The sequence below is a fragment of the Natrinema sp. H-ect4 genome (assembly GCF_041894845.1).
Lineage (GTDB): Archaea > Halobacteriota > Halobacteria > Halobacteriales > Natrialbaceae > Natrinema.
In genome coordinates, this window is record NZ_JBHDYC010000021.1 from 1 (window position 1) to 56417 (window position 56417).

At 57.6% G+C, this 56417-nt stretch carries 45 protein-coding genes and 5 pseudogenes; 33 read left to right on the top strand and 17 right to left on the bottom strand.

Features of this window, described 5'->3' with window-relative positions; all coding sequences use genetic code 11:
• Window positions 1–5: 5 nt before the first annotated feature.
• A pseudogene (locus tag ACEWFR_RS20250) lies at window positions 6–611 on the top strand (IS6 family transposase).
• Window positions 612–683: 72 nt separating this feature from the next.
• Here ACEWFR_RS20250 and ACEWFR_RS20255 read toward each other — a convergent pair.
• Window positions 684–932, bottom strand: a pseudogene (locus ACEWFR_RS20255) (IS6 family transposase); the annotation flags it as partial.
• Here ACEWFR_RS20255 and ACEWFR_RS20260 point away from each other — a divergent pair.
• Together ACEWFR_RS20260 and ACEWFR_RS20265 are read left to right on the top strand one after the other, a co-directional pair.
• Window positions 901–1533: pseudogene (locus ACEWFR_RS20260) on the top strand (IS6 family transposase). The pseudogenes ACEWFR_RS20255 and ACEWFR_RS20260 sit on opposite strands and share 32 nt — an antisense overlap.
• A gap of 544 nt (window positions 1534–2077) precedes the next feature.
• Complete coding sequence (locus tag ACEWFR_RS20265) at window positions 2078–2830, top strand: IclR family transcriptional regulator (RefSeq protein ID WP_374062750.1); 753 nt, start codon at window positions 2078–2080, stop codon at window positions 2828–2830.
• Window positions 2831–2857: 27 nt separating this feature from the next.
• On the opposite strand, the gene ACEWFR_RS20270 is transcribed toward ACEWFR_RS20265, so the two are convergent.
• The 3 genes from ACEWFR_RS20270 to ACEWFR_RS20280 all read right to left on the bottom strand — a co-directional run bounded on the left by ACEWFR_RS20270 (window position 2858) and on the right by ACEWFR_RS20280 (window position 6391).
• The gene (locus tag ACEWFR_RS20270) at window positions 2858–3841 is read right to left on the bottom strand and encodes an LLM class flavin-dependent oxidoreductase (protein ID WP_374062751.1); all 984 of its coding nucleotides are present in this window, start codon (window positions 3839–3841) and stop codon (window positions 2858–2860) included.
• Window positions 3842–3957: 116 nt separating this feature from the next.
• Window positions 3958–4746, bottom strand: a complete 789-nt coding sequence (locus ACEWFR_RS20275; protein ID WP_374062752.1) for an enoyl-CoA hydratase/isomerase family protein — start codon at window positions 4744–4746, stop codon at window positions 3958–3960.
• Window positions 4747–4834: 88 nt separating this feature from the next.
• The gene (locus ACEWFR_RS20280) at window positions 4835–6391 is read right to left on the bottom strand and encodes an acyl CoA:acetate/3-ketoacid CoA transferase (protein WP_374062753.1); all 1557 of its coding nucleotides are present in this window, start codon (window positions 6389–6391) and stop codon (window positions 4835–4837) included.
• 146 nt (window positions 6392–6537) lie between these two features.
• Here ACEWFR_RS20280 and ACEWFR_RS20285 point away from each other — a divergent pair, with 146 nt between their 5' ends.
• Window positions 6538–7662: an acyl-CoA dehydrogenase family protein gene (locus tag ACEWFR_RS20285; protein WP_374062754.1), complete on the top strand. Its 1125-nt coding sequence runs from the start codon at window positions 6538–6540 to the stop codon at window positions 7660–7662.
• A gap of 1 nt (window position 7663) precedes the next feature.
• On the opposite strand, the gene ACEWFR_RS20290 is transcribed toward ACEWFR_RS20285, so the two are convergent.
• Window positions 7664–8527, bottom strand: coding sequence for a 3-hydroxyacyl-CoA dehydrogenase family protein (locus ACEWFR_RS20290; protein ID WP_374062755.1), 864 nt, complete (start codon window positions 8525–8527; stop codon window positions 7664–7666).
• A gap of 131 nt (window positions 8528–8658) precedes the next feature.
• Here ACEWFR_RS20290 and ACEWFR_RS20295 point away from each other — a divergent pair, with 131 nt between their 5' ends.
• Genes ACEWFR_RS20295 through ACEWFR_RS20305 form a run of 3 tightly spaced genes read left to right on the top strand, consistent with a single transcriptional unit; the run spans window position 8659 to window position 10647 of the window.
• Complete coding sequence (locus tag ACEWFR_RS20295) at window positions 8659–9831, top strand: beta-ketoacyl synthase N-terminal-like domain-containing protein (RefSeq protein ID WP_374062756.1); 1173 nt, start codon at window positions 8659–8661, stop codon at window positions 9829–9831.
• Window positions 9828–10214: a Zn-ribbon domain-containing OB-fold protein gene (locus tag ACEWFR_RS20300; protein WP_374062757.1), complete on the top strand. Its 387-nt coding sequence runs from the start codon at window positions 9828–9830 to the stop codon at window positions 10212–10214. Before ACEWFR_RS20295 ends, ACEWFR_RS20300 begins: the two co-directional genes overlap by 4 nt.
• A 10-nt stretch (window positions 10215–10224) precedes the next feature.
• Window positions 10225–10647, top strand: coding sequence for an acyl-CoA thioesterase (locus tag ACEWFR_RS20305; protein WP_374062758.1), 423 nt, complete (start codon window positions 10225–10227; stop codon window positions 10645–10647).
• Between the two features lie 99 nt (window positions 10648–10746).
• Here ACEWFR_RS20305 and ACEWFR_RS20310 read toward each other — a convergent pair whose 3' ends face one another.
• The gene (locus tag ACEWFR_RS20310; RefSeq protein WP_374062759.1) at window positions 10747–12384 is read right to left on the bottom strand and encodes an acyl-CoA synthetase; all 1638 of its coding nucleotides are present in this window, start codon (window positions 12382–12384) and stop codon (window positions 10747–10749) included.
• 310 nt (window positions 12385–12694) lie between these two features.
• Here ACEWFR_RS20310 and ACEWFR_RS20315 point away from each other — a divergent pair, with 310 nt between their 5' ends.
• The 4 genes and pseudogenes from ACEWFR_RS20315 (at window position 12695) to ACEWFR_RS20330 (ending at window position 16248) form a co-directional block, all read left to right on the top strand.
• A complete protein-coding gene (locus tag ACEWFR_RS20315; RefSeq protein ID WP_374062760.1) occupies window positions 12695–14392 on the top strand; it encodes a methylmalonyl-CoA mutase in 1698 nt (565 codons plus the stop codon).
• A gap of 384 nt (window positions 14393–14776) precedes the next feature.
• The gene (locus ACEWFR_RS20320; protein ID WP_374062761.1) at window positions 14777–15190 is read left to right on the top strand and encodes a cobalamin B12-binding domain-containing protein; all 414 of its coding nucleotides are present in this window, start codon (window positions 14777–14779) and stop codon (window positions 15188–15190) included.
• Window positions 15191–15403: 213 nt separating this feature from the next.
• A pseudogene (locus ACEWFR_RS20325) lies at window positions 15404–15660 on the top strand (IS6 family transposase); the annotation flags it as partial.
• A 141-nt stretch (window positions 15661–15801) separates the two neighbouring features.
• Complete coding sequence (locus tag ACEWFR_RS20330) at window positions 15802–16248, top strand: hypothetical protein (protein WP_374062762.1); 447 nt, start codon at window positions 15802–15804, stop codon at window positions 16246–16248.
• Between the two features lie 41 nt (window positions 16249–16289).
• On the opposite strand, the gene ACEWFR_RS20335 is transcribed toward ACEWFR_RS20330, so the two are convergent.
• The 9 genes from ACEWFR_RS20335 to ACEWFR_RS20375 form a co-directional block, all read right to left on the bottom strand.
• Window positions 16290–16754, bottom strand: coding sequence for a MaoC family dehydratase (locus ACEWFR_RS20335; RefSeq protein WP_374062763.1), 465 nt, complete (start codon window positions 16752–16754; stop codon window positions 16290–16292).
• Between the two features lie 9 nt (window positions 16755–16763).
• On the bottom strand, window positions 16764–18542 hold the full coding sequence (locus ACEWFR_RS20340) for an acyl-CoA carboxylase subunit beta (RefSeq protein ID WP_374062764.1): 1779 nt from the start codon (window positions 18540–18542) through the stop codon (window positions 16764–16766).
• Between the two features lie 5 nt (window positions 18543–18547).
• The gene (locus ACEWFR_RS20345) at window positions 18548–20320 is read right to left on the bottom strand and encodes an acetyl-CoA carboxylase biotin carboxylase subunit (RefSeq protein WP_374062765.1); all 1773 of its coding nucleotides are present in this window, start codon (window positions 20318–20320) and stop codon (window positions 18548–18550) included.
• A gap of 2 nt (window positions 20321–20322) precedes the next feature.
• Window positions 20323–21489 carry an acyl-CoA dehydrogenase family protein gene (locus tag ACEWFR_RS20350; protein WP_374062766.1) on the bottom strand — a complete coding sequence of 389 codons (1167 nt, stop codon included), beginning with the start codon at window positions 21487–21489 and terminating at the stop codon, window positions 20323–20325.
• Window positions 21490–21543: 54 nt separating this feature from the next.
• Complete coding sequence (locus tag ACEWFR_RS20355; protein ID WP_374062767.1) at window positions 21544–23214, bottom strand: acyl-CoA synthetase; 1671 nt, start codon at window positions 23212–23214, stop codon at window positions 21544–21546.
• Between the two features lie 190 nt (window positions 23215–23404).
• A complete protein-coding gene (locus ACEWFR_RS20360; protein ID WP_374062768.1) occupies window positions 23405–24793 on the bottom strand; it encodes a prenyl carboxy-lyase in 1389 nt (462 codons plus the stop codon).
• On the bottom strand, window positions 24790–26295 hold the full coding sequence (locus ACEWFR_RS20365; RefSeq protein ID WP_374062769.1) for a UbiD family decarboxylase: 1506 nt from the start codon (window positions 26293–26295) through the stop codon (window positions 24790–24792). Before ACEWFR_RS20365 ends, ACEWFR_RS20360 begins: the two co-directional genes overlap by 4 nt.
• Window positions 26296–26297: 2 nt before the next feature.
• Window positions 26298–26792 carry a ubiD operon protein gene (locus tag ACEWFR_RS20370; RefSeq protein WP_374062770.1) on the bottom strand — a complete coding sequence of 165 codons (495 nt, stop codon included), beginning with the start codon at window positions 26790–26792 and terminating at the stop codon, window positions 26298–26300.
• A gap of 279 nt (window positions 26793–27071) precedes the next feature.
• On the bottom strand, window positions 27072–28430 hold the full coding sequence (locus ACEWFR_RS20375) for a cytochrome P450 (RefSeq protein WP_374062771.1): 1359 nt from the start codon (window positions 28428–28430) through the stop codon (window positions 27072–27074).
• 159 nt (window positions 28431–28589) lie between these two features.
• On the opposite strand from ACEWFR_RS20375, the gene ACEWFR_RS20380 reads away from it, so the two are divergent.
• From ACEWFR_RS20380 to ACEWFR_RS20455, 16 genes and pseudogenes are all read left to right on the top strand, one after another.
• Window positions 28590–29708: a helix-turn-helix domain-containing protein gene (locus ACEWFR_RS20380; RefSeq protein ID WP_374062772.1), complete on the top strand. Its 1119-nt coding sequence runs from the start codon at window positions 28590–28592 to the stop codon at window positions 29706–29708.
• A 384-nt stretch (window positions 29709–30092) separates the two neighbouring features.
• Window positions 30093–30374 carry a hypothetical protein gene (locus tag ACEWFR_RS20385; RefSeq protein WP_374062773.1) on the top strand — a complete coding sequence of 94 codons (282 nt, stop codon included), beginning with the start codon at window positions 30093–30095 and terminating at the stop codon, window positions 30372–30374.
• Between the two features lie 88 nt (window positions 30375–30462).
• Window positions 30463–30852: a pilin gene (locus ACEWFR_RS20390; RefSeq protein WP_374062774.1), complete on the top strand. Its 390-nt coding sequence runs from the start codon at window positions 30463–30465 to the stop codon at window positions 30850–30852.
• A 31-nt stretch (window positions 30853–30883) separates the two neighbouring features.
• On the top strand, window positions 30884–32638 hold the full coding sequence (locus ACEWFR_RS20395) for a hypothetical protein (RefSeq protein WP_374062775.1): 1755 nt from the start codon (window positions 30884–30886) through the stop codon (window positions 32636–32638).
• Window positions 32635–33492 (top strand): hypothetical protein, encoded by an 858-nt coding sequence (locus ACEWFR_RS20400; RefSeq protein ID WP_374062776.1) that lies wholly within the window; start codon window positions 32635–32637, stop codon window positions 33490–33492. The genes ACEWFR_RS20395 and ACEWFR_RS20400 overlap by 4 nt, the downstream gene beginning before the upstream one ends.
• The gene (locus tag ACEWFR_RS20405; protein WP_374062777.1) at window positions 33493–34701 is read left to right on the top strand and encodes a hypothetical protein; all 1209 of its coding nucleotides are present in this window, start codon (window positions 33493–33495) and stop codon (window positions 34699–34701) included.
• Between the two features lie 6 nt (window positions 34702–34707).
• Complete coding sequence (locus ACEWFR_RS20410) at window positions 34708–37998, top strand: VirB4 family type IV secretion system protein (protein ID WP_374062778.1); 3291 nt, start codon at window positions 34708–34710, stop codon at window positions 37996–37998.
• On the top strand, window positions 37991–39118 hold the full coding sequence (locus tag ACEWFR_RS20415) for a hypothetical protein (protein ID WP_374062794.1): 1128 nt from the start codon (window positions 37991–37993) through the stop codon (window positions 39116–39118). The genes ACEWFR_RS20410 and ACEWFR_RS20415 overlap by 8 nt, the downstream gene beginning before the upstream one ends.
• The gene (locus tag ACEWFR_RS20420; RefSeq protein ID WP_374062779.1) at window positions 39108–42203 is read left to right on the top strand and encodes a TraM recognition domain-containing protein; all 3096 of its coding nucleotides are present in this window, start codon (window positions 39108–39110) and stop codon (window positions 42201–42203) included. The genes ACEWFR_RS20415 and ACEWFR_RS20420 overlap by 11 nt, the downstream gene beginning before the upstream one ends.
• A 367-nt stretch (window positions 42204–42570) precedes the next feature.
• Window positions 42571–43836 carry a hypothetical protein gene (locus ACEWFR_RS20425; protein WP_374062780.1) on the top strand — a complete coding sequence of 422 codons (1266 nt, stop codon included), beginning with the start codon at window positions 42571–42573 and terminating at the stop codon, window positions 43834–43836.
• A gap of 194 nt (window positions 43837–44030) precedes the next feature.
• Window positions 44031–44306, top strand: coding sequence for a ribbon-helix-helix domain-containing protein (locus ACEWFR_RS20430; protein WP_374062781.1), 276 nt, complete (start codon window positions 44031–44033; stop codon window positions 44304–44306).
• Complete coding sequence (locus tag ACEWFR_RS20435; RefSeq protein WP_374062782.1) at window positions 44287–44580, top strand: type II toxin-antitoxin system RelE/ParE family toxin; 294 nt, start codon at window positions 44287–44289, stop codon at window positions 44578–44580. The genes ACEWFR_RS20430 and ACEWFR_RS20435 overlap by 20 nt, the downstream gene beginning before the upstream one ends.
• A 242-nt stretch (window positions 44581–44822) precedes the next feature.
• Window positions 44823–45053 carry a UPF0175 family protein gene (locus tag ACEWFR_RS20440; RefSeq protein WP_374062783.1) on the top strand — a complete coding sequence of 77 codons (231 nt, stop codon included), beginning with the start codon at window positions 44823–44825 and terminating at the stop codon, window positions 45051–45053.
• Between the two features lie 125 nt (window positions 45054–45178).
• Complete coding sequence (locus ACEWFR_RS20445; protein WP_374062784.1) at window positions 45179–45472, top strand: PadR family transcriptional regulator; 294 nt, start codon at window positions 45179–45181, stop codon at window positions 45470–45472.
• Between the two features lie 881 nt (window positions 45473–46353).
• The gene (locus tag ACEWFR_RS20450; protein WP_374062785.1) at window positions 46354–47250 is read left to right on the top strand and encodes a DNA-binding protein; all 897 of its coding nucleotides are present in this window, start codon (window positions 46354–46356) and stop codon (window positions 47248–47250) included.
• 871 nt (window positions 47251–48121) lie between these two features.
• A pseudogene (locus tag ACEWFR_RS20455) lies at window positions 48122–48588 on the top strand (ribbon-helix-helix domain-containing protein).
• Here the strand turns inward: ACEWFR_RS20455 and ACEWFR_RS20460 are convergent.
• On the bottom strand, window positions 48589–49614 hold the full coding sequence (locus tag ACEWFR_RS20460) for a hypothetical protein (protein ID WP_374062786.1): 1026 nt from the start codon (window positions 49612–49614) through the stop codon (window positions 48589–48591).
• 930 nt (window positions 49615–50544) lie between these two features.
• On the opposite strand from ACEWFR_RS20460, the gene ACEWFR_RS20465 reads away from it, so the two are divergent.
• From ACEWFR_RS20465 to ACEWFR_RS20485, 5 genes are all read left to right on the top strand, one after another.
• Complete coding sequence (locus ACEWFR_RS20465) at window positions 50545–51474, top strand: transcription initiation factor IIB family protein (protein ID WP_374062787.1); 930 nt, start codon at window positions 50545–50547, stop codon at window positions 51472–51474.
• Between the two features lie 435 nt (window positions 51475–51909).
• Window positions 51910–52908, top strand: a complete 999-nt coding sequence (locus ACEWFR_RS20470) for a PQQ-binding-like beta-propeller repeat protein (RefSeq protein WP_374062788.1) — start codon at window positions 51910–51912, stop codon at window positions 52906–52908.
• A 165-nt stretch (window positions 52909–53073) separates the two neighbouring features.
• Window positions 53074–54012, top strand: coding sequence for a DUF955 domain-containing protein (locus ACEWFR_RS20475; protein ID WP_374062789.1), 939 nt, complete (start codon window positions 53074–53076; stop codon window positions 54010–54012).
• Complete coding sequence (locus ACEWFR_RS20480; protein WP_374062790.1) at window positions 54005–54217, top strand: HalOD1 output domain-containing protein; 213 nt, start codon at window positions 54005–54007, stop codon at window positions 54215–54217. The genes ACEWFR_RS20475 and ACEWFR_RS20480 overlap by 8 nt, the downstream gene beginning before the upstream one ends.
• Before the next feature lie 141 nt (window positions 54218–54358).
• The gene (locus tag ACEWFR_RS20485; RefSeq protein WP_374062791.1) at window positions 54359–54595 is read left to right on the top strand and encodes a hypothetical protein; all 237 of its coding nucleotides are present in this window, start codon (window positions 54359–54361) and stop codon (window positions 54593–54595) included.
• 3 nt (window positions 54596–54598) lie between these two features.
• Here the strand turns inward: ACEWFR_RS20485 and ACEWFR_RS20490 are convergent, their stop codons facing one another.
• Window positions 54599–54952 (bottom strand): hypothetical protein, encoded by a 354-nt coding sequence (locus ACEWFR_RS20490; RefSeq protein ID WP_374062792.1) that lies wholly within the window; start codon window positions 54950–54952, stop codon window positions 54599–54601.
• Between the two features lie 389 nt (window positions 54953–55341).
• Here ACEWFR_RS20490 and ACEWFR_RS20495 point away from each other — a divergent pair.
• On the top strand, window positions 55342–56417 hold a 1076-nt coding region (locus ACEWFR_RS20495; protein ID WP_374062793.1), incomplete at its 3' end, for a restriction endonuclease.

A 56417-nucleotide genomic window follows, 5' to 3' on the forward strand; every position in this document is an offset into this window, starting at 1 on the left:
CTAGTATCGGCCAGTTCGACTTGGATTTTGTGGAGCGAGAAGCAACACCGCGGCTGTTGATGAAGCTCAGTATTCAACTCCATCTTGCTGGACTCTCGCTTTCGAATACTGTTCGAGTTCTCGAGATATTTGGTGTTGAACGGGCTCGATCGACGGTTCATAATTGGGTTCACAAGGCAGATTTATAGCCCGATCCCTGTCGAAGTCCGGATCACGTTGCGGTTGACGAGACGGTGATCCGGCTCGGCGATGAACAGTATTGGCTGTACGCCGCTGTCGATCCAGTGTCAAACGAATTACTGCATACAAAGCTTGAGCCGACTAGAACCAAGGTCATAGCCAGTACGTTCTTCACGGAATTACGTGAGAAACACGACGTCGATGACGCCGTGTTTCTCGTCGATGGCGATAAATCGCTGAACTACGCTTGTCAACAACATGGCCTCGGTTTCAGATACGAACGACATGGAAATCGGAACAGTATCGAACGTGTCTTTCGTGAGATAAAACGCCGAACCTCATCCTTCTCAAACTACTTTAGTAACGCTCACGCAGACACTGCTGATCAGTGGCTCAGATCGTTCGCCTTCGCATGGAATCAGCTTATCTGAACACGATGCAACGACCGCACCAATCACTTAACGGACAGACGCCAGCGGAGGTGCTAAACTAGACAGTGCCATTTGACGTTTTATCTCACAGAAGATACATTCAGAAGCGTTCCGATTTCCATATTTTTCGTATCGAAATCGGAGCCCAGATCGTCGGAGTGCAGTCTGGAGATGTTTTGCTCCATCGACGAGAAATACGGCATCGTCAAGGTCATATTTCTCGGTGAGTTCGTGGAGAAATAGTTCTGCCAACGCGGTCGTAGTCGTCGAATGTAACCGTACATGGAGTATACTGTTCGTGTCTGGATCGACGACGACGAATGCCCTGATGGGCGTCACCGTCCGCCTCTATCAGGCTGGCTATCCACTTCGAGGGACAATATCGATTCTGCTGAATTAGGTGTTGAACGGTCTCATAGGGCAGTATGGAATTGGGTACATCGACTGGCTGACAGTGGATGCGATCCGCCAACGGCGATGCCGATGCAGGTCGCTGTTGACGAAACCGCTGTCAAAATCAGCGGCGAGTGGTCTTGATTGTACGCTGCAATATACATCAAGTCAAATTAATCCTCGACGTTGCGCTGTTTGGTCGGCACGGCACCGATACGGCAGCTGTGTTCCTGCGCCAACTCAAAGAGAAACACGATCTCTCGGAGGCTAAGTTTCTGTCGATAAATTCGGTTATCGGACTGCATTCTCTCGATTAGGACTGAGAGATCAGGTCAACTATACGGAGCGAAACCTGATCGAAAAATGGCTTCACGCCCTCAAAATGCGGATCGAACACTTCCATAACTCGTGGGTAGGCAATCGGTCGAGCGTCCGCAAGTGACTTGAACAGTTTGTACACTACTATAACCGTCAGAGACCGCACCAATCATTCGGTGGAAAGACGCCGATTGAGGAGATGCAGAACTAGACAGTGCTCAACTTCCCGAATACTCTATTTCGGAACATCTGAATCCGAACTGAGAGAGCCATACTCAATTTACATCCCTATGTTCGTATAGTATGGCAGAGAATCGCAAATTCGAGCAACAGCGAAGGAGCGTCCCAGTTCTCTCGAAAAGAGGCCGGATGCGAAATCAGGATCGGAAAGCCTGCTGTGAGAGCAACGACCGTGTTTTTGTGGGAGTCTCTTTCAGTACTGCTGAATGCGTCGTCATCATCGAACAGACTTCCGCTAACTCATAATTCTTGCTCGAAATCGCTGAAATACCGCCAAATATATTTCGGCTGATTCGAAAACCGAGGCTGCCATCGTTCAGAAATAGGCCAGTACTACGCTCTCATCGGATCTGTTGTATACTTTCTATTCGGTGGTGCGGGGGATTTGACCGTGTTCTGATCCAGTTATTCGAATTGGTGGTCGCGTTCGGTCGTTTGCGGGATTCTCCTAGCACCCGAATCTTCATTCGGCAGAGTCGAAAGACTCCTATACTATCCGCGAATTGGTTTCCATGATGACGAACACATCAAACCGGTCGGTCGAACGGGCGTTCAAGATCGTAGACGAGCTTGCGGAGAACGGTTCCGGGGGGGTTTCGGATCTCGCCGGACGGCTCGATATGCCCGTCAGTACCGTTCATAACTATCTCCAGGCGCTCGTTGCGACGGGATACGTCACAGTCGAAGAGAAAGAGTACTCGACTACAACCCGGTTTCTCGAGGTGGGCAACCAACAGCGCCACCGACTAGAGATATTCAAAGTCGTCAGCGACAAACTCCAGGATATAGCGGCGGAGACCGGCGAGCACGTCACGTTGATGATCGAAGAAAACGATCAGTGCGTAATCGTCGCGGTGCAAGAAGGGCCCGACGCCGTCAATCTGTTCGCGTATCCCGGTGCACGAATGCCACTTCACGCAGCAGCTCCCGGGAAAGCGATCCTCGCGCACATGCCGGAGGACCGCGTACAGGAGATCATCGACCGGCAGGGACTTATCGAGATGACAAACCGAACCATCACGGATCCCGACGTTCTCTTCGAACAACTCGAGCGGATCAGGGAACAGGGGTACGCCATCGACGAGGGCGAACGCATCGCGGGAATGGTCTGTATCTCCGCTCCGGTGCTCGACAAGAGCGAACACATCCGCGGCGCGATCTGTGTCTGTGGCCCGCAGAGCCGAATCGACGAGGGACGACGCGAGGAAATCGCGGATATCGTCAAACGGTCGGCGAACGTGACGCAGGTCAACCTCGACTACGTGTGAGCGACGTTCGACGTGTTGAGGCGTCCATCAGGCGTCGGAAACGGCTGCCAACGCCTCGATGGTCTCTTCGGCTATTCCGTCGGCGGCCTGCTCCGGAATCGTCACGAGCGGCCGATCGATGACCGTTTCGTTCACGATTTCGCGAAGCCGATCGCGAGCTTCCGACGGCGTCCCGGCCACACCGAGGTCGTGAACCATTTCGTCCGTAACCAGGGTTGCCGCGTCTGCCCGGTCGCCCGCCCGCCAGGCCTCGGCAACGCGATCGACCTGCTCCGGGAACTTGGTGGCGATCGCGTTCCGATATCCGTCGGCACTGCCCGCGTAATACGCGACGTGACCGCGTACGGCGTCGTAGGCCTCGTCGCGATCTTCGCTCACGGCTGCCGGCACGTACGGAGCGATCGTGATTTCGTCGGGGTCGCGGTCGCGTTCTCGAGCACTCGTTGCAACGACCTCGAACGCGTCGTTCAACCCAGAAAATGGGATGTTGTGTGGCATCCAGCCGTCACAGAGCCGGCCGACGACGCGCCGGTTCGCCGGCCCGAGCGCCGCGTGGTAGATCGAAACGTCCCTGTCCAGTGGCGGAACGCCTGAGACGCTGACTCGTTCCCCCTCGTAAGTGACCGGTTCGTCGTCGCCCAGGATGCGTTGAATCACTTCGATAGTTTCGTGGGATCGACGGACCGGTCGGTCGAACGGCATTCCGTGGACGTTCTCGACGGCGGTCGGTGTACTCGTCCCGACCCCAAGGGACGCACGACCGTTGGAAACTCGATCGAGGGTCGCGGCGGTCATCGCGAGGACGGCGGGCGTTCTCGAAAAGACGTTGACGATGGCGGTTCCAAGCTCGACTTCATCGGTCTTCGCGGCGATTTCGCTGAGTTTCACGACCGAGCTTGAGCCCCATAGCTCCCCCATCCAGACGGAGTCGTATCCCCGTTTTTCCGCGCTGATCGCGAGGTCGGTTGGATCGTGCGTTCCGGTCCGCGGAATGACTACTCCGAGATGCATGCCGCTCGATTGGACGCATACTGTGATAAATTACCGTGGTTACTGTCCACGGCCGACGGGTCCGGTCGCGATCCGGCCGGCGGCGTCGATCAGTGCTCACCAGGAGCTGGGCAACGCTACCGGCCGACGAAGTCAGGATCGTCGTCGCCGAAGAACGCGTCGAGCCCGCGCTCGTAGTCTTCCGTTCGCGTTGCACCTGCGATGCCGTCCGTCTCCGCCGCGAGCTGTCGCTCGAGCGAGCGATCGTAGCTGTCGGTCAGCAGTCGGGTCGTCGTCCCGAACGCGCGAGTCGGCCCGGCTGCCAGTTCGGCGGCGACTGTGGCCAACCGGTCATCGAAGTCGTCAGTGGGAACGACCTCGTTGGCCAGTCCCAGCTCACGGGCTTCGTCGGGATCGATCGGCTCGTCCCGGAGAGCGATCTCCTTGGCGGTCCGGAGGCCGACCAGTCGCGGTAGGAAGAACGTTGCACCGCCGTCACCGGTCAGCCCGATCCCCGGATACGCAAATTTGAGCGTCGCGTCCTCGCCGAGTACGAGCAGGTCCGGAAACAGCGCGAGGCTGAACCCGATTCCAGCTGCGATACCGTTGACACCGCCGACGACCGGCGTTTCCGCCCGGTGGAACTGGACGATCGCTTCGTGGGCCCGTCCGGCCAACTCCCGGATGTGGGCCGCATCGGAGCCGTCCCCGGAGAGGGCACTGAGATCGGCACCGGACCCGAAGAAATCGCCCGCGTGCGTGAGCACGATACAGCGAGTATCCGGATTTTCACCGAGGGTCGTCGCCACCGACACCAGTTCGTTCGCCATTTCGAGGGTGAGTGCGTTTCGACCGGCCGCGCTATCGAGTGTGACCGTTGCAACGCCGTCGTCGTGATCGACCGAGAGGTTATCGTACGCAACCATCGGAGACGAGTTTGGAGCGGTCCCGCTTAACGGTTCGTGCTTCGTCGCTCCGGGTGCCGACGAATCCCCGTTCAGCCTCAAGTCCCAACTAGAGCACGTCGGTCAGATCAAACCGTTCGTCAACGAACAGTCGCGAATCCATCTCGTCGAGGTCGCCAGCCACGAGCGGCTCGAAGCCCATCTCGTCGATGACGTCGGTTTCCACGTCGATACCCGGTGCGACCTCCGTGAGCTCGAGTCCGGCCTCGGTGAGTTCGAAGACGGCACGCTCGGTTACGTAGACGATCGGCTGATCGATATCGGTGGCGTACTCGCCGCTGAAGGTGATCTGTTCGACCGAGTCGATGAACTTGGGACTCGTCCCCTCGCGTTCGATCGAGAGCGCTCCGCTTCCGGTTTCGATCTCGAGTCCATTAGTCGTTAGCGTGCCACAGAACACGACTTTCTCGGCGTTCTGGGTGATGTTGATGAACCCGCCACAACCGGGGAGCTGTGACCCGAACCGGCTGACGTTGATGTTGCCCGCGGCGTCCGCCTGTGCCATTCCCAGAAAGCCCATGTCGAGACCGCCGCCGTCGTAGAAATCGAACTGTTGTGGCGAGGACACGAGCGCGTGATGGTTGCTCGCGGTCCCGAAGCTGATCCCGCCGGAGGCGGCGCCGCCGACCGGCCCCGACTCGACGGTCTGTGTGATCTCGTCGTCGATTCCGCCTTCGGCCGCGACGACTGGCACGAGTTCCGGGACGCCCACGCCAAGGTTGATGACCGAATTCGGCTCGAGTTCCATCGCAGCGCGACGAGCGATAATCGTCCGGACGTCGAGCGGAATACCGTCACTCCCGTCGTCGGTCGGCCGTTTTATTTCGCCGCTGTAGGCGGGGTTGTAGTCCTCCGCGTACGTCTGCTGGTGGTGGCTCGGCGGTGCCTCAACCACGGTGTCAACCAGGACGCCGGGGACTGTGACGTCACGAGCGGTGAGCGTTCCCGACTCCGTGATTCGCTCGACCTGTGCGATCACCGTGCCACCGGAGTTATGTGCGGCCTGAGCCATCGCCAACGTGTTCGAATCGAGCGCCTCTCGCTCCGTGGTTATGTTGCCGTCTTCGTCGGCCGTCGTCCCCCGGATAATAGCGACGTCGATTGGGACCGAGCGATAGTAGAGGTACTCCTCGCCGTCAAAGGTCACGAGTTCGACGATGTCATCTTCGGTGACATCGTTCGCCTTCGCGCCGTCTTGGCGCGGATCCACAAACGTTCCCAGGCCGACGTGGGTGATCGTACCGGGCTTCCCCGCGGCAGTATCGCGAAGCATGTGATCCATCACGCCGAACGGTAGGTTGTATGCCTCGATCTCGTTTGAGACGATTTTCTCCATCAGATCGGGCGTAAAGCCCCAGTGGCTCGCCATAGTGCGCTCGAGCATGCCGTCCTGAACGAGATGCGAGAGCCCACGACCCTGTTGGTCACCCTCCGCAGCGGGATGATAGAGAGTGAGATCGCGGGGTGTACCGGTTTCAGCGTATCGCTCACCCAGCGCCTCGAGGACGTACTCGGGAATGCCGACGGCGACGAAGCCGCCGATTCCGATCGTATCGCCGTCGTCGATGCACTCGATAGCAGCCTCTCTGGACTGGCGGACTGTCATACGTATGCCTCGAGAGACGCGCTATTTTTAGTTATCTATCTTCGAGTGGCCGTTTGCCGCGTCGACCGAGCGGCCGAATTCGGATCGCCTGTCGGAACAAACGATGGAATCGTACGCTTTACTATCCCGCTCACGAATCACCGCGTATGGAGCCGACAAACGAGCAGCAGCTGATACAGGAGACAGTCCGAGAATTCGTCGAGGAGGAAGTCGTCGATGCGGTCGACGAGTACGACGAGGCGCAGACGTTTCCGGAAGACGTCTGGGACGGGCTCGCGGAGCTCGATCTAACCGGGCTGACGGTCCCGGAAGAGTACGGCGGGTTCGATGCCGACGAAGTGACCTACAGCATCGTCAACGAGGAAGTAGCGCGTGGACATCTGGCAGTCGCAACGGCGCTGTCGGTTCACTGTCTGGCGACGTCGTGTATCCGCCAGTTCGGCTCCGACGAGCACAGAGAGCAGTGGCTGCCGGAGATGGTCGACGGCCGGCCGGTCGGAGCGTTCGCGCTCTCGGAGCCGGACGCCGGGTCGAACCCGGCAGAGATGAGCACCGAGGCTCGTCTCGAGGACGGTGAGTACGTGATCAACGGAAAGAAACAGTGGATCACGAATGGAAAGCGTGCGGGCGTCGTCGTTCTGTTCGCGAAAACCGATCGCGACGATCCGGACAGCGTGACGCAGTTCTTGGTTCCTAAAGACACGCCGGGACTGGAAGTCGGCAAGAAAGAGGACAAACTCGGGCTGCGCGCGAGCGACACAACGACGCTGCTCTTCGATGACGTGCGAATTCCCGAGGAGAACCGCCTGACCGAGGTCGGCGAAGGGCTGAAAGCCGCGTTCTCGATCCTGACCGGCGGTCGGATCGCAATCGCCAGCCAGGCTGTCGGAGTCGCCCAGGCAGCCCTCGACGCTGCCGTGAGTTACGCCAACGAACGCGAGCAGTTCGGGGAGCCGATCATCAACCACCAAGCGATCGCACACAAGCTCGCGGACATGCAGACGGATGTTCAGGCCGCACGCCTGCTGACGCGCGACGCCGCCCGGAAGAACGACGACGGTCTCGACGCGCAAGCGGCGAGCATGGCGAAGTACTTTGCGAGCGAAACGGCCGTCGACGTCGCGAACGAAGCGGTCCAGGTTCACGGCGGCTACGGGTACACCAAGGATTTCGATGTCGAACGCTACTACCGGGACGCCAAGATCACCACGATCTACGAAGGCACCTCGGAAATACAGAAAGAGGTTATCTCACGGAACCTGACGGAGTGACTTACTCGTACTCGTAGAATCCGTTGCCCGTCTTCTTCCCGAGGTCACCGGCCTCGACTTTTCGCTTGAGGAGGTAGGCGGGTTTGTACCGATCGCCCAGCTCCTCGTGGAGCGTCTTGGAGGCGTGAAGGCAGACGTCGAGCCCGATGTGGTCGGCCAGCGTCAGCGGCCCCATCGGGACGTTCGTCCCGAGTTCCATCCCCGTATCGATGTCCTCCTTCGTGGCGACGTCTTCGTCGTAGGCCCGGATCCCCTCGTTGATCCAGGGCATCAGGATGCGATTGGTGACGAACCCCGGCTTGTCGTCGGATTCCCACGTCGTCTTCTCGAGGTCTTCGGCGAAGGTATGAGCCAGTTCGGTGACATCGTCTGCCGTCTTCTCGCCGACCACGATCTCGACGCCCTCCATGATCGGAACCGGGTTCATGAAGTGCAACCCGACCACGCGCTCGGGGTGTTCGAGGTCGGACGCGATCGAGGTGATCGAGAGCGTGCTCGTGTTCGTCGCGAGGACGGCGTCGTCACGACAGATCGAATCGAGGTCAGCGAAGATGTCGCGTTTGACCGCGAGATCCTCGAGGGCCGCTTCGATGACGATATCACAGTCCTCGAGGTCCTCGAGGGCGGTCGTGCCGGTGATTCGGTCACGGGTATCGTCGGCTTCGTCCTCGGTCAAGCGGTCTCTGGAGACGAGCCGACCGAGACTCTCCTCGATCGTCTCGAAGCCGCTTTCGACGTACTCCTGTTCGATGTCGCGCATCACGACATCGTAGTCCGCAGCTGCGGTAACCTGTGCGATGCCACTTCCCATCGTGCCCGCGCCGACGACGCCGACACGGTCGATCGTCTCTACGTGCAAAACCATCACTCGTTGGTGGTCGGACGGTCGTAGTAAATGTCCCGACTCGCGTCGGTGTCGGCGACACCGATCGCCTGTTGCTGGTCACCGTTCGACACAGCTATACTGGACGAGTCAGTACGTACGCGTGGTAGCTAATGTCGCAGGTACGCCTCGCAGGAACAGGCATGACTTCGTTTGGATCGCATCCCGATCGGACGGGCAGGGACATGTTCGCGAGCGCCGGGCTCGAGGCCCTCGAAGACGCCGGCGTTCCGGCTGCGGACGTCGACGAACTCTTCTACGGCAACTTCGTCGGCACCCTCTCGGAACGACAGGGACACCAGGGCCCGCTCATGGCGGAGGCCCTCGGAACGACCGTTCCGTCACGCCGGATCGAAAGCGCGTGTGCCTCGAGCGGGCTCGCGGTCCACGACGCCGTTCGGGCGATCGGAAGCGGCGACGCCGATGTCGTCGTCGCCGGCGGAATGGAGCGGATGACGAACATGGGAACAGCCGGTGCGACCGACGGGCTGGCCAGGGCGGCCGACGACCTCTACGAGGTCCGGTCCGGCGTCACCTTCCCGGGAGCGTACGCGCTGATGGCGCGAGCGTACTTCGACGAGTACGGCGGTACGCACGAGGACCTCGCCCACATCGCAGTTAAAAATCACGAGAATGCGCTCGTCAACGATCACGCCCACCTCCAGCAGGAGATTACGGTCGCGGAGGCGCTCGAAGCGCCCGAGATCGCGGCCCCGTTCGGCCTGTACGACGCCTGTCCGATCAGCGACGGTGCAGCCGCACTCGTGTTGACGTCCCCGGCGTACGCTGCGGAGCACGACCTCGAAGCCAGCGTCTCGATCACCGGTGCTGGACACGGCGGAGATACGATGGCGCTTCACGATCGGCCGACGCTCTCGCGGACACCCGCTACTCGGGAGGCCGCCGAGGCGGCTTACGACGAGGCCAGTATCGATCCGAACGACGTCGCCATCGCCGAAGTCCACGACTGCTTTACGATCGCGGAGGTCTTCGCCCTCGAGGCGCTCGGGATGTGTAGGTACGGCGAGGCGATCGGAGCGGCTCGCCGCGGCGAGACGCGCCGTGACGGGGAACTGCCGGTAAATCTCTCCGGCGGGCTGAAAGCGAAGGGGCACCCCGTCGGTGCAACCGGGGCCGCACAGGTAGCTGCTGTGGCCACGCTTCTCGACGGAACCCATCCGCGCGCCGAGGCCGTCGCCGACGACGCGACGATCGGCGTCGCCCAGAACGCCGGCGGCACGGTTGCCAGTGCGACCGTTCACGTCTTGGAGGTGATGGGAGAATGACTGATTCCACCAACGGTGGGTACGACGAGTTCCTCGACGCGCTCGCGGATGGGGACGGATACTTCTACGCCTGCTCGAACGGGCACGGCCTGCTTCCGCCGCGGCAGGTCTGTCCGCACTGCGGCGACCGTGAGTTAGCACGCCGAGAACTGCCACGGACGGGAGAGATCGTTACCCACACGACGGTTTCCGTTCCGACGCCACAGTTCGACGACGATGCCCCCTACGTCACTGCTATCGTCGACTTCGGACAGGTACGGCTCACGGGGATCGTCCGCGGAGTCGACCGTGACGACGTCGCGATCGAACAGCGAGTCACTGCAACCGTCGAACCGAGCGAGACGACGGACGATCGGACGATCACGTTCCGTCCAGCGCAGTAACACCAATTGAATGGCCCACACTACCGACATCACCGTCGACTGGGGAGATACCGACGCCGGCGGGCTCATCTACTACCCGCGATTCTTCCACTTCGTGGTCGTCGGGCTGAACGACTACTTCACTCCGGCCGTCGACGGCGGCCATCCGATGGAGGCCTACCGATCGGACGGGTATCTCCTTCCCGCAGTCGAGGCGTCGGCATCGTTTCACTCGCCGCTTCGAGCCGGCGACGGCGCGACCATCGAGACGACCGTCGTCCGAATCGGCGACACCTCGCTCACGGTGGCGTTTTCGGTCACGCACCGCTCGAGCGGCGAAGAGGCCGCCGACGGCGAGGTGTCGTTCGTCTTCGTCGATTCCGATTTCGAGCCGGCGTCGTTGCCCGAGTCGTTTCACGACTGCGTCTGTAACCGCGGCGACGCGACTGAGTGAGCCGGCCTCGAAAATTGACGAACACTCTATCCCTGGAACGGGTGTCGAATACTGCAGCAGAGAATCAGTGGCTCACTCGAGTGAGCCCTCGCGATCCGATTACAGGTTGTGTTTTTCCTGTTCTTGTTCCCGGAGTTCGACGCGGCGGATCTTCCCGCTCGAGGTCTTCGGGAGTTCGTCCGTGAACTCGATCCGGCGGGGATATTTGTAGGGAGCCGTCTCCTCTTTCATGAACGCCTGGATCTCGTCTTTCAGCTCGTCGCTGCTCTCGGAGTCCTCGGAGAGGATCACGTAGGCCTTGACGACGTTGCCGCGTTCTTCGTGTGGGCTGTCGACCACGGCGGCTTCGGCGACGGCATCGTGGCTAACAAGCGCGTCCTCGACCTCGAACGGACCGATACGGTAGCCAGAGGAGATGATGATATCGTCGGCTCGCCCCTCGAAGAAGAAGTATCCGTCCTCGTCGGCAGAGGCGAGGTCACCGGTACGATAGTAGTCCCCGGAAAGCTTCTGCTCGTCGAGTTCCGGCTTCTCGTAGTAGCCGTCGAAGATCGCCGGCGAATCGACCGGGACGGCAATCTCACCGATTTCACCGGTTTCGACCTCTTCTTCGTCGTCGACGTCGATTATCGTCGCGCCGACGCCCGGCGTTGGCTTGCCCATACTCCCGGATTTGATATCGATACCGGGGTAGTTCGTCACGAGCGCGACGGTTTCGGTCTGGCCGTAGCCGTCGCGCGGAGTGACGCCCCATGCGTCCCGGATACGCTCGATCGGTTCGCGGTTGAGCGGTTCGCCCGCCGAGAGCGTGTCGTTCAGCTGGACGTCGTACGCCTCGAGGTCGGCGTTCGCGAACATCCGGTACTGGGTCGGGACGGAACAGAGCTTGGTAACGCCCTCTTCCTCGAGGATCTCGAGGAACGTTTCGGGCTCGAACGCCCCGTCGTAGATGAGCTGGGTCGCACCGGTCGTCAGGCCGACACCGACCGGGCTCCAGAACCACTTCGCCCAGCCGGTCCCGGTCGTCGCCCACAGCAGTTCGTCCTCGAGGTCGGTCTCCTCGTCGACACCCCACCAGTACGGAGCGTTGATGCGATTGAAGCAGTACTGCCAGCGGTGTTTGTGTAAGACCGGCTTCGGCTGACCGGTCGTCCCGCTGGTATAGTTGATCGTCATCGGATCGTCAGCCGTCAGCTCCGGGCCGTCGTAGTCGGCCGATTCATCAGCCATAACGTCCGTGGCGGTCGTCCAATTCTCGCCGTGTAGATCCGCCTCGGTGCCATCGAGAACGATTACGCGCTCGAGGGGCGTCTCGTCGAGGATCGGCTCGACCATGTCAGTCAGCGACTCGTGGACGACGATGCTCGTTGCATTACAGTCGTTCGCCCGGAATTCGATATCTTTCGAGCGAAGCATCGACGAGCAGGGGACTAACAGCGAACCGGTCGCCAGCGCACCGAGCTGCACGGCAAAGGCGTCGGGATGGCGGGGGAAGAGGTGCATGATCCGGTCGCCTTTGCCGACACCGCTCGCCTCGAGCCCGTTCGCGAACCGATTCGTGTCGTCCCAGATGTCGGCGTACGTCCGTTCCTCGCGATCGCCGTCCTCGTTCAGAAACCGAACGGCGACTCGATCGCCGAACTCCTCGGCGTGGTCGGCGACGACCGACGTGATCGTGTACGAGTCCGGGATGGTCCACTCGAAGCTCTCCACTTCTGCGTCGTAATTTACACCCATACTCGGCTAATCATAGCTTGCCGGCTTGAATCTTTTGTTGTTCGTGGCATTCCGTATCATAGAACGTGGAACTGGTCCGTGCTGAGAGCGACCTCTGGGTTGACAGTCAGACTGAGGCGAAATGCGACACTGTCCCTCCCGGCCGTAGCGTGCTGTCTCGAGACAGGTGACCGCTCGCTCGAGGGTTGCCGTCACGGGCGTCTCCGGAGACGTACCATCAAGTCCAGCGGCGATCAGTAGACCCTGTTGTGACCGGTCAGACACTAGACTAGGGCAAGACTTTAGAATAGTTGTCTGTATACAGTAGACAATGTTCGACGAGCAAGAACTGGCGGATATTTCCCAGCAACGGGAGTCGTGGGAGGAAGACACGCTCGAGCCGTTTCTGGAGCGTGGCGAGCGTAAAGAGCGGTTCGCAACGGTTTCAAACCACGAGGTCGATCGCCTCTACACGGCGAACGACATCGCCGATCTCGATTTCGACGAGGACCTCGGCTTCCCCGGCGAGCCGCCGTACACTCGGGGACCGTATCCGACCATGTACCGCGGACGCACGTGGACAATGCGACAGTTTGCGGGTTTCGGGACCGCCGAGGAGACCAACGAGCGGTTTCACTACCTCATCGACGAGGGGCAAACGGGGCTCTCGACTGCCTTCGACATGCCGTCGCTAATGGGCATCGACTCGGACCATCCGATGAGCGAGGGCGAGGTAGGCAAGGAAGGCGTCGCCGTCGATACCCTTCGTGACATGGAAATCCTCTTCGACGAGATCGACATTAGCGACGTGTCGACCTCGTTCACGATCAACCCTTCGGCGGCTGTCATCTATGCGATGTACATTGCACTGGCCGACCAGCAGGGTATCCCCCGTGACGAAGTCAAGGGGACCCTTCAGAACGACATGCTCAAAGAGTTCATCGCCCAAAAGGAGTGGGTGATCCCCCCCGATCCTTCCCTCAAGATCGTCACGGACACGATCGAGTTCGCCGTCGACGAAACGCCGAATTTTCACCCGATTTCCATCTCCGGCTATCACATCCGTGAAGCCGGATCGACCGCCGCACAGGAGGCCGCGTTCACGCTCGCAGACGGGTTCGCATACGTGGAGGACTGCCTCGAACGCGGACTCGAGGTCGACGAGTTCGCGCCGCTCCTCTCATTTTTCTTCAACTCCCACAACTCCATCTTCGAAGAGGTCGCAAAATTTCGGGCCTCACGTCGCATCTATGCCCGCATGATGGATGAACGGTACGACGCAGAACAACCCGAATCGAAGCGGCTGAAGTTCCACACGCAGACGGCAGGCCAATCGCTGACCGCCCAGCAGCCCCTGAACAATATCGTCCGCGTTACCATTCAGGCGCTAGCCGGCGTCCTCGGCGGGACACAGTCGCTGCACACCAACAGCTTCGATGAGGCCCTGGCGCTTCCGAGCGAAAAGGCGGTCCGCGTCGCTCTGCGCACGCAGCAGATCATCGCCGACGAATCCGGCGCAGCCGACATCGTCGATCCGATGGGCGGCAGTTTCGCGATCGAGAAACTCACGAACGAGATGGAAGCCGAAATCCTGTCGTATATCGAGGAGATCAAGGAGATCGGCAACGGCTCGATCCGTGACGGAGTCCTCGCCGGCATCGACCAGGGGTACTTCCAGCGCGAAATTGGTGAGGCGAGCTACGAGTACCAACAGCGCGTCGAACACGGCGAGGAAGTCGTCGTCGGCGTCAACAAGTTCACCATCGAAGAGGACACCTCGCCGGACACCCTCACGATCGACGAGACGACTCGCGAGCGTCAACTCGACCGGCTCGAGCGTGTCAAAGATGAACGCAACGACGAGGAAGTCGACGCGACACTGTCGGCGCTGTCGGACGCCATCGAAAACGAGGAAAACGTCATGCCGTACATCGTCGACGCCGTGAAAGCGTACGTCTCGATGGGCGAAATCATGCAGGTGTTCGAGGAACACCACGGCGCGTATCAGGAGGAACTCTCACCCGTCTGAGTGAGGCGACGACGCTAATTCGTCGAGCCCCCTCTGTGTACGACTCTCATTCGAGGATTGATACTTCTGAGAGGTGTCTCCACCGTTCGGCATCTCGTCGACTTCGCCTGTCTCGTGGTCGAACTCACTGTAGAAGGTATTTTTGAGGTCGTTCTCGCCGGGGTTTATTTGATATTACAAATACTTTAATTAAATATAAAGTGGTGTGCCTCCTCAGATATCTCCCAGAGTGTAACTACTCTGAGAATAGTAGAAGTAACCTCTTCACCAGATTTGGAGAAGGTACCGTCGAGACGATCGAACTCCACTTTCATTTTCGAATGTCTACTGGGTTTCGTCCAGCATTCCGATAGTATGATACGGTAATACGTGAAACACGGACCTATGAGTGCTGGCAGCGATCAGCAAAGTATTCGGTGTATGGTTGCGAAAGTCGGGCTCGACGGTCACGACCGCGGGGCTCACGTTATTGCACGCGCCTTTCGTGACGCCGGGTTCGAAGTCATCTACTCCGGACTGCACAAAGCACCCGAAGAGATCGTCCAGGCTGCCGTCCAAGAAGACGTCGATGTCCTCGGAGTCTCTATTCTCTCGGGCGCTCACGACACGCTCGTTCCAAAGATCATGGACGGCCTCGAGGAGTACGGGGCAATGGAGGACACGCTCGTCCTCGTCGGCGGCGTGATCCCCGAAGAGGATCGCGCCGAACTCGAGGCAGCGGGCATTTCGGCAATCTTCGGCCCCGGGACATCGGTCGAGGAGACGATCGAGTTCGTTCGCGAGAACACATCTGAGTGATGAGTACCGACGAGGCTCTGCTCGCAGGCGAACATCGCGCCGGCTCGAGTCATTTCGAATATCAAGAACCGCTCGCTGGGCTACCGGAAGCTCGTCTCAGAGCTATCTGCCCACATGGACGGCGTCGTCGCGAGGTTCCATTGATAGAAAATTGTCATAATGGGGGAGAGAACAGAATTGTGCTTCCAATACAATTAGTATGGACTCGAAGCAATTCCTGATGTCGCAGTCTTTGGACCATGTGGTACCGATCCACCCGCTGCGTTTGTGCGTGAATTAGCCGAGAAACACGATCTCTCCGAAGCCGAGTTTCTCGTCGGTGGCTATAGGTATATGACTGCCCTCTTTCGGCTAGGGGTGAGCGGTTGACCTAACTATAACGAACGAAACCTGAATGAAAAGTGGTTTTAAACTTCCAAAATGCGATTGACCGCCCTCATAACTCGCGGGTTGATAGTCAGACTAACATCAGTGTTATATTGTCTAATCTATACAATAATAAAATATACAATGACTGAAACAGTAACTCCGTTGACTCGAGTGAGAGACGGACGAATGTGCCCGACCGTTCGGTGGGAACGCCTATTCCGCCACCTGTCTCTTCAGAGCGTATGAAGGCCATCGTCCGGGCTAACTTCGACGACAGTGTCTCTGCCTCCGAGCGGCGAACCGGCCGGTTCACGGTGCTTTCGCGGCTGCTGGCCGCCAAGATGTCGGCTCGAACGGACGGTCCCTTCGGGACCATCGTCGACGCCAGCGCCGGCACGGGCGCGAGTACGCACGTCTTCGCCGCCCTCGACTGGGAGTCGCGGTCGCAGTCGGGAGCCAACGGGATCGAGACAGCGCTCAACGATGCGTTCACCGTCACCACGGGCACTTGGCGGTTCGCAACGATGATCGCGGACGTCCGGCGCTTCCAGGCTATTCCAGCGATGGTGGCGCGCCTCTACCCGAAACGTGGGATCGAAGAACGCGTCACGAAGGCGCGCGACCTGCTCGACGGCCTCGAGGGAACCATCGAACAGCGGTGGCGATGGATCGTCGGCGTCGTCGAGTAATCTCCGGGACGTACCGTTTCGGCCCCGATCGACCGGAATCGCTACGTTTCGTGCTCTCGTTTCAGCGAGAGCGCCGTCCGATCGAACTCGCAGACCAGCAGCTCGTCGGGATGGTTCACTTTGAGCACCTCGACGTGCATGATGACGATGCCGCGCTCGCCGTCGCTGGTCTCGCGCTTGTCGGTCACCGTCGACTGGACCCGTATCGTGTCCCCCTGGTAGATGGGGTTCGGGTGCTCGACGTTGTCGTACGAGAGGTTCGCGACGATAGTCCCGTCGGTGGTCTCGGGGATCGTGATCCCGACGGCAAGACTCATCGTGTAGAGACCGTTGACCAGCCGCTCACCGAACTCGGTGCCGCCGGCGAACTCCGCGTCGAGGTGCAGCGGCTGCTGGTTCATCGTCATATCGCAGAACTGTTGGTTGTCGCGCTCGCTAATCGTCCGTCGCTTCTCGTGTTCGATGGTCTCGCTGACCTCGAACTCCTCGTAGTATAGGCCCGTCATGGCCGGTGGTTAGAGAATGGTCCCGTGTTTCTTGTCGGGCAGATCCTTCTCGACGCTTTCGTAGAACGTGAAGCGGTTGGTGAGTTCCTCGCGCAGCGAACTCGGCGGGACGATCTCGTCGATAACGACCTCGCTGGCCATCCGATGGATGTCGATGTCCTCGCGGTACTCCTCGCGGAGTTCCTGCTCCACACGCTCGCGCTTGTCGGGATCGTCGATCTCGGCGAGCTTGCGGGCGTAGACAGCGTTGATCGCCGCTTCGGGCCCCATAATGGCGATCTCGCCAGAGGGGAGGCCGATGACGCTTTCCGGATCGTAGGCCGGCCCCGACATCGCATAGATGCCCGCACCGTAGGCCTTGCGCACGACGACCGACTGCTTGGGGACCGTCGCCGACGAGGTCGCGTATATCATCTTCTTGCCCTGCTCGAGAATGCCCTCTTTTTCGACCTGCGAGCCGGCCATGAAGCCAGGGGTATCACAGAGGTAGAGCAGTGGGATGTTGTAGGCGTCACAGGTCCAGATGAATTGGGCCGCCTTCTCGGCGGCGTCCGGGAAGATTGCGCCGGCGCGGTGGGCGGGCTGGTTGGCCACGATGCCGACCGGGCGGCCGTCGATCCGGGCGAAGGAAGTGATGATCTCCTTCCCGAACTGCGGTCGCAACTCGAGCGTCGACCCGGCGTCGACGACCCGGTTGATAACGTCGAACATATCGTAGCCCTTGTTGGGCTCCTGCGGAACGATAGCATCGATCTCCGCCGGGGAGTCGGATGGCGCCCGTCCGTCCGTTCGGGGCGGCTTCTCGTCGCTGTTGTTCGGCAGGTAGCCGATGAGTTTCGCGACTAGTTCTCGGGCGTGCTCCTCGTCCTCGGCGATGAGGTCCGCGCTCCCGGAGTACTGCGCGTGCACGTCTGGGCCGCCGAGTTCCTGTAAGTCGATCTGCTCGCCAGTGACCATCTCGACCATGCGCGGAGAGGCAATCGCCATTGCGCTCACGTCCCGGACCATGACGGTGAAGTCAGCGAATATGGGCGTGTAGGCCGCCCCGGCGATACAGGGCCCGTAGAGGACGCAGATCTGGGGAACCCGCCCGGAGAGCATCGAGTGGTTGTAGTAGTATTTCCCGATCCCCTCACGGTTCGCGAAGAAACCGGTCTGCTGGTCGATCCGACCGCCGGAGGAGTCCATCAGGTACAGCACCGGCTTACCGGTCTTCAGGGCGCGCTGTTGCATCCGAAGAAACTTCTCGACGCCCTTCGCGGCCATACTGCCGCGTTTGACCGTGTAGTCGTTGGCCATGAAGTGGACGTCTCGGCCTTCGAACTCGGCGGCGCCCGTGATGAGACCGTCGGCCGGCAGCCGGTCGTCGGTGTCCTCGTCGGCGTTCGCACTGCCCGGATGCCAGTCGTCGAACGCCGCGAACTTTCCGTCCTCGAAGAGGAAGTCATCGCCGAACCAGAGATCGAGCCGGTCCCGGACGAACAACTTCCCTTGCTCGGGCAGCTGCTCGCGGTACTTCTCCGGGCCGCCCTCGAGGATCTCGTCGATCTCCTCGAGCAGTGCTTCCTCGCGGGCCGTCGGTCCGAGGTCCACGTTCGGTTCGGTCCCTGTTGCCATATCGGCCCCGCTGCCGGCCGTCGCGTCAGACTCACCGTTGTAGGACGCGCTGCTGAGTTCGTTGCCGCCGTCAGTAACGACGGTCACATCGTCCCTGTACTGCGACGCCATCGCCTCGGCGATCGCCCGTGCCTGTGCTTCGGTTGCGTCGTCTGAAATTCTGACTCGCATTGTGTTCACTCTAACGTAACGAGGGTGTCGCCCATGTCGACGGAGTCGCCCTCGGTAATCGGGACCGATTCGACCGTCCCGCCGCTGGCGGCGACCACGTCGTTCTCCATCTTCATCGCCTCGAGCACGCAGACGACGTCGTCGTCGGCGACTTCGTCGCCCGGTTCGACGGCGACCGAGAGAATAGTTCCCTGCATCTCGGCAGTGACGGCGTCGGCAGTGGCGACCTCGGGGGTCGCGTCTGCTCCCGGCCCACCGCCGGAAGCGGTCCCCCCGTCGGCGTTTCCGGCTGTCGTTTGCGGGACTCCGTCCTCGATGACGACGCCGAACCGGCGGCCGTTGACCTCGACGGTGACCTCTGCGGTCTCCGACTGCGTGCCATCGCCGCCAGTTGCCTCCGCGGGTCCCCATCGATCGACGGCCGCCTCGAGTGCATCGTCGTCGAGTTCGCGGTCTAGATATTTCGTGGTGTGCTCCCCGGCGACGAAGATTTCGTCGGCGAGCATGAGTCGGTGGAACGGGATCGTCGTGTGTACACCCTCGACAGCGAAGTGCTCGAGCGCGCGCTTCGACCGCTCGAGGCAGTGCTCGCGGTCGTCGCCGCTGACGATCAGCTTTCCGATCATCGAGTCGTAGTCGCCACCGATCTCGTCACCTTGCGCGACCGCGTGATCGAGACGAACGCCGATACTCGCTGGCGGTCGGTAGGTCGTCAGTTGCCCGGGCGTGGGAGCGAAGTCGGCGGCCGGGTTCTCGGCGTTGATGCGGTATTCGATCGCGTGTTCGTTGATTTTCACGTCGTCCTGGGCGAAGCCGAGCTCCTCGCCGGCGGCGACCCGAAATTGCCATCGGACGATGTCGATACCGGTCACCTCCTCGCTGACGGTATGTTCGACCTGAATGCGGGTGTTCACCTCCATGAAGTAGAACTCGCCGTCCTCGAGCAGGAATTCGACGGTCCCGGCGTTCGTGTACCCGGCTTCGCGGACGCCCTGACGGGCGGCCTCGCCGATTTCCGTGCGTAACTCAGCATCGAGCGCCGAGCTCGGGGCTTCCTCGATAACCTTCTGGTGACGGCGCTGGAGCGAACAGTCGCGCTCGCCGAGGTGTCGAACGTTCCCATGCTGGTCCGCGATCACCTGTACCTCGATGTGTTTGGGCGCCTCGAGGTACTTCTCGACGTAGACCGAGTCGTTGCCGAAGTACGCCTCCCCTTCTCGTTGGGCACTCTCGAGGGCATCCTCAACTTCGGCCTCACTGCGGACGATCTTCATGCCGCGGCCGCCGCCGCCGCCTTCGGCCTTGATGGCGATCGGGTAGCCGAACTCATCGCCGAGTTCGCGTACCTCTTCGGCGTCGTCGACCGGCTCGGTCGTCCCAGGGACGACTGGGATGCCGGACTCCTGCATGACGGTTCGAGCCTTCGTCTTCTCGCCGAGCGTCTCCATGGCGTCGCTTGGCGGGCCGACCCACGTGATCCCGTCCGTCGATTCAATGCGGCAGGCGAACTCGGCGTTTTCCGCGAGGAAGCCGTAGCCGGGATGGATCGCATCCGCACCGGCTCGTTCGGCGACGTCGACAATCTCCGCCTGGTCGAGGTACGATTCGCTGGCGGGTGCCGGACCGATGTTGTACGCCTCGTCAGCGTACTCGACGTGGCCGGCATCGCGGTCGGCGTCGCTGTATACGGCCACCGTCTCGATGCCGAGTTCTTCGCATGCTACCATCACGCGAACTGCAATTTCACCGCGGTTCGCAACGAGTACTTTCTCGAACATAGTCAGTAGGATTTAGGGAAACCGAGTTGCTGGCTGATGTGGTTGTACGCCATCTGCTGGGAGACCGGCGCTAGGCGCGTGAGGTTGATCTCACGCCACCATCGCTCGACATCGTACTCCGTGGCGTAGCCCCAGCCGCCGAAGGCCTGCATCGACTGCTTGACCGCTTCGATGCCGGCACTGACGGACGTCGCCTTCGCGACGTTGGTTTCGTAGCCGCAGTCCTCGCTGTGGTCGTAGAGCCAGGCGGCCTTCTCGCGCATCAGCGCGGCCGTCTCCATCCGCGCGTAGGCCTGCGTGATGGGGAATGAGACGGCCTGGTGGCTTCCGACCGGGGCACCGAACACCTCGCGGTCGTTGGTATATTCGATAGCGGTATCGGCGGCCAGTTTTCCGATCCCCGTTCCGGCCGCGGCGAAGCCGATGCGCTCGGGGTTCAACATGTCGACGAGCGCCCACCAGCCCTCATCTTCTCCCCCGAGTAGGTTCTCTTTGGGCACGCGAACGTTCTCAATGAACACCTCGCAGGACTTCGAATAATTGATGCCATGTTTGGGGATCGGAGAGACGTCGATTCCAGGATCGTCCATATCGACGATGAACAGGCTGATGCCATCTGTGCCACGGTCAACCTCCTCGCGCGGGGTTGTCCGCGTAACGAGGATCATATTGTCCGCTCGATCGGCGAAGGTGATCCACGCCTTGTTCCCGTTGAGAACGTACTCGTCGCCGTCCTTCTCGGCGCGCGTGGCGACGTTCAGCGTGTTCGTTCCCGCTTCGGGCTCGGTGATGCCGATCGAAAAATTTCGCTCACCGGTAGCGATGTCGGGCAAGTACCGCTCCTTCTGGGCCTCGGTGCCGTTCTCGCGGATGCCGACGGCGGCCATGCCCGCGGTGAGAACCAGATACCAGGTCCCGGCCATGCCACAGCCCTCGGCACAGAGCGTTTCCATCGCCAGGCCCATCTCCTGCATGCCCATGCCAACGCCATCGTACTCCTCCGGGACCAACAGCCCGTGAAAGCCGGCCTCCGCGAGTTCGTCCCAGAACCCCTGAGCAAACTCGCCCTCTTCTTCTTTCTCTCGCCAGTACTCCGGCCCGTATTCGGCCGCGATCGCTTCCGCGGTCGACCGGATCATCGAACGTTCGTCGGTAGACTCGAAATTCATTATGTGGTATGTTGAACGGATTACTCGTGACAGGTCGTCTCGCGAGACGGTCGCTTACGGCGACTCCTCAGCCTCGTCCTGCAGTTCGGTACGCCGGATCTTCCCGGTGACCGTCTTGGGAAGTTCCTCGCGGAACTCGATTTCGCGGGGGTACTCGTGGGCCGATAACTCGTCGCGCACGTGGTTCCTGATGTCCTCCTTGAGACTCTCGGTAGGTGTCGTGCCCTCGCTGGGCACGATGTAGGCCTTCACGATGTTGCCCCGCTCCTGGTGGGACTTGGGTACGACGGCCGCCTCGGCGACAGCCTCGTGTTCACCCAGCGAACTCTCGACCTCGAACGGGCCGATCCGGTAGCCCGACGAGAGGATGACGTCGTCGGCCCGACCTTCGAACCAGAAGTAGCCGTCCTCGTCCTTGTGCGCGAGGTCGCCCGAGAGGTACCACTCTCCGTCAGGGCCGTCGACGAAACACGACGCGGTCTTCTCGGGTTTCTTCCAGTACTCGGCGAAGAAACAGGGATAGTCCCCCCGCTGAGCGATCTCACCGGTCTCACCGGGCTCGAGTACTTCGCCCGTTTCGGGGTCGACGATGTCGGCCTCGATCCCGGGGAGGGGCTTGCCCATCGAGCCGGGCCGGACCTCCATCGTCGGGTAGTTGTTGATGATCATGTTGCCCGTCTCCGTCTGGCCGTACGTGTCGAGGATGGTGACGCCGAGTTCGTCCTCGCCCCACTCGACGACGCCGGCGCTAAGCGGTTCGCCGATCGAGAGGGCGTGGCGCAGGTCGAGGTCGACGTCCGCCAGAACCTCCTCTTTCTCCCGCAGCATCCGGTACGCCGTTGGGACCGAGAACAGGACGGTGATCGGGTACTCGTCGAGCAGGTCGGCCCACTCCTCCGGGTCGAACTCGCCTTCGTACGTGAACAACGAGGCCCCCCAGAACCAGGCCCCGAGCGTGTTGATCGCGCCCGTCAGCCAACCCAGGTCGCCGGTACTCCAGTAGAGGTCACCAGGCTGGAGGTCGACGGCGTACTTCTGGGTCGCAGCGACGCCAGCTACCCAGCGCTGTTTGTGAAGGACGCCTTTCGCCAAGCCGGTCGTCCCCGACGTATAGTACAGCAAGGCGTCGTCTTCGCCGCCGGTCTCGGCGGCGTCGTACGCCGTTCTCGCGCCGTCGAGCGCCGTATTGAACACGACATCGTTGGTTGGCGCACCGCCGCCGCGATCGACGGTGATGACGTGTTCGACCGACGGCGCGTCGTCGAGCGCGTCTTCGACGGTGTCGCGGTTGTCGGTCGTCGTCACGACGACTTTTGCCTCACAGTCATCGAGTCGGTAGGAAATGCCGTCCGGACCGAAGCGCTCGTTGACGCTTCCCCAGACGGCGCCCCGCTTGAGCGTCCCGATCAGCGCCACGTAGTGTTCCGGAATCCGTGGCATGTACGAGAATACGCGGTCGCCCTGCTCGACACCCAGATCCTCGAGGACGTTCGCGAACTGGCTCGAGCGGTCTGCCAACTCCCAGAATGTCAGCTTTGTGAGCTCCCCGTCGGTGTCGACCTGGTAGAGCGCGACCTTCTCACGGTCAGTAGCGTGTCGGTCCGCGACCTCGTGTGCGATGTTGAGCTCCCCCGGTGCGTCCCAGTCGGCTTCCGCGTAGATGTCGTCCCACGAGAATTGTTCCCGTTCAGCCTCGTAGTCGGACAGGGTGTGGCTGGATACCATACACGGCACCGGATTCCGTTCCCCTACATAACTATGGTGGTAAATTCTGCGGATAAAACAGACATATACTACACACAACTAAACACGATAGAGATATTGTACCGATTCAGTAATGCGTAAACGGTTTCGTTTACAAGTTTTAAGGATACTAATGTATTAGAGACGATGGCTACACGGCCGTCTCCGCACCTCAGTCACCGTCTCCGGCCGCCGCATCGTGACGGTCGTTCCACGTCTTCCGGGCAGCGTCGCGAACAGACACCGGAAACGACCGTTCGAACGAGACCCGCGGGGCGATGTAGGAATCCTCCCAACGGGGGTCCCAAGCCGCGTTCACGTACAGCCGGGCGCCAGTCGTTCCGTCCCGACGGTACCGTGGCCGTTTCGCCGCCGGCGCGGACGGCTCGCTGAAAATCCAGTCTCGAGACGGATGGGCCTTCACCCAGATATCACCGAGGACGCGTCCGAGATCGCGCGGCGAGACGCCCTCGTCGACGATGATGACGGTATCGAACAGCGACGAGAACGTAAAGAGGAGGTTAGTGAGCTGCCATTCGAAGCCGGCGTAGAGGATATTCGTAGCGACGAAGCAGATCCCGAGTTCGGCCTCGGCCGGCAACAGGACCCACTCGATGGGTGAGATGCCCCAGTAATCGTTGACGCGACGGTACAACGTCGCCGCTGTCGCTAGTCCCGTGAGTTGCAGGTCGTCCGCAAGCGGTCGTCCGACAGGCGAGAACGGGATCACCGGATCATCGGTCGCAATCACCCGCTCGACGGAGAGGGAAAGCGGCGTGCTCGCGACGCCGTATTCCCACGCTTCGTGCCGATCCGACTGGAAGTCGGGGTACCGATCCGCGACCGTCGTTTCGACGACTATCTCCGTCGCACTCGGAACGAGGCCGCCGTTCGTCGGAACCAGCGGGACATCGTCCGCGACGCCGCAGGCCTGCACTGGCACGTCGACACACCCCGTCACGGCGAGCAGATAGGCGGTCGCGACGGCCGCCGGCGGCACGCCGAGCGCGATCGAGAGCGTTCCGTCGTCGTCCAGTAGCGACGACAGCGCGGCCGGCGTGCGCACGCGGAGCTTATCGTCGCTGATGACGGAGCCGTGGATCGGTGCCCAGTGTGACCCCTCCGATGACGATACCGACGCGACGCCCAACGTCAACGAAGGCCAGACGTCTTCAGTTCCCCGCGGCAGGTTCAGGTCTTGGACGCTGTCGACGGTGCGCGACGCCGTCTGTCCGGCGTACGTTGGGTCCGCGTCGCCGCCGGATGGGCCGAGTCCTGTAATCGTATCGAGTACAACGACGAACGATGCGTCGAGATTCAGGCCGAAGCCCAGCGCCAACCGCGACCACGGCTTCGATTCCCGGCGTTGCATCTGATCCGGGCCGCTGAACGTCCCGCTTGCGAGATCGACGCCGTCGGCTCGTCGGTATCGGAGTGCCGGCCCGCTCGCGCGAAGCGCTTCCGCCGCGACGACGTCCGGCGGTACGTCGGCGGACTCGTCGATGGATACCAGATCACCGTCGCTCGCCAGCCCTCGCAGGTACTGTGCGAACGGGATCATCGCGACCGATCACCTCCCCGCTCGAGGAGATCGAACGCCTCTGACGAGACGCCCGCATCGACGAGGAGTTTCTGTGCTCGCCTACGCAGTTCTTCGTCTCCAGCACCGTCCCCCGCCGGACGATCACTCGTAGCGTCGATGTACGCTTTCGCAGTCTTAGCTTTCGAGGTGCCGACATCGGCACTGCCCTTCTCGTCGGGGGTCTGGTAGATGTTGAGCGGCACCTTCGGCATGCGCTCGACGCCGAACTGGTGGAAGTCAGCGTCCGGGTCGGCCTCGAGCGCGATCGCAGTCAGCACGGCGCGCGGGTCGAGCGGGTCGACATCGGCGTCGACAAACACGAAGAAATCGATGTGGAGCATCCCCCAGGTGGTGAAGATGAAGTTCGCCAGTTCGTGGAGGTAGCCCGGATACGGACGATCCGTCGCGATGACCCAGACAGTCTGGGAGGTAAACCGCCACGGGACGGCCAGCGCGACGTCGAAGCCGGCCGCCTGCAGGCCGAGGGTCGCGTCGGGGCCAGCCGCGACCGTCTGGAGCGTGCTGCTCGAGTTCTGGCCGTAGCCGACGCCGGTCCCCTCGACGCAAAACGGTACTCGCGGTTCGCCCCGACGGGTTACCGCGTCGACCGCGAACACGGGCATGGACCGTCGCGGGCCGTCCATATAGCCGAAGTAATCGCCGAACGGCCCCTCGTCGAGCCTCTCGTTCGGGAGCACGCGGCCCTCGAGCACCAGTTCAGCCGTCGCCGGGACGTAGAGGTCGTTCGTCTCGCAAGGGACGAGGTCGACCGGACCGTCTTTCAGTCCGCCCGCGAAGGCAGCCTCGCTTCGGCCGGTCGGAATCCACATCTCCGTACTGCACTGGACGGCTGGTTCGGTACCGAGGACGACCGCGACCGGCATCGGCTCCTCGCGCGGTTCGTACTCGTAATAGTACAGGTTCGGAGCCTGCTCGCCCGCCAGAAAGAGGAGGCTCGCGAGGTCGTCGTCGTGGATCATCATTCGGTGGCTCGACCAGTGGCCCCACCGCGTCTTCGGGTCCGGTCCGACGACGGTGTGGAGGTTCGAGTACCGCCCGCCGTCGCCCCGGTGGATGTACGGCCAGGGAATCGACAGGAGGTCGATATCCGTCCCGGTGTGGACGACCTCCTTGCAAGGGGCCGAGTCCCGGTCGACGATCTGCGGCTCGCAGGGCGATCGGAGCCGGTCGATGACCGCTTCGTAGTACGCCGCTCCGGACAGGCCGGGCGGCAGTTCGAACACCCGAGCGAGGTGTTCCCACGGCCGACACCGCGGACCGCGGTACGGGTCGCCAACGAGCGCCGCGTCGATCGTCGTTTCCTCGACCGACTCGAAGATCGGGATCTCACCGTCAGTCCGGTTAGCGAGGGTCGTGACCGCGCTCGCCTCGAGGTCCCACGACACCGACTCGCCGAACGAGACGAGGGCGTCCTCGCCCTCGAGAAGCCGGAGATACTCCCGAAATGAATCGGCCGACATGACTATTCCTCGTCCGTGAGGGCACGACGGAGCGGGTCGGCCTCGAACTCGGTTCGGACGTCCTCGTACGTTTCCAGCAGTGCGGGTCGATTCTCAGCGAAGTACTGAAACGAGATTTCCCGGAGTGCCTCGGCCGTCGAATCGTACTGGCCCGATTCGACGAGATAGTGTAGAACCACTTTGAGGTCGTCTGATCGGGTGTTGACGATGTTCGAGGCCGTTTCCTGCTCGCGCGCGAGCCGATGGAGGCGGTCTTCGTTGATCCCCTCCGAGTCGATCTCGTCGATGAGTTCGACGTACCGTTCCTCGCTGACATCCTCGTGCGGTCCGGCGACGACCCGTAGCGGCTGCGGATCGGTGAGTTCGTCGGGATCGCGGGCAATTCGAACCCGCGCCTCGAAGATTCGCTTCGTCTCGGCATCGGTGATCTGGAGCGTCGTCTCCGTCAGGTCCTCGTCGGGCAGATGTTCCTCTGCTGTGATATAATGGTTCGACATGGCCTCTACTGGATACGTAGCCTGTGTCTGGTGATCGCACACGCCAGTCGGACGTTTCTACTCTCCACCCTTCCTAAAGAGTGGGGTTATCGAGGGGCGTTCCGACCGCAGGATGCCTCGAATCGCTGGTACCGTTTTCGGTGGATTCTCGCGTATTCAGCGCAAGAAGATGTCAGTTATTTCCTGACTGTTTCTATTTCTCAAGCGCGAACTCGGCGACGAGATTACTGGGTAGACTGAGCTATTTGAGGTCCTGTACGACTTGTGTATTGCGTTTGCCTATCGTTGCTGAAGCTGCATTGGGAGGCCGTTCTTTGTCTGCGTGGTGATCTCCGGTTCGATCACAATCGTCAGATCTTCACCAGCCCATTCGAGAGTCCACTGTTGGCCGATTGTCGCCAACACGAGCGTCGCCTCGAGGCGAGCAAACTCCCGACCGATACACGTCCGACGACCACCACCGAACGGGATGAACGCGTGGTCAGCGAGTTCCTCTTCGAAATCATCTGTCCACCGATCAGGCCGGAATGAGAGGGGATCGTCGTAGAACCGCTCATCACGATGAGTCGAGATAATAGACAGATGAACTTCCTCGTTGGCCGGGATCTGGTAGCCATCGACCTGGACATCTCGAGTCGTCTCCCGGGGAATCGTATGGATGGGCGGATACAGTCGGAGGGTCTCGGTGACGATTCGGTTTGTGAGATCAAGGTTTGCAATGTCTTCCGGTGTCGGTGGTTCATCCCCCAGAACAACGTCGAGTTCGTCATGGAACGCCTGCCGAATCTCGGGATTCATCGCCAGCGAGTACCAGGCGAATCCGAGCGCTGCGGCGGTGGTCTCGTACCCAGCAAAGATCATTGTGAGCATCTGGTCTTCGACTTCCTCCGTGCTCAGACGGTCTTGGCCACTTGCCTCGCGTGCCTTGTGGAGTTTCGATAAGAGCGTCTCTTGCTGGAGGTCGTTCGTCTGTGAACTGTCCGCTCGTCCCGAGTCTGCACTGTACTCCGCAAGCAGTTGTCGAACTTCCGTTCGGAGTCGCTCTACGGAGTTGCCGAACTCCCGTCGTGATGGTGTTGGAATCCAGTTCGGTAAGAGCCAGGACGTCGGCGCGAACCATTTGTTGAGTCCTTCCGATGCTGCACGGAGATTGTTGCCTTCCCCCGGAGGTAATTCGCGCCCAAAGAGTGTCGCGAAGAGGATCTCTATTGTGAGATCCTGCATCTCTGATTCTATATTTCGAGTCTCGCCTGGCTCCCACGTAGCGAGTCGTCGTTGTGTAGCGTCGACCATATACTTGCCATATCCCCCGATTCGATCCCGATGAAATAATGGTTGAAGGATTCCTCGCTGGCGACTCCATTGCTCTCCCTCTGTCGACAGCAATCCATTGCCAAACACCCGCTGAAAGTCCTCGGTCTTTCTGAACGCATCGATGTCAGTCACCAACGCTTGTTTGAAATACTCTGGATGGGCTAGGACGTAGACGTCGACGCTAGGAAGTTCCATTCGATAGAGATCTCCACACTCGCTCGTCGCACGGTCAACGAACTCAAACGGACTTCGAGCAAAATCGAGCGTATGCCCGATCACTGGGTGTCCTGAGGGTGCAGGAGGGCGACGACCGTTCGGATCCATAGTAATTCATCCATACAGAGCACAAATAAATCCACTGTAGATCCACACTCAACTGATAGTATACATTTATATAGTAGAGCCTGCTATTAGGTTTGGTTATATCGATAATCAATAAAACTAAATAACTATTGGACTAAAGGTAGAGATAGGAAATCCATCATGGGGGATACAACTGTAACTGGAAATATACGCCGAGCAAGGAACCCCCTTACAGGCGAAAAACTCGTTGTCCGGAACGTTATCAATGAGACAGTCGACTCGGTGCGTCTCAAAGTTTTACGAGCCATAGGAGAACTCTCGAGCCCCATGGCACAGACAGATGTTGCCCAACAGGCCGATATCTCCCGACAGGCAGCCTCTAATCATCTTGCGGTTCTTCGAGACCGTGGATTCATCAAGAATCATAACACAGGGATTGAGCTAACTGCTGGTGGGCTCTTGCTCCTAGATGTTATCGAGAGTTGTCTTCAGACGGTCTCGGTTGAGGGGCTATCGTTCCTGACTCGCTCCAACCATCCGATCGGCGTATTAAGAGCGCTCGAGGGACAATCATACCGTCCGAGTGAGCTAGAATCAGTAGTAAGTAGTTCCCCGTCACGGCCCACAATTGGGCGTATTCTCAAGGCTTTCGCGGAGTATGGCTGGTGCCAAGATGACGGGGGGCAACAGCAGATCACACCTGCCGGAACACGTGCTCTGAATGCCTATGTTGATTTGGCAATGTCGGTTGAGCAACTCATAGAGAAAGCGCCATGGCTACAGCGCCTCCCGACAGAAGATGCGACCTTTCCAATTCCGGAATTGGCCGACGCTGAGTTGATCATTTCTACCCCTACTCGCCCCTCCTCCGTACTTTGGACAGCTCTCAAGCTCTATGACCGACAAACAAGCCGCTTTCGGGGGTTTTGCTCTATCTTTAATCCAGTTCTGTTCCACGCATATCGAGGATTGCTTGAACTCGGCATTGAATGCGAGGCTATCCTTGATTTGCCAACCTACATCGAAGCCGCCGAGAACCCTCAAACCCAGTATGTGGTCCACAGTTCGACGTATAATAACTACCAGCCCATGGTCCTCGATCGTGCGCATACGCTCGGTATCGGGATTTACGATACTCGCAAGGTCGCTATTGGAGCGTACAATGAATCCGGTAGTGGAAAGCATATTGCGATGATTGTCACTTCTAACGAACGACTCGTCGAATGGGGTATCAACTTGTACGAGTCCTATCGCGCGCAAGCTCGACCTGCCTCTGAACTGGAACCAGAGAAGGTATAGGATTCATCAAACACCCGTCTATCGATTATCCCTAAGCCATAGAGAGTCATCTGAGAATCAAATAATAGTACGAATTACATACATATTGACGGTGTAAATGCCAGTGAAAATATAGTCGTTCTCCTCGAAATATCGCTTGGTGAGAACCAGTGGAAAAACAGTCAATAGAAATAATTCAGGACCGACTCGCTCGAGAAGTATCCTCACTCCTCTCCCCCTGGCTCGGTGACGGTAGTGATGAGCTCCTCCAGTTCAGCGTTCGAGTCACGCAGTTACTGATTCATCGAGACTCTGATCGAAACGGTTACTCTGCGATCAGAATCCCGCACGACGAGGTCCTTGTCTCGAGTTTCCGCAGTCAGCGACCGGTCTGTGAGTAAGAGAATGGTAAAACGAACAACCACGACGACTATTTCGGTTATGCCCGCCGACGCCCTGTTCCTCAGCTGGGCGACCGGTATCAACGCATCGGGGCTATTCCGCGAAACACTCGCCGAGCAGATGGCGTACCGTGACATCGAGCGGGATAGACTCATCGCACTCATCGAGGAAGCACTCCGCGACGACGATCGCGACCTCGACGACCTGATCGACCAGACCTCATGCTTCGAGGACTTGGAAAACATCCTCGACACACCAAGCGTCAACTCAGTTTCCCATGAGTAATCGTTCATCCCCCACGGCGACTGAATCGTCCAGTGAACACCCCACTACCAACGAGAAGTCCCCTGCGTCTCGTAAAACGAGACTGCGAGTGCAGTTGCTTTACACCTCTGTTCCACCACAGCTTGTCTCACTCGCGACTGGACTCCTCTTGTTAATTGTTGCAGTAGGTCCAGCTACGGCTCAAAGCGATGTTGGAGATGTTTATTGCGGCACGGGCGTCGAGACTGGTATCGGTATTGTTTTTGGCGCTGTTGCTGGTCTCGGGCTCCCTGCAACCGGTTTCTATGTCGGTCGAGCTGGCCTCTCGTACATGCGTGCTGGTGGGAACCCTGAAAAGAAGAACCAAGCCAAAGAGAAGCTCGTAATGTCGGGTATCGGATTCGGTATCATCGTCCTCGCGCTAATCTCACCGGAACTTATCGACAAAGTTGGCAGTCAGATGGGATTCGGCTTCTCTGACTGCGTGAAACCGTTCTAACACAGCAGACAAACCGTTTCACCGAAATCCAATGACCCCGTCACGTGTGATCGTCATCGCCATCGCGTTCCTCGCCGTAAGCGGAGGCGTTGCGAGTCTGACTGCAGGTGTCGCTGCAGCTGACCCAAACTCGAGTACGGCGATTCCTGCTGACGGACCAGATTACGGTGTAAACGAAACGCGGTTCCCGCTGTTGTGGTCGGAAGACATCGATAAGGGGGAGCGCTCAAGTGAGGAGTTCACGGATACCGTTTCTTCCGACGCGGAATTTTCCGCTCGGCTCGCAGGGTCGACGGATGTTCCGTTCGAAGAACCGGTTGAAGCCGTCGAAACCTGGAACAGAGGTGATATCCAGGATTTCACCCCTGGGAATGAGAAGACGTCAGTTCAGCCTGAGGGAGCACAGCTCGAGGACGGACGCTATATCAGGGATGCGTACGCGAGCATCTTTGCAATCCAGCCGTCGACGGTGTTGCATTCAGGAAACAACTCGACACAGTACATCGCTCCAGACGGTGAGGTCCTTGCGATCACCGATTACCGAGTCCGTGTTCCAGATGAGGATACCACTGGCTCGGTCCGCGATCAGTGGTCGATTGCTGAGACAGATATTGACAGTGTTGAACTACGGGCAGACGGTCGAGTACTCGACTCCGGTGACGATCATCGCTCTACTTTCGAGTACAGTGGACTGTCGGGAGCGCAGAACCTCTCCGTAGACGTTGCCATCTCCGTTCGTCTTCGCCATGAAATACGAACGTGCGATGATTACGACAGTGATGCAGATTCCTGTGATGAGTCGTGGGAGACTGAAACCGAGAATGTGAGCGAGCGGGTAACAGCAACCGAATCCCGTCAGACGGTCGTTACTCGGATCGACAATAGTGACGGAAAGCGCGTGACGTTCGATAGCGACGAGAATCGCACTGGTGTCGTCGTACATCCGGGCACTACGTGGGCAGCAATCGATGTTGACAGTACCGCTCGTCTTCGGGGAAATTGGCGGTTCTACTCTGTGGGTGTAGACGGTTGGCACGCGATGGTGTCCCGAACGGAAAGGGACACTACCCGGAAGAACTCATCCGTCCGCCCAGCGCAAATCCACGCCGTACCGACACAGAAACGGCCAGATATGCCAAGCGAGGCGACGGATACTGCTGAGCCGCCGTTAGTTATCGAAGAAGCCTGGGGAAGTGAACAAGACGGTCCCTCCCTTCCGAACGAGATCGATATTGCGACTGTCGATCGCTATGTGAACGCAACGTCAGTCGCCGTCCAATCGGAGACGCTTCCAGCAGCGACCTTTGACGAGGTGACCGTTCACGGTATTGTCCGTGGCCAGTCGCAGTCCATCTCGATCGATGACAACGGAACAGTTCGCGAAACGAACCTCGAGTTGACGGTCCTCGAGGCGAACTCGTCAGGAGCCCTCGTTCAGGCAACTGTCACGGAGAAGGCGACCGGTGATCCGATCACAACCGGCCGGGTCGAAGTTGGGAATCAGTCCACTACTGTCAACGCTAGTGGAATGGCTGTTCTCGAACTCGAGAACCGGCCGTCTGTAGTCGTTGATGGGCAGTACATTCCAACGGAGTGGTGGCGCGCGAATCAGCTGTACTCCACAGCGGAAGACCGGGCAAAGATCCCACCGAAATATCCCGGTTTCCAGAAGATCATTCAGTTGATTCTCGTAACACTGCTCTGGTTTCTACCGGTCGCTCTGGCCGTCTACGGTTTCGACTACCTGTCCGGCGGCACGTTCCTCGGACTTACAGATCAACAATGACAGCAAATTCCAATACGGACGACAGTCGTATCGCTCGCAGGTCAGTCCTTGCTACCCTCGGCGTGAGTACAGCCACTCTTGCTGGCTGTGCGTCAGGGTCAGACCCATCGAACAATAGTACAGATGGAAACGGAATCAGTGCTGGAGACAGTGATGTTTTCACGTCCGTCGAGATAGCGGAGGAGAGCCTCGAGATCGAAGTTGATGATGATACGTCGGTTGAGTTCATCAATCTCGTTGATCCAAGTGGAGAGCTGTATGATCAGCAGCGTCTCGAGAACGGCGAGACCGAGACATCGTTCGAAATTCTCGGCCGATATGAAGATGACTTTCCCCCTGGAAAATACGAGCTAGTCGCCCTCAATGAAGACGATCAGGTCGACACAACGACGCTCACGCTCGAGGCTAACTGTACAATCACAGATGTCCTGTGGGCGCCAGAGAATCCCGACATGGAGTGGGACAAAAACTTGCCTAATTGGGAGACATATGCGGCAGTCATTATTGAGAACACGGGGACGATTCCATCGTTGCTCACTGAACTCGAGTGGGCAGGAGCTCCGGTTGCTCGACTGCAATCGAAGGAATCGCAGTCATACTTCCACGAGACACGCTTACCGCCGGGGGAGACTACTGTTTATTCTAAGGGGTCGGTCTATGCCACAGATGGTACAGTTCACTCGCTGAACTGTAGTGATCTCGAGACGGAACCGTTGACTGTCACGGCCGTCGTTCAAGTCGGACAAGATCCATCATATACTCAGGATATTGAATATGGAGACGGTCAATCGTGTAGTCTCACCATCGTCGATAGCGACTCTACTGGAAGTTTATCTAGCGAGGGTGAGAGTTGAATGGGATGGCTTCAAAACGAAGTTGAGACTGCAATTGAGAACGTCATCGAGGATTTCACCGATGCGCTTCTCGGCCTTGTCAATGACATTTATGAAGCGATCTTAGCTCCGATCGTCGGCGTTCCAACCCCCAAATCGGATTCGGGGTATATGGTTGTCGGAACCCCAGACAATGCGCCATGGGAGAGTCTGTACCAGGACGTATACCTCTCATACATCATGCCGCTGGCGATCATGCTGTCGGTTATCGCCTTTGCGTTTGTCGGACTCCGGGCAGGTTCGATGAGTGAGTACCGACGAAAACAGCTTCTGCGACGGCTTGGACTCGTATTTATGGGAACCTTTGTTTGGTTTCCTCTTGTGTCGATTCCGTTGCAGTTCATCGACGCAGTAGGTATGACGATTGCCCCAATCGACGAGATGTCTGCAGGACTCGGCGGCCTCATCCAATCCTCGCTTGGGGGCGTGTTCACCATCCTTGCGATGGTCGTCATATCGAACTTCTTCTTAATTATCGCTGGGTTTGTCGTCGCTCTCCGATGGATTGCACTCTGCGTCTTGACGCCAATCATGCCGCTACTGGGCGTCCTCTGGTCGATGGAAGTTTGGCCGTTTAGTCCCGCGGCAAACATGGCACGTCAGGCTTCAGGGATCTATCCAGGCTTAGTGCTCGCTGGGATTCCGCCAGCTATTCTCTTCCGAATCGGCTGGGAGGTTGGCGGTCTCGAAACATCTGTTAAGGGCCTCTTTTCGTTGTTCATTGGGTTGACGCTGATTCCTGCAGCGATTATCACGATGATCATGACGGTGTACTGGAGCAGCCCGGCAATACGAACCGTCGCACAGAAGGGCGTCTCGGCAACGAATCCTGCAGCAGCCGCATCCGGGGCTGCGAAGGCAAAACGCACCTCTGGAAAAGCTGTCCGGAGTGCCCGAAACGTCCATCGAGGATACGCGAACAATCAGGTTGGCGCAGTAACGAAGAGTGGCCAGACGACGCTCGGGAGTGGCAACTCGAAAGCCTATCAGCTCGGCTCATCAGCCCGCTCGACGAAGGCTCATGCCGGGCGGTACAACAACCTGCGGAAGTCGAAGACGGGCCGTATGCGAGACAAAGCCGCCGATGACGCTCGTAAAGCCACACAGAAGACATCGACTCGAGCAAAGCGCGGGTTCAAGAACACGAAACAGAAGGTCTCACGGTGGTGATTTTAGATGAGTACGAATACAGCTGATAGCGAGTATAGTACGAGAAAGATCCATCAGTCATTGGGCGGTACTACGGCGTTCTTCCGAGGGTACACGATCGGCGAACTCATGCTGTTTCTCGCAGTGGCGTTCGTCACTGTCGTTGCAGCGACGTTCGTCCCTGCTGCACTGACGATCCCGGTACTGGGATTCGGAATCATGCTCACGATCCTCCTGTTCTTGCTTCATAAGGTGAAGCCCAGATACCTTTGGCTCACCGAGTGGCTCGCTGCCCGCTTCGGCTGGGCGATCAAGAACAAGGAGTATACCCACGGTGGTGAGGATAACAGCGAGGTTCGGTATCTGACTCGCTTACAACGGGTGTACCCCCACGCTGTCGAACGAACGGATGGCGCACTCGTCGGAGCGATGCAAGTCGAGCCAGCGAACATGGCCCTCGAGGACGACGATGCATGGGCGAAGGCTGTCCAGTCGCTTTCTGAGTTCGGTAACTCGACCGTGGACTTCTCAGTGAAGATCTATATCACCAGTAGAGAGGTCGACGATGACGATGTCGTCCGTGAACACCAGGACCGACTCGGTGACGCTGATGTTCGGTCACGACCGGTATTGAAGCGGCTTCTCGAGAAATACGTCACCGCGAATACAACCGAAAGCGGTGATATCGACTCAGAGACGACAACGATTCGCGAGTACTACCTCATCACTGCAGTGAACGATGACGATGTCGAACAGTTCGACAAAACGGGTGACAGCGTCCTCGCCTATCTCGCAGAGATGCCCATGTTAGGTCGATTCTTCGACCGGTTCCAGACCGATGAGCTAACTGACCCTGAGCGTGAGCGACTCAAAGAAGAGCAACTCGAGGCACGACTCACACAGCTCCGACGCGGCGGCTCGTCGCTCTACCGGTGTTCAGTTAGTCCGGTCGACGCATACGACCTCGCTCGGATCACGAAGGAGTACTGGTCATGTCAGTCCGAGGAATACGCAGATATCACGGATATACTGGGTACGTTCCCGGTCGTCGCCCACGGGATTAGCGATGGTGTTCCAGCAACGCCCGATCCCGATGACGTCCTCGCTGCAATTGACGAACAGACCAGTACGCCGGAACCGGCCTCGAACGATCGTACTGAAGACAATATCGACGAGGATCTCTCAATTTCCTCCGGCGATCGGTTGCCAGATACGCCGACGATGCACCAGTCGGTTATCGCCCCGACGACGGTCGATTGGGAGACGACCTACGCCGTGATCAACGACGAGACGTACGTCCGTACGTTCTGGGTCGAACAGTTCCCTGAAGAACCGTCGGATGGCCTCCTCGAGCGTCTGTTGCTCGAAACCGACCTTCAGACGGATATCAGCATCCACCTCGACCCGTTCGACAGCCAGTCGGCCCAAGACATGATGGCGGACTGGATCTCGGATTTGAAGATCAATCAGCACGACTCGAACAGCCTCCAATCCGAGGATCTTCAGGACGACATCGATCAGGCGAAATACATGCGGTCGCTCGTTCGTGCGAACAAAGCGTCGTTCTACCGCGGTGGCGTGTTCATTCGCCTCGCCGCTGACAGCGAGCAAGCGCTCGACAATCAGACGACGCGCTTGCGGTCGATCGTCAAGGATGCCCCGGCGAACTGTACGCTCAAGGTTGCGAGCCGGTGGCAGGAACGTGGCCTCGCAACAGTGTCACCGCTCGGGACGAACGAACTCGGTCGCGATCGGATGGCCACACTGACGAATCAGGCGATCGGTGCGATGTTCCCGTTTTCGTCGAACTACCAGATGATGGACGACGGCATCGAGTACGGCTATCACGGTCACAACGGCTCCCCCATCCGAATCAACCCGTGGGAACTCGAGACCGGGCATAGCGAACTCGTTGTCGGAATGCCGGGTGCTGGGAAGACGTTCGGTGACATCATGCGCCACCTTCGGATGATGAAGCGGCGCAACGATACGATGCTCGTCCTCGTCGATCCAGTCGGCGGCTTCCGTGGCATCGCGGATGCCCTGAACGCGAAGACGATTACCGTCGGGGGCGACACGAAGCTGAACCCGCTCGAGATCCGAGAGACGCCACAGCACGTTCTCGAGTCCAGCGATGGCATCTCTCCCCTCTCGGCGAAGAAAGACGAGGTCTACGCCATTCTCGAGAACTTCCTCGACGCTCGTGATATCGAACTCGGAGCCGAGACTGGTGTCCTCTCGTACGTCATTGACGAGGCCTACCGACAAGCAGGGATCGTCGAGGATGATGTCTCGACACATACCTCGAAGAACTCACCGACGATGCAGGACGTCCATCGGATTCTCTGTGATATCGCCGAGAATCCAGATGATCACAATATTGCGGCATCCGAATCCGCTCGCGAGCGTGCGGCACAATATGCAGACGAACTCGCAATCGCGTTTCAGCCCTTCCGAGAGAGCGGTGCCTACGAAAATCTCTCACACCGCTCGGAAATCAATATCCTCGAGGGCGATAACAAGGTTGTCTACATCGATCTCGGTCAGATCGAAGGCAGCGCATCAGGAATCGACCGCCAGACGTTCCTGATGCAACTCCTTCTCTCGACGATCTATCAGCAGGCGAAGAACACCCAACGGAACGTCGAACTCGCGATCGACGAAGCGCACTACCTCTTCGAAGACCAGGCCAACCTCGACTTTCTCGAGACGGCGTTCCGTCACCAGCGCCATGCTGGTCTTCGAATGGTCCTCCTCTCTCAGACAGCCCAGGAGTTCTATGAAACCGAGCAGGCCGAGAAGATCATCGGGATGTGTCCAATCAAGGTCTTTCACAAACTGCCCGATTTGGACGACAAGACAGCCGATAAAATCGGTCTCACAGAGGAACAACGTCGGTACGTTCGACGGGCTGATGCAGGCAAGGAAGACCTCGGATACAGTCAATCGCTTGTTCGCGTCGAAGAACACGGAACGTATCCGCTGCACGTCGTCGCCGACGACTTCGAGAAGCGCGTCATCAACTACGAACCCGACGACCGGACATTCATCCAGCAGGCGATTAGCGACGAGCCCGAAGAGCTCGTCGACTTCGAACGGTTCGTGAAAAAGGAGGCGCGAATGAACGCCCTCACCAACCGATACGGACTCTGCGATGCAGAGGCGACTCGGATTCTCGATAGTGGATTCACTGAAGACGAGATCATCGAGGCGATCGTCGCGACCGCGCGGCAGAGCGACACAGTAGAGACATCCGCTCTCGCCGACGGCGGTGACAATGCGATACGGTTCGACGAGGAGGTGGATGACGATGTTTAGCTGGCTGTTCAGCGGCAGTCCACAATATGACGCAACACAGGTAGAGTTCGAAGAGCCGTTTGTCCAGCACCCGGAGAGTGCACCCGGTATTCTGCTCAGAATCCGGCCCTTCAAAGAGAATCAGGGCGTCATCGACGGTGCCGGTCTGCTTCAGTCGGTCCACGATGTGACGACGAATTTCCGTGGAAAGAACAGGAGCGACCATCACACCTTCGAGGTCTGGTTCGACGAGGGGAAGATCAAGTTCTACATGCACGCTGCAACCGAGGCGGCCGCCGACAAGTTCCGCCGCCGCGTCGGGAATAACTACGCTAACAGCGAGGTCTTCCCCGTCGAGGACGCCTACGCCTTCCCCATCATCGAGCCCCACGAGTACGTCGCTGGCGCATGGCTGGAGATGGAGAAGCTTCCCTATTACCCGATTCGCCACCACAACGCCGAGGGCTGGGAAACCGACCCGTACGGCGAGATTACGAGCGAGATGCTCTCGCTCGACGGAAGTAAGGTTGTCACGCAGGTCGTCTTTCGACCGGCGAAGCAGTCCTGGACGGACGGCGACCAGTTCAAGCATAACAGTGTTGACGACCTAGCGCACGCGCTCCGCCAGGGAACGTCGGTCGGATGGTTGAACCCTCGGACACGACCAGCGAGCGAGAAGGACAAGCAGGCGGCAAAAACCATCGAACAGCAGCGCGGCGAACAGGCGTTCCACGTCAATATCCGTATCGTCGTAATCTCAGCTGACAAAGACGAAGCCGAGGCCCGTGCGCACGGCGTTGCCGGGATGTTCAGAAAGTACTACAACGCGATCACCGAGCAGGGTCTCGACGATACGCCAGTGTACCATCGGAGGAAAGGCAAGCGTGCAAGTCAACTCCGCCAGCACGTCACTCGGATGGCCGACCGCGAGTGGACCGACCGTCGTATGATCATGACCGTTGATGAACTCGCCGGCGTCGCACACATCCCCAACAACGAGATCGAGACGCCAAACATCGACTGGCGATACACGCAACGTGGTGACCGCGTGCCCGCCGATGCCGTTCAGTACGAGCGACCCGCGACCAGTGACGGTCCCCAGAAGCGCCAGGCTGGACAGGGAGGGAAGGATGGTATTTGAACGCTTCTTTGGTCGTGATAACGGCGACCAGTCGGCACGCTCTGATTCAGGCTCGTCTTCGAAAGGATCGACAGGAGCCGAAGAAGCGAGTGCTGATCTCAGGACCGAACCAGACGAACGTACTGACGTGAATGTAACGTCCGATCCAACACCAGATATCCAGTCTCGAGTCAGTGAAACGTATGAAATCACCGAACAAGATACTACCTACGTCGGTGGGAAGCCAATCATCACCGAAACAGCTAGTGAGGGCACTGTCGCGGGATCGCACGTCCGCGAGATGTTCGAATCAGGTGCCAGAACATCGCCCGCACCGCTCTGGATCGGCTACGACGAAGATGCGCAACGTGGGTTCCGCGAAGCACCGCTCCGGTTCGAGTCGCTCTTCCGGCACATCTGGATTACGGGCACTACCGGCTACGGAAAAACAACGGAGCTGCTGAACATGATGGTCCAGTGGGCGTATTCAGGATATGGATTCGTCTACTTCGACCCGAAAGGACGAGACTCCCGCGAACTCCTGCGGAAACTCCCCGAGGACCGTCTTGACGACATCGTCTGGATCGAGCCTGGATCGTCAGAACACGAGAAGACGGTCGGGCTGAACTTCCTCGAGGTCCCCGACTGTGATACGGAAGAGAAGCGCGAAAACGAGATCGAGAATCGCATCGAGAATCTGAAGGCGATCTTCGATACGGACGAGTACTGGGGCATCAACATGGAGTCGATCACCGAGTCGATGGGTCGGGCGATGATGCAGTCCGAGAAACCGTTCTCGGTGATCGATATGTACTTCACGCTGTTGAACGCCGAGCGGCGTGAAGAGTTTGCTCTCGATGTCGACGATCCGTATGTGCAGGAGTTCTGTCTCGAAATCGCACGGATGGATGACGAGACAGTCCGACCACTCCTGAAGCGGATCAAATCTTGGGTCGAAAACTCAGTCATTCGTCGAATTATCTCCCACCGCGAGAGTACGATCGATTTCCGCGATATCATCGACAACGACCGAATCGTCATCGTCCGCACGCCCGTCGAGAATACGGATATCAAGAAGATGGTCACACTCGGCGTAATGCGGAACCTCTGGAGTGCAATTCAGCAGCGGTCGTATGAACGCGATACCGACCCAGATCCGTATTTCGTCCTCTGCGACGAGTTCGACGATATCGCGAGCGACAACCTCGACATCGAATCGATGCTCGCTCGTGCTCGGTCGATGCGGCTTTCCGTGACGCTCGCCTCTCAGTACCCCTCGCAGTTCGACGAGGACACGCTCAAGGCGATGCAGAACAACTGCGACAACCTCATCGCGTTCTCAGTGAATGACGTAGACGACGCCCAACTCCTGATGAAGCGGTTCCGAGACTACACTGCAGAGGACCTGATCTCGACTGACCAGTATCAGGTCTGGACGAAACTTCCTCTCGATGCTGGCCGGTACTCAGAACCCGTCCTCCTCCGCTCGTTCCCGCCGTATCCACCACTACGGCCAGCTGATGCGGTCGACGATATCATCGAGCAGAGTTTGGACCGCTACGGGACCGAGCCGCTGACCGATGCTGAAATCATGCAGAATCTCATCTACAGCGACGCCAACGAGGCAGCGAACCCGACGAAGATACTGGATGAAACGATGGCGGAGTCGATTCGTGCAGTCCAGATTCGGGAGGGTGCACGGGCGGAAAACGGCTGGGTGGATGTCACTGCCGTCGACGAGGAACTCTCGATCCGCCTTGAGAACACCCAGCCCGACATCGACTATGCGTACGAAGACCTTCCGGACGTACGTGAAGCATCGCGATTGCTCGAAGTCGATCTGAAGGATGACGACATCGTTGCCCGCCTCTCCGACGAGGGGGAAACGACGGTACAGCCTGAGACGGGAGCTGTTAGATCGGCAGGGGGAACGAGCCACGATGCAGTCCTTATGGATACCGAAACGGCGCTTACCGAACGCGGATTCAGCGTCGATATCCTCGAACAGGACGGGAGCGAACGACCTGACGCCACTGCGACACACCCAGACCACGACCTCGTCTTCAACATTGAGGCCGAGACGACGACACCGAACCGGCCCGCGAAGGTCTTGCAGAACCTCAAACGGGCCCACGAAACCGACCGGATACCACTCTTTGTCGTCCGTCCTGGTGACTCCGATACGAAGTGGGCTAAACGAATCGAGAACATCCTTTCGCCACCACTGCGAGAACGGGCGGACGGCACCGAGCAGTTCTATAATCGCGACGAGATCGTGATGTTCGGCGGTGGCGCGACGGCTCACGGTGGAGTAACCGCTGTTCGACCACGCACTGCAGACACAAATCGGACTGTCTGGACGCGCGATAACGGCGAGCGCGTGCTTTCCGACGGCGAGACGGAGTTCGCCCGTGTTCCAGATGAGGGGGCACTCTCCAAAGACGGTGTTCCGGCCTACTATAGCCACGATCGAGAAACCGGACAGTATACCGTCCACAAACCAGGAGAGACCTGCGTCTATGACTCGAAAGACGACTTCGAAGAGGATTGGACGCCGATCAAACGACCGTTCATCCCCGATATCGAGTTGCCGAATGCAGACTATTCGCGTGACAGCTACATCGTGCTGATTCTGCCAGCTGACGGTAGTCCACTGATTTTCCAGCATGGAGAGACGTATGTGCTGTCCGAGAACCCCGACCTCGAGGAGCTATGGCCGGACAATTCCAACGGTGATTCAGGCCGAGTCGAGACTTCGACGATCAGTCATGGTGGAGATGCTCCGTCAGATGCTGATGCATCTGATTCGCCATCGAAAGATGAGACGATGGACATCGACCCGGACGGCGACGGTGTTGAAGCGTTTACAGCGATGTACGTCAGGCAGGCCGATGGAGCCAAAGTTCCACAGGATGATCTGTTTCAGGCGTATGCCACCTGGACTGACCAGTACGATATCGACGGGACAACCAAAGGCTGGTTCACCCGGAAGCTACGGAACGTCGTCAACCTCGAGACCGACCGGTCCAGAGTAGACGGTGACCGCGTACAGTTCTACGTCGGACTCTCCCTGACAGAAGAGGGGCAGACACTCCTCGAGCAATGATATCTAACAGAACTATGATGTACTGTAATAGCAGTTCTACGGGTATCTTTGCTCGAGGGAATCAAGTCCCCCATTCTCTCCGAAATAACCTCTCACACAGCCAGAATCCAGCATCTGAATTATTTGTCCACGCAGACTGGATCTCCAAGGAAACTCTATGGACGGAGCTGTCCACGAAGAACCGCATGACGGGAGTGCTGTCCACGCAAAATAACCCGCCAAAACCAACTAGTATACACTGGGTTGTATCCGCAGAACGATGCGGGGACAGGGAGACCGGGCTGCCTATCGATTATCGGCCGTTGTCTCGATATTATGACATAGTTTGTTCGGAGGACTCAATGAGTGAACCTTGGAGTGATCAACGATGAGTTCTAACACCTTAATCGACATAGCAGCGCTGCCAGCTAGCTTACGAGAACGCGAGCAGTGGGTATGCTGGAAAGAAGAAGATCGGGATGGCAAACCGACGAAGATACCGGTGACACCAGAGACGGGAGCATTCGCCTCGTCGACCGATCCAGAGACGTGGGACAGTTTCGAGACAGCACTCGAGTACGCCGAAACAGGGAACGCTACTGGCGTGGGTTTCGTCTTTACCGATGACGATCCCATTGTTGGTGTAGACCTCGATAACTGCCGGGATCCTGAAACCAGGGCTATCGACGACGCGGCGCTGGACATCATCGAACGACTCGACTCCTATACGGAGATTTCGCCATCCGGCACCGGCTATCACGTACTCATCAGTGGAGAACTCCCAGAGGGACGCAACCGTCGTGGGAGTATGGAACTGTACGATACCGCGCGCTTTTTCACCGTCACTGGCGATCATGTCGAGGAGACCCCTGCTCGCGTTGCACGCCGTCAGGACGCGCTCGTGGCGATCCACCGCGAGTACGTCCATGACACTGATAGAGATGTGAAGTCTCAGTCGGGGCAACAAGGCACTGCTGATGAGCAGCCAGCAACGAACGGTACAGTCGACGTCGACGTTGACCTTGAGGATAAAGAACTCCTCGAGAAGGCCCGCAACGCGTCGAACGGGTCAAAGTTCGAGCGTCTCTGGAACGGGAACATGGCTGGGTACGAGAGCCAGTCGGAAGCCGATATGGCGCTGTGCTGCCTGTTGGCGTTCTGGACTGGCGGCGACCACACTCGAATGGATACCCTCTTTCGCCAATCAGGGCTTCTCCGCGAAAAATGGGACGATGTTCACTACGCCGATGGGTCGACGTACGGCGAGAAAACCATCGAACGAGCGATTGCGAACACCTCCGAGTTTTACGATCCGGACGCTCGAGACGACTCGAGTGAAGCGAGTTATAGACAGAGTGAGTCGTCGACCGCCGGCAGTCGTACTGAACCAGCGCAGAATCATGCATATCTGGTCGAGAAAAATCGACTATTAACCGACCGCGTCGACGAACTCGAGGCAACACTCGAGGAGAAAGACGACCGTATCGACGAACTTGAGGCGACCAATGAAGCGCTTCGAGAGCACCTCAGTGACTGTCAGGAGGTACTCGAGCGTCGTGATCGGTCTTCGAATCCCGAGATGGATGAGACGGGTGCTGATGAAGGCGACTCGATCTGGGGCCGTGCAAAGCAATTCGTTGGGGACGGAGACTGAAACTCGATTCATCGCTCTCCGCCGGGTTTATCGACTCCCCGGAGGGGTGAGGAGTTCAACGATGACTGTAATCAACCAGAGAGACGAACAACGCATTGCGTGGTTGTACGGACCGGTTGTGAGGTGTAGCCATAATCTGATTCCAGCAATCTCGACGGTACTGTTTTGTGTATGTACTACGAACGTACAAGCGTATGTCCGAAGCTGAAACCAACAATGGTGATCCTGAGATTGAACGAATCAACCTTCGGATTTCCCAGTCTTTCCGCGAGGTCATTGATGAGACGTGGCGCGAGCGGGGATTCAATAGCCGAAGTGAGTTTATTCGCTACGCACTGCGAGAGTCAGTGAATCATCCGGAGGGTGCTGGGTTCTGGAAGGACCTTGCAATTAGTGAAGCACAGTTTGATGACGGTGAGAGCCGCTCGAGCGAGGAAATCAAAGCAGCATATGGGTCCGACGACGAGTGACGACGATTGGGAGTGGGCATTTTCGTCTCGAGCGGAAGACCAACTTGCGCAGTTACCTACAGAAACACAGGACCGAATCATCATGAAACTCGATGATGTCGTGTCCTCAGAGTGGCGCGAGCCAGCTGACTTCCTTGAGCCATTGACTAATTCGCCGTACAAGAAGTTACGAGTTGGGACCTATCGACTGGGGTGTCGACTCCAATCGGAAGAACGCATCGTACGCGTAGAGAGTGTTCGGAAGCGTGATGGAGCATATTCAGCGGATGATTGATAAGTGGTTGACACTCATAGTGTGGAGACTTCAACGATAATACCTGAGTGAAACGTTCTAATGGCTACTATAGTCCTCGCTTCTTGGATCGATAGCTGAGCTGGGCACTCGTAGTATGGAGTGGCAGCCTCTCGAAACACACTCGTTACTGGCATATTCAGGAATCGCCAGTCAACTCAAATCGACGACGTCAGACGAGGACACACTAATGACGCTGCCGCTCGAGTACACACCTATAACCCATGACAACTGATCGTTGCAGCCCCCATATCGACCACACTGAGGAGTTCGCCACTATTATCGGGCTCTACGTTCTCGGCAAAATTTCCCTTGGGAAGGCTGCAGAGCGGGCTGGCGTTACCCGCTGGGAGATGACAGAGATTCTCACTGAGGCCGGTGTTGAGGTTCGCTTTGGCCCACAGACCATGGACAACCTCGAGGATGAGGTCGAGACAGCACTCGACATTGAATGAGCGAGTCGTCCGCTGTGATTTTGTCAGGATCTGAGACTCGTCTCTCACGCACATGTTATCCCTGAAGCGCATTTTCTTTCACCAGTTCTCGGAACGCTTATAGCTCCATATTCAATAATTCCGATATGTACGATTTGACCGCCTTTCAGCGTGATGTCTTGTATGCGATCGCCGGCCAAGACGAGCCCCATGGTCTTGCGATCAAAGACGAACTCGAGAACTACTACGAGACAGAGATCCATCACGGCCGGCTGTATCCCAACCTCGACGAAGTCGTCGACAAGGGTCTCGTCGAGAAAGGTGAACTCGATAAGCGAACGAACTACTACACGATCACTGCCCGAGGCCAGCGCGAACTCGAAGCCCGGCGCGAGTGGGAAGTCCAGTACGTTGATGGATTCGACTCGAGCGACGAGTAGTTAGTTTGGCCGGCTATCAGAGAACGGACACTCCCTCGTGCGAATATGCCGTTTCCTCGGATGAGGTGCATGGTCGAATTGAACAAATTCTATCGTCTCGAGTCTTGTTGCGACACTTCTTGAGCCCCAGGCTGGGTGGCATGTTCCTGGCACGGACGTGGTTTGGACCAGTATCGAGAACTTATCTCCCTCGGTGATGGGGGTCAGGGGACGTTCACGGCGCAAAGAGCCGTGAGCTCGGGAAAGCTTTGCTCCCCCGGTGACCAAGATGCCCTCGTCCTTTCTGAGTCTGCTAAACATCGGTTGTGTCACCAAGCGTCGAATCTGGATAGACGGTGCTTCTCAACGGCTCGCCTCGCTCGCCGCTGCCGCCTTCCGGTGAGCAAAGCTCACCGACGTCTCGTTCGCTTCGCTCACGAGACCTCCGCTCGCTCGCGACCGACCATTCCGGGCGTGCGGTGACCGATACGCACCGCTCGGTCACCGTTCCGGGCTAAAGTGAATCTGGCCTCGACGCCAGCATTAAGCGCGTTTTCGGTTGCGCCCCTCGCGGGCTTTCGCGTTCCAGCGCTTGGTGCCGCCTGCGCTGTCGCGCGCCACACCGCGGCGCGCGTTCTCGACGACAGTCGCGCTGAACACGGACCCGCAGTCCGGGCCGGACACGAGAAACGGCTTAAAGCTGGCCGCTCGCTCCGGGCGGACGGCGCGCGGTGCTGGTTGGAACACCTCATTCAGGCGCGCTCTCGCTCGCGCCCAGAAGGGCGCTCGCGAAGGCGCGAGCGAGAGCGCGCAGATGGATCTGTCGGTCGGTGTCGTCGGAAAACCGCGATGTCCTAGCATCGCGGTGGCAGGCGCTGAACGCCTTCAGGAGTTGGACTCCAATGTCAAGTAATAACTCGAGTCACAAGGTCGTTACGGTCGATGAACAGGCACTTAAACAGGCGGACGAGCAGGAAGTCGATGAAGACAGCTTCCCGGTCGTCGACGAGACGCCGGCATTCGAGGCAACAGTCGAGCAAGAGGTCCAAGCAAAGGTGGATGCGAACCACCCAGACGGCATCGTCGATACAAACGACGACCGGATTCACGGCGCGACTCTTGAGCAGGAAGAGCGGATTCGGGCTCGAGAAGCAGAACTCGAGCGGATCAGTGCACAAGCCGAGTTCGGACAACAGCAGGGACGAGCAAAGAGGGCGCGAAATATCGCTGCACGACGAAGTGCGGAGCGGCGTGAGCGGTTCCAGAAGCGGGCAGCGAGCGTGGAGCCAATGGCGGATCCAGAGCGGCCGGATCCCCGGACGAGCCTCACACGATCGCAACTGGCGGCCGTGAACGAACAGTCGGTGCGGTTGGCCGAAAAGCTCGATGGCTGGTCTCGAGCGGCAATCAGTCGGCGGCTGGCCGAGGCGGTCGTCGACGGTCAGGATCTCACGGGTGCAGTCGTCAGTGTATTCGAGGAGTTACAGACAGCGCCAGGACAGATCGTGCCGGTCGGGAAACTCGAGGATGTGGGCCGACAGAAGGTGAGCATCGAGGGACGTGTCGAGACGCTCTGGGATCCATCGCATCCAAGCATCGCTCAAGTTGGACTCATCGCAGACGAGAGTGGCCAGACTCGAGTGACGATCTGGGAGAAATCAGGAGCGCCGTGGATCGAGGAAGGTGAACGAGTGCGCATTCATGGGGTTGCACGGAACTGGTACGAGGGACGTGTCTCCTTGGCCGTCACCGGATGGTCGACCCTTCATTTCCCTGAACGCGGTCGGTGGTGGGAGTAGCTGGCTAACGCGGCCTTCTTTTTGCTATGAGCCAGACCGACCCAGACCCCTCCTCCCCACCCTCCGCTCCGTGCTCGCTCTGGAAGACTCACTCCGTTCGTCTTCCCAGCTCTCGTTCGCTCCGCTCACGAGACCGTCGCTGCGCACGCAGCCACAACCTCAGAGATGTCTGCCAAAGACTATCCTAGCAGATCATTCCGTACCTTACAGTGTGGCGCCCTAGAAATAGCGGCGAAATAGTAGTGGATTCGCCAGGTGACCTCCCCCGCCGCATTTGTGGATAGAACCACACGATATGCTGGAGGTTCCCACGGCCGATGAGCACTTTCACTGAACCCACTGATGGTGAGTCGATGGACTTCCTTGAGGAACGCGACAGCAACACCGAGTCGTGAACTCGAGCGGATCCACGCAAGGCACTGATCGAATCGTTCGGCTGGTTCGGCTACAAGGTCACGCTCAGAGACGGCGAGAGCGTCCACTACTGTGCGCTCGGCCTCCAAGAAGGCGTATATATCGGTCGGTGTGACTGCAAGGGCTGAAGTACCACGACGGCCCGTGCGCCCCTCTCTGCACACTCCAAAAGGCTGACTTCCTCGAGTTGATCGATGTGAAGTCGACCGATGGCAGCCTCAACGATGAGCACGAGATGCACCACGCAACCGGTGAGACGCTCCAAGGAGAGCCACACGACACCGCGATCGGACGGACCCGAGACTATGAGCAGGAGGTCGAGAGTCGCAGCAAAATGACGCGCACGCACACCCGCGATAGCCGATCTCCGTAACGGTCACCATCCCCTTGCATACGAACTGCACATCCCGACGCCGTCTGCGTATTCACGAGATATGCAAATTGGGGTGAGCCAGTAATGGCCCGAATGGATTACGATCCCTCGGGTCGCGTCTCGTTCGGCTGTCCCGACGAGTTGCTCGAGACGTTCGACGAGATCGCCGACCGCGAAGACAAGAACCGAAGCGAGAAGCTTCGCGAGCTGGTCCAGAAGGAATTCGAGGCGAGGGGGATCTCGACGGTCCGCAGCCAGTACTCCCCGACGATGAGCGACTCGCCGATGCGTATCAGATCCTCCACATGCGAGCATCTGCACCCCACAAGAGAAAGCGTCGGATGAAACTCGAAGCTGCGAAGAATAAGCTCTACGACAACGACACGCCGAAGAGCGCTATTCTCGACGAGATCATCAAGCCCCTCGAGAGTGAGGGCTATGTCTCTGTCTGGGCGGGCAACCAGTACGTCTGGGTGATCGTCCCGCCGATGCGCTACACTGACGGCGAAGATCTTGTCGAACCAGAAGAGAAAGCAACACTCTATTGTTAATTAGTCGAGATAATAGTTATAATCATCTCCGAAGTGGAAAAGTGGTTCATCGATCATTTCAGAGTCAGAGTTTTTCCCCACGACTATATTCACTATACCAAAACTCGGGTAATTATCTTCTTCTGCAGGTGGTTCTTCTGGGCTACTTGGATCAGTCGGTTCACCGTTGAACCCGCCATCAGCTTTCAGATCCTTCCCAGTTCTTAATTTGTCTTTTGAGTCTGTTAGGTCGAATTCCTTGTTGCTACTAAACAAATCTTTATAGAAATGCCCAGTTTCATCATTAGCCATGAATTTTTGCCCGAATCTACCTCGTATAAACAATTTAAGATAGCCAAGAAGAGATTGGTAGCCAGATGGTGGATCATCTGTTCGATCGTAGTGATAATTACCACTCTCCTCATAGTCGTAATCAATATAGTCCTCTGACATACCTCTAGTTGAGTGGAAAAATGGTAGCCAAAAATCACTCACAAAACTATAATTTGAAAATGATGAGTTATTTCGAGTGAGCTCATACCATTTCCCAAGGTCTGGCTGTGCAGGGTAGAACTTTGGCAACTCATGTAGCAGATAAAATTGATATGAATTTGGATCCCATTTTCTAAGCGTTTTATATTTGTTATCATATGTATGCTTAGTTTGAGACAACATCGAACGTCGTTCTACCACTTGATTTCTTTCTATGAAAGTTACCATTATTAACAAATCTGCTAGTTCGCATCCTTTGAATTTTTCTTCACCAGGCCACCAAAACTTCACCCTTGGTGTTTTATGGAAAGATTTGGTGTCAATTGCGACTATAAGGTCTGAATTCGGATCTTCACCAGATGCGCCATCTAAATCTGGAATGAAATTATTTATAAATTCGATCTCGCCCCCCTTTGCACCAGGTGGAGTTTTGGACCTAGGTTTGAAATCAGCATATTCTGATCTCTTTCGGAAGATGCCAAAGTCATCATCAAGATCGTCAATCAATTCATCTGTGATCTTGAATGGAGGAGAACTACGAGTATTGTCACTCATAATTATCTGTTAGAACCATCACTTTTAACCATATCGTTATCAAAGACACTTTCATGCATTCTTAAACGAATGGATTAGTTCATAGAAGGAGTCAGAATGAAATTTAATGGGGCCATCAGTCGAGTTCACAAAGTCTTTCATAAGCTTAGCACGCCCCACTTGCTTGAAACACATTCAGTACCAGCGCAAGGATTTCGAGGTCAACAGGTAACTAGGCAATCACCCTAGATGCACCCCCACATCTCCGGCAAGACCGTTCGTAACCTGTGTGACGAGGATCGGGCTGTTCACCATCTTCAAAACGAATTGGATCCGGATGAACCGATAACCCAGAATGATGCCGTTTCAGCGTTACAGATACCGCCTATCGAAGCTTTAGCGCTTCTTCGAATTTTAGAAAAGAAGGGAAGAGTGAGGAGTGATCGAGTAAACGATAGAATCGTCTGGTACTGGTTAGAGTGACGACTCCTGTACTGTTGGATAGATATTTCACACGCTATTGAGGCTTTGTTCGAACCCAGCCATCAGGATTCCAACTACATCTGCCCGCGAAATCTCGCGACGACCCTCCAGACTGTCGACGACATTCGCGACGCGCCAACCAACCCCGTGAGGACATTCCCGAGAAAAACGTCAGCGACCGCTGTGACATGTCCTTGGAAGTCCTCAAAGTAGGGCGAACTCATACCCGATCAGCGCCGAGAGATCGCTGAGAGCTGTCGACACGAGCGGTGACCGTCGAGGCAATACCGAGATCGGCACCGAGACTGAGTGAGTGCTTCCTCTCAGCACTGGCTGCGGGATCTGAGTAAGTGTCGCGCAAAGAGATCCGGTGTCTCGAGAAACACCGATCTCTGACAGCGTTAGAGTGGTGTTTGTCGCCCCTGAAGCGGCGAAGGGGCTGATCAGCTGTCCTCTTCGGAGTTATCGATGGCAACGAGAGACATCTACACGACGACGTTTGACGAAGGCGTTCAGACGACTACAACTACCTGTCCAGACTGTGGCGGCAGCGTTCGATCGACTGACCGTGAGACGATCTGTGAGGACTGTGGTCGTATCCTTGAGGACACCCACCTAGACCGAGGACCAGACTGGGGTCGACATGACGAGCAGGGATCCAAGAGACAGACCGGCGCCCCGCTGACACCGACACGCCACGATCGAGGCCTCTCCACCGAGATCGGGTACAAGCAAGACGGACATGGAAATGCGCTCTCGAGCACGAAGCGCCGACAATTGAACCGGCTGCGTCGCGAACAGTCCCGTGCCCAGTGGCAGTCGAAAGCTGAACGGAACCTCGCCTATGGACTCGGTGAAATTCGGCGGATCGTCGCACGTCTCGGCCTCGCACAGAGTATCAGAGATCAGGCGTGTTCGCTGTTCCGAACTGCACAGTCCGAACAGCTCTGTCGCGGACGGTCGCTCGAGGCGGTGGCTGCAGCCAGTGTCTACGCAACCACTCGCTGTAACGGACTCGGACGATCACGAGCAGAAGTCGCAGCCTGTGCGCGCTGTGATCAGATGAGACTCACCAACGCCTACACCGCCATGAACGTCGAACTCGAGTTACCGACACAGCCGATTGCAGCAACAGATCGCATTCCGAGGCTTGTGACAGAACTCGAGGTCCCAGATCAGGTTCGTCGACGAGCACTCGAGCTCGCACAGAAGGCACGCGAACACGGAATGACGATCGGACGCCGGCCGAGTGGCGTCGCAGCGGGCTGTCTCTATCTCGCTGCCCAGCGAGCCGGATTCTGTCTCTCCCAACAGCGGATCGCCGATATCGCAGGAACATCACCGAACACGCTCCGCAGTCGGCGAGACGAATTACTCGAGATTGAAGCCGAAGCCTGAGACAGCAAACCAGAGGGACGCTTGCAACGAGTAGTTGGTAATGCGGTTTCTTTATTCAGATACTTGGGTGAAATGGATTGGGTGATTCGGTAACTACATGTGCGTACTGACCGCAGACCGTTCTCGTAGATAGAGCCTTTTTCGGAACGGTCGCTACTACAAAAAGTATTTATCGTGATAGTCGCCGTTCATGATATGGCTTTTTATTCACGTCGTTCTGTTCTTCGGACTTCTGCTGTCAGTGTGGGTGTTCTTGTAGCCGGCTGTAGTACTGAGAAGCGAACTGATAGTCAGTCAGACGATGATCGGCGTAATCAATCCTCATCTAGAGACGAGATACTGCCACCAGGATCCCCACCTCTGGAACCGAGTGGAGAATGGCCATTGCCTCGGTTTGATACCGGAAATACTGCGTCGAATCCCGACGGTACAGGGATGCAAACTGGAACAGAATATTGGCGACTTACTGTCAATGGTGGAGGACCAGCAACGGTCGCAAACGGGACTCTGTATAATACCGCGCGTATCCGTGATCAAGACGGCACATACTTGACGTGTCGCAACCCAGCAACAGCTGGCATTGAAACCAGTAGTCGGGCCGGCCGATCGGCAACGCAACCAATCGTTACGAACAATAGGGTGTTCGTCACGAGTGGAAATTCATTGTTTTGTTTTGATTCAGAGACAGGTAAACAACAGTGGCGGCGTTTTGCTAACCGAGAGATCGTGAGTAGGCCAATGGTTCACGATGGGATAGTCCTCATCAACATCGGTATCTCTATCCACGCCTATGATACGGTCAGCGGAGATGAACTGTGGCAGTATAAACTGTGGCAGTATAATATGAATCAAGATTCGAATTCAATACCTGCTGTAGGTGGAAACAGGGTATTCATCAGTAGTGGATGGGGGCTCCATGCAATTGAATTTCTATCCGGTGATGAAGTGTATACCGTGCCAGGAGAGATGGACAGTGGAGAGACGCCAGTATACCATGATCAAACAATCTATGTTATGAATTCAAATAATGAACTCATCGCTGCTAACGCCAGTAACGGAACGGTTCGCTGGCGGATTCCTGTTCGATCTGTTGCAGATCCTCCTGTGGTCACTCGTGATGTAGTATACATATGTACTGCCCATGAGATCATTGCACTCGACAGTGCAGATGGTTCCATCATCAGTTCGGGTCCGTCGAAGGTTCAACGACTGATGGGTCTAGTTGGCGAGGTATTATACGGAATTGGTAGTGGTGACTTGTTCGCACTTGACGTAGCAAACGATCTCCAACAGCTTTGGTCGCTCTCGACCGGTAGCGTGAGGATGGAAGATGTTGGAGGCCCCGCACGCGTAAGTCACGTCACGCCGATCGACGGTGCTGTCTATATGAACGCTCGCGACGGCTTCTACGGGGTTGGACCAAGAGCCGACTGATCACTGTATCACCTGTACGTAACGTGATTTTCGCGCGGCCTTCGAATAAAGAAACTGTGCAACTATCTACTGTAACGAAGCCGCTCGAGCGCTCCCTCGAGTGTGTTTTTCTCCCCCCAAAGGGGTGAGGGGCGTTCCAGAAAGGAGCGTCCGTCGTCAAGAACGATGACTACGAGCGACTGTTCGCAGGTGTCCTTCGATGATTCGGACACCAGACGTGACGAGATGCACAGTACAATGGAAGCCTGGGTCGACGACCTCGTCAACGAGGTTGATGACGCAGTCTCGAGTGAGCAGTTCCAGAAGTGGCTCGACGTGCAGAGTCACTTCCATGATTACTCCTACCGAAACACGCTGCTAATCACTCGTCAGTGTCCGCACGCAACTCACGTTGCCGGCTATCGAACGTGGCGAAACGAATTCGACCGGCATGTGAAAGAGGGCGGGAGTGCTATCTGGATCTGGGCACCGATCATCGCAAAGCAGTGTCCCAAGTGCGAAAACTCGCCGTCGTACCACGATCGAAGCGACTGTGAGTACGACGAAACATCACCCGAAGGCTGGTCGAAAGGACTTGTTGGCTTTCGACCAGCGTCGGTGTTCGATATTTCTCAGACAGAGGGAGAGCCACTTCCCGAACTCGAGACCGAGGCGAACGGGGAGGCCGACGAACTGGTGCCAGCGCTCCTCGAGAGGGCTTCGATGCTTGAAGTGGAAGCAGAGGTCGTTTCTCCAGCGGAGTGGCCTCACGGTGATGCCAGAGGCGTGTGTCAGTACCGCTCTCCTGCGGAGCGACCACTAATCGAGGTTCGCGATCGAGAGAACAGTGCCGACCTTGCCGTAACGACCGTCCACGAGTACGCGCACGCACTCTTGCACGGTGACGTCAACGACGAGACCGAACGCTCGAAACGCGAACTCGAGGCGGAAGCCGTCGGCTACATCGTCGGTCGGTATTTCGGGCTGGACACGAGCGGGTCAGCGTTCTACCTTGCCGCGTGGCAGGGCGAAGAGTCGGAGGTCATCCTCGCCCGACTCAAGCGAATCAGTTCGACCGCTGCGGAGATTATCGATGTCGTTGACGAGGTGATCACGGATGAGTGATCAGCACCTTCTCTTCGAAATTGTCAACGCGCTCGAAACGGAGGGACTCGGTCGTGACGAGTACCAATTGCAACGGGTAATCGACGTCGAAGCACTCGAGCAACTCGTGGACTCAGCGAACGATGACCTCGAGATTAGATTCTCGGTCGGAGAGTTTCGTGTCCTCGTCACACAGTCCGATGTACGGGTCCTCACGAATCCGTAGAGTGACTCTGGTGGAATCCTAACCTGTGATAGTTTCTATACCACCAATCGCTCAGTACGGGCAAAGGTGTTACCAGAACAACTACCTACCTCTTTGCCGGAGGCCTCCGGTTTTAAAAACGCTATTTATCAAACAAGTACCATGGCTTGGACTGATTTCCTGGACAACCAAATCACGTATCTGCTCGTCTTCGAGGCCTTTGTCACGTTCGCTGTGTTCGGAGCCTATCTCGGCGTATTCTGGATGCTGGGAGAAATACCACAACTCAGTTTCAGCTTAGAGCAATTCCTGAGTGAATATGGAGTCGTATTCTTCGCCGCCTTAGTCATCGTCAGAGCGGGGAACAAAGTCATGAACACAGCAATGCGAGGAATGTAATATTCAAATCCGAGGTTCAGATAATGGATACGGTAGCTGTTCAAGAAATCCACTGTCAGATACTACAATACCGCCGTAATCTCTGAGCCGATACTCGCCATTATACTGTCCCCAAGCATTGATCTGATAGATCTCTGGCTGTCCAGTTCTACCTCCATGACTTACAAACTCTATATCCGCGTCCTCAATTTGATCAGTTAGAGGTGCAAGCCCCGCAGTGACTTCCTGAGACTGTGGTAATGTCTCGGCATAGGGCATAACGATCCAGAGGCTATCTTCATGATGGTCGATCACTGGGACAAGCAATTCAGTTAGTGGCTCGAAATCCGACAAAATAACCTCGTGCCAATTTGCCATCCACCCTTCGTATATTCAACGGGGTATAGGGCGTCCTCTGTCCCTGATTTCCCGGGATTCGGAAGTGCGAATTTAACCACAAGACGTTGATCCCCGTCTACAACCTTAGGAGGAACTTCGTATACAGCACGGCTGTTGCCGTTATCGAGATGACTGAAATGCTTCTCCAAGGTTTCATGCGCCTTCTCAAATTCCTCTTCTCCATGGATTATTTCTGCTGATTTATCGAAGAGTCGTCTAAAAGAGTCATCGACTATTCTGGGCGGCACCATAATACGGTAGTTGTTATACTGATAGGTTAGGAATCTTTCGGGATATCTCTATACAAGGGAGGAACCCTTCCTGCTCAGAAACAAATACCTATGTGAAAAGGAACGAATCAACCGGGTATGGACGAGCTGGAGTTCGCTTTGGAGAACATCGATGGCCATGCTTTCGAGGATTTTGCGATGGCGTTTCTACGCGAGGAAGGATATGACGTCCACGAAAGCGGAGGATCCGGACCTGATGGAGGATGGGATGCACAGATCAAGCTCGGCGGGAGAACAGGTATCGCCCACGCAAGCGTCCAGAAAAGATGGAAACGAAAACTTCGGAGTGACGCAGAGAAAGTAGCAGACCTGGAGGAAGACCGAGGCGAAGACTACGACCTGCTGGTCTTTGTTACGAACAAGGATGTCGGTGGTAGCCAGGAGCTGGATATGGAGGACGAGATCAGGGAGGAGTACAACTGGACCCTGAAGATCCATCACAGGAAAGAGATTTTGGGAGAGCTCAGGCAGAACGCTCAGGGATTGGCCGAGGATTTCTTCGACATCAACCTGCAGAAAGACAGTGACCACGTCAGGGAGATCGAAGAACTATGCAAAGATCAGCTGGATGCAATCCAGGCCCGGGAAGGCTATGCCAGTGACATGGTGGAAGGCCCTGCAGTCGTCCTCCATATCATCCCGAATGGAATACTGTCGAAGAGCAGGACCAGTTCCGGAAGCATTCCCGATCCCTCCGTTCTATTTGAGGATCTTACGACGTACGGCGAGACCAAGGGTAAGTACACGATCGCCTACGCAAATAACGGCACAGTCGATGAACAAGGCTCCTACGCCGTACTAAGGAATGACGGCCTCTACGAATCTGCTTCTGCCTCCGCTTTCATACAGAAGCGTGAAGAAACATGGATTCAGGGCCATATCCAGTCATCCATCGGTATAGGCCTCGACGCTCATGTCGTGTTAGCAGCAAGGAGTACAATGGAGAAACTTTCCGAGATGGGTTTCTCCGGTACCGCCTTTGCATGGCTTTCTTTCCTTGATGCTAACGGTGTCCAACTCAACGTTCCGAACAGCCGTCAAAGGGCAATCGGCTATACTCCGGCGACACTCGAGACAGATCGATATACGACGGAGTACGCTACACTGCAGATAGGAAGTGAGGAGGTCATAGCGGATCTTGAACCTGTACTGGA

Excerpts from the sequence above, each read along its gene's own strand:
- ACEWFR_RS20265 (WP_374062750.1), top strand. The coding sequence starts at position 2,078 with ATGACGAACACATCAAACCGGTCGGTCGAACGGGCGTTCAAGATCGTA.
- ACEWFR_RS20270 (WP_374062751.1), bottom strand. The coding sequence starts at position 3,841 with ATGCATCTCGGAGTAGTCATTCCGCGGACCGGAACGCACGATCCAACC.
- ACEWFR_RS20275 (WP_374062752.1), bottom strand. The coding sequence starts at position 4,746 with ATGGTTGCGTACGATAACCTCTCGGTCGATCACGACGACGGCGTTGCA.
- ACEWFR_RS20280 (WP_374062753.1), bottom strand. The coding sequence starts at position 6,391 with ATGACAGTCCGCCAGTCCAGAGAGGCTGCTATCGAGTGCATCGACGAC.
- ACEWFR_RS20285 (WP_374062754.1), top strand. The coding sequence starts at position 6,538 with ATGGAGCCGACAAACGAGCAGCAGCTGATACAGGAGACAGTCCGAGAA.
- ACEWFR_RS20290 (WP_374062755.1), bottom strand. The coding sequence starts at position 8,527 with ATGGTTTTGCACGTAGAGACGATCGACCGTGTCGGCGTCGTCGGCGCG.
- ACEWFR_RS20295 (WP_374062756.1), top strand. The coding sequence starts at position 8,659 with ATGTCGCAGGTACGCCTCGCAGGAACAGGCATGACTTCGTTTGGATCG.
- ACEWFR_RS20300 (WP_374062757.1), top strand. The coding sequence starts at position 9,828 with ATGACTGATTCCACCAACGGTGGGTACGACGAGTTCCTCGACGCGCTC.
- ACEWFR_RS20305 (WP_374062758.1), top strand. The coding sequence starts at position 10,225 with ATGGCCCACACTACCGACATCACCGTCGACTGGGGAGATACCGACGCC.
- ACEWFR_RS20310 (WP_374062759.1), bottom strand. The coding sequence starts at position 12,384 with ATGGGTGTAAATTACGACGCAGAAGTGGAGAGCTTCGAGTGGACCATC.
- ACEWFR_RS20315 (WP_374062760.1), top strand. The coding sequence starts at position 12,695 with ATGTTCGACGAGCAAGAACTGGCGGATATTTCCCAGCAACGGGAGTCG.
- ACEWFR_RS20320 (WP_374062761.1), top strand. The coding sequence starts at position 14,777 with ATGAGTGCTGGCAGCGATCAGCAAAGTATTCGGTGTATGGTTGCGAAA.
- ACEWFR_RS20330 (WP_374062762.1), top strand. The coding sequence starts at position 15,802 with ATGAAGGCCATCGTCCGGGCTAACTTCGACGACAGTGTCTCTGCCTCC.
- ACEWFR_RS20335 (WP_374062763.1), bottom strand. The coding sequence starts at position 16,754 with ATGACGGGCCTATACTACGAGGAGTTCGAGGTCAGCGAGACCATCGAA.
- ACEWFR_RS20340 (WP_374062764.1), bottom strand. The coding sequence starts at position 18,542 with ATGCGAGTCAGAATTTCAGACGACGCAACCGAAGCACAGGCACGGGCG.
- ACEWFR_RS20345 (WP_374062765.1), bottom strand. The coding sequence starts at position 20,320 with ATGTTCGAGAAAGTACTCGTTGCGAACCGCGGTGAAATTGCAGTTCGC.
- ACEWFR_RS20350 (WP_374062766.1), bottom strand. The coding sequence starts at position 21,489 with ATGAATTTCGAGTCTACCGACGAACGTTCGATGATCCGGTCGACCGCG.
- ACEWFR_RS20355 (WP_374062767.1), bottom strand. The coding sequence starts at position 23,214 with ATGGTATCCAGCCACACCCTGTCCGACTACGAGGCTGAACGGGAACAA.
- ACEWFR_RS20360 (WP_374062768.1), bottom strand. The coding sequence starts at position 24,793 with ATGATCCCGTTCGCACAGTACCTGCGAGGGCTGGCGAGCGACGGTGAT.
- ACEWFR_RS20365 (WP_374062769.1), bottom strand. The coding sequence starts at position 26,295 with ATGTCGGCCGATTCATTTCGGGAGTATCTCCGGCTTCTCGAGGGCGAG.
- ACEWFR_RS20370 (WP_374062770.1), bottom strand. The coding sequence starts at position 26,792 with ATGTCGAACCATTATATCACAGCAGAGGAACATCTGCCCGACGAGGAC.
- ACEWFR_RS20375 (WP_374062771.1), bottom strand. The coding sequence starts at position 28,430 with ATGGATCCGAACGGTCGTCGCCCTCCTGCACCCTCAGGACACCCAGTG.
- ACEWFR_RS20380 (WP_374062772.1), top strand. The coding sequence starts at position 28,590 with ATGGGGGATACAACTGTAACTGGAAATATACGCCGAGCAAGGAACCCC.
- ACEWFR_RS20385 (WP_374062773.1), top strand. The coding sequence starts at position 30,093 with ATGGTAAAACGAACAACCACGACGACTATTTCGGTTATGCCCGCCGAC.
- ACEWFR_RS20395 (WP_374062775.1), top strand. The coding sequence starts at position 30,884 with ATGACCCCGTCACGTGTGATCGTCATCGCCATCGCGTTCCTCGCCGTA.
- ACEWFR_RS20400 (WP_374062776.1), top strand. The coding sequence starts at position 32,635 with ATGACAGCAAATTCCAATACGGACGACAGTCGTATCGCTCGCAGGTCA.
- ACEWFR_RS20405 (WP_374062777.1), top strand. The coding sequence starts at position 33,493 with ATGGGATGGCTTCAAAACGAAGTTGAGACTGCAATTGAGAACGTCATC.
- ACEWFR_RS20410 (WP_374062778.1), top strand. The coding sequence starts at position 34,708 with ATGAGTACGAATACAGCTGATAGCGAGTATAGTACGAGAAAGATCCAT.
- ACEWFR_RS20415 (WP_374062794.1), top strand. The coding sequence starts at position 37,991 with ATGTTTAGCTGGCTGTTCAGCGGCAGTCCACAATATGACGCAACACAG.
- ACEWFR_RS20420 (WP_374062779.1), top strand. The coding sequence starts at position 39,108 with ATGGTATTTGAACGCTTCTTTGGTCGTGATAACGGCGACCAGTCGGCA.
- ACEWFR_RS20425 (WP_374062780.1), top strand. The coding sequence starts at position 42,571 with ATGAGTTCTAACACCTTAATCGACATAGCAGCGCTGCCAGCTAGCTTA.
- ACEWFR_RS20430 (WP_374062781.1), top strand. The coding sequence starts at position 44,031 with ATGTCCGAAGCTGAAACCAACAATGGTGATCCTGAGATTGAACGAATC.
- ACEWFR_RS20435 (WP_374062782.1), top strand. The coding sequence starts at position 44,287 with ATGGGTCCGACGACGAGTGACGACGATTGGGAGTGGGCATTTTCGTCT.
- ACEWFR_RS20440 (WP_374062783.1), top strand. The coding sequence starts at position 44,823 with ATGACAACTGATCGTTGCAGCCCCCATATCGACCACACTGAGGAGTTC.
- ACEWFR_RS20445 (WP_374062784.1), top strand. The coding sequence starts at position 45,179 with ATGTACGATTTGACCGCCTTTCAGCGTGATGTCTTGTATGCGATCGCC.
- ACEWFR_RS20450 (WP_374062785.1), top strand. The coding sequence starts at position 46,354 with ATGTCAAGTAATAACTCGAGTCACAAGGTCGTTACGGTCGATGAACAG.
- ACEWFR_RS20460 (WP_374062786.1), bottom strand. The coding sequence starts at position 49,614 with ATGAGTGACAATACTCGTAGTTCTCCTCCATTCAAGATCACAGATGAA.
- ACEWFR_RS20465 (WP_374062787.1), top strand. The coding sequence starts at position 50,545 with ATGGCAACGAGAGACATCTACACGACGACGTTTGACGAAGGCGTTCAG.
- ACEWFR_RS20470 (WP_374062788.1), top strand. The coding sequence starts at position 51,910 with ATGCAAACTGGAACAGAATATTGGCGACTTACTGTCAATGGTGGAGGA.
- ACEWFR_RS20475 (WP_374062789.1), top strand. The coding sequence starts at position 53,074 with ATGACTACGAGCGACTGTTCGCAGGTGTCCTTCGATGATTCGGACACC.
- ACEWFR_RS20480 (WP_374062790.1), top strand. The coding sequence starts at position 54,005 with ATGAGTGATCAGCACCTTCTCTTCGAAATTGTCAACGCGCTCGAAACG.
- ACEWFR_RS20485 (WP_374062791.1), top strand. The coding sequence starts at position 54,359 with ATGGCTTGGACTGATTTCCTGGACAACCAAATCACGTATCTGCTCGTC.
- ACEWFR_RS20490 (WP_374062792.1), bottom strand. The coding sequence starts at position 54,952 with ATGGCAAATTGGCACGAGGTTATTTTGTCGGATTTCGAGCCACTAACT.